At 69.8% G+C, this 57671-nt stretch carries 49 protein-coding genes (2 of these 49 running past the window's edge); 32 read left to right on the top strand and 17 right to left on the bottom strand.

Features of this window, described 5'->3' with window-relative positions:
• The 3 genes in view from CVV72_RS23515 to CVV72_RS23505 are tightly spaced (at most 15 nt apart) and all read right to left on the bottom strand, a layout consistent with a single transcriptional unit that may run on beyond the window.
• Positions 1-2209, bottom strand: partial view of an ABC transporter permease gene (locus CVV72_RS23515; RefSeq protein WP_219145843.1) — the 5' portion only. It extends 35 nt beyond the left edge of the window; only the first 2209 of its 2244 coding nucleotides appear in the window; it begins with the start codon at positions 2207-2209; the stop codon falls past the left edge of the window.
• A complete protein-coding gene (locus CVV72_RS23510; RefSeq protein ID WP_219145842.1) occupies positions 2206-2886 on the bottom strand; it encodes an ABC transporter ATP-binding protein in 681 nt (226 codons plus the stop codon). The genes CVV72_RS23515 and CVV72_RS23510 overlap by 4 nt, the downstream gene beginning before the upstream one ends.
• Before the next feature lie 15 nt (positions 2887-2901).
• Positions 2902-3426, bottom strand: coding sequence for a PadR family transcriptional regulator (locus tag CVV72_RS23505; protein WP_219145841.1), 525 nt, complete (start codon positions 3424-3426; stop codon positions 2902-2904).
• A 334-nt stretch (positions 3427-3760) separates the two neighbouring features.
• On the opposite strand from CVV72_RS23505, the gene CVV72_RS23500 reads away from it, so the two are divergent.
• From CVV72_RS23500 to CVV72_RS23475, 6 genes are read left to right on the top strand one after another with little or no spacing between them, the layout of a single operon-like run.
• The gene (locus CVV72_RS23500; protein WP_370641971.1) at positions 3761-5761 is read left to right on the top strand and encodes a molybdopterin oxidoreductase family protein; all 2001 of its coding nucleotides are present in this window, start codon (positions 3761-3763) and stop codon (positions 5759-5761) included.
• Positions 5758-7185: an FAD-dependent oxidoreductase gene (locus CVV72_RS23495; RefSeq protein ID WP_219145840.1), complete on the top strand. Its 1428-nt coding sequence runs from the start codon at positions 5758-5760 to the stop codon at positions 7183-7185. The genes CVV72_RS23500 and CVV72_RS23495 overlap by 4 nt, the downstream gene beginning before the upstream one ends.
• 29 nt (positions 7186-7214) lie before the next feature.
• Positions 7215-8573 carry a NarK/NasA family nitrate transporter gene (locus tag CVV72_RS23490; protein ID WP_219145839.1) on the top strand — a complete coding sequence of 453 codons (1359 nt, stop codon included), beginning with the start codon at positions 7215-7217 and terminating at the stop codon, positions 8571-8573.
• Complete coding sequence (gene nirB, locus CVV72_RS23485) at positions 8573-11077, top strand: nitrite reductase large subunit NirB (protein ID WP_219145838.1); 2505 nt, start codon at positions 8573-8575, stop codon at positions 11075-11077. The genes CVV72_RS23490 and nirB overlap by 1 nt, the downstream gene beginning before the upstream one ends.
• Positions 11074-11421 carry a nitrite reductase small subunit NirD gene (gene nirD, locus CVV72_RS23480; RefSeq protein WP_219145837.1) on the top strand — a complete coding sequence of 116 codons (348 nt, stop codon included), beginning with the start codon at positions 11074-11076 and terminating at the stop codon, positions 11419-11421. Before nirB ends, nirD begins: the two co-directional genes overlap by 4 nt.
• Positions 11418-12521: a uroporphyrinogen-III synthase gene (locus CVV72_RS23475; RefSeq protein WP_219145836.1), complete on the top strand. Its 1104-nt coding sequence runs from the start codon at positions 11418-11420 to the stop codon at positions 12519-12521. Before nirD ends, CVV72_RS23475 begins: the two co-directional genes overlap by 4 nt.
• 80 nt (positions 12522-12601) lie before the next feature.
• Here CVV72_RS23475 and CVV72_RS23470 read toward each other — a convergent pair whose 3' ends face one another.
• Entirely contained in the window at positions 12602-13720 is a 1119-nt protein-coding gene (locus CVV72_RS23470) for a DNA glycosylase AlkZ-like family protein (RefSeq protein WP_219145835.1), read from the bottom strand.
• Between the two features lie 9 nt (positions 13721-13729).
• On the bottom strand, positions 13730-14125 hold the full coding sequence (locus CVV72_RS23465) for a DUF3224 domain-containing protein (protein WP_219145834.1): 396 nt from the start codon (positions 14123-14125) through the stop codon (positions 13730-13732).
• Positions 14126-14185: 60 nt separating this feature from the next.
• Here CVV72_RS23465 and CVV72_RS23460 point away from each other — a divergent pair, with 60 nt between their 5' ends.
• Genes CVV72_RS23460 through CVV72_RS23450 form a run of 3 tightly spaced genes read left to right on the top strand, consistent with a single transcriptional unit; the run spans position 14186 to position 17300 of the window.
• Positions 14186-15154, top strand: a complete 969-nt coding sequence (locus tag CVV72_RS23460) for a YafY family protein (protein WP_219145833.1) — start codon at positions 14186-14188, stop codon at positions 15152-15154.
• Positions 15147-15956, top strand: coding sequence for a uroporphyrinogen-III synthase (locus CVV72_RS23455; protein ID WP_219145832.1), 810 nt, complete (start codon positions 15147-15149; stop codon positions 15954-15956). Before CVV72_RS23460 ends, CVV72_RS23455 begins: the two co-directional genes overlap by 8 nt.
• Positions 15957-16010: 54 nt before the next feature.
• Positions 16011-17300, top strand: a complete 1290-nt coding sequence (locus tag CVV72_RS23450) for a sensor histidine kinase (RefSeq protein ID WP_219145831.1) — start codon at positions 16011-16013, stop codon at positions 17298-17300.
• A 364-nt stretch (positions 17301-17664) separates the two neighbouring features.
• Here the strand turns inward: CVV72_RS23450 and CVV72_RS23445 are convergent, their stop codons facing one another.
• Both CVV72_RS23445 and CVV72_RS23440 read right to left on the bottom strand, forming a co-directional pair.
• The gene (locus CVV72_RS23445) at positions 17665-18495 is read right to left on the bottom strand and encodes a siderophore-interacting protein (protein ID WP_219145830.1); all 831 of its coding nucleotides are present in this window, start codon (positions 18493-18495) and stop codon (positions 17665-17667) included.
• Positions 18496-18509: 14 nt separating this feature from the next.
• Positions 18510-18833 (bottom strand): MGMT family protein, encoded by a 324-nt coding sequence (locus CVV72_RS23440; RefSeq protein ID WP_034313227.1) that lies wholly within the window; start codon positions 18831-18833, stop codon positions 18510-18512.
• Positions 18834-18887: 54 nt separating this feature from the next.
• On the opposite strand from CVV72_RS23440, the gene CVV72_RS23435 reads away from it, so the two are divergent.
• Together CVV72_RS23435 and CVV72_RS23430 are read left to right on the top strand one after the other, a co-directional pair.
• Complete coding sequence (locus CVV72_RS23435; RefSeq protein ID WP_219145829.1) at positions 18888-22112, top strand: ATP-dependent DNA helicase; 3225 nt, start codon at positions 18888-18890, stop codon at positions 22110-22112.
• A complete protein-coding gene (locus CVV72_RS23430; RefSeq protein ID WP_219145828.1) occupies positions 22109-25366 on the top strand; it encodes an ATP-dependent DNA helicase in 3258 nt (1085 codons plus the stop codon). The genes CVV72_RS23435 and CVV72_RS23430 overlap by 4 nt, the downstream gene beginning before the upstream one ends.
• Before the next feature lie 66 nt (positions 25367-25432).
• Here the strand turns inward: CVV72_RS23430 and CVV72_RS23425 are convergent, their stop codons facing one another.
• Positions 25433-25819 (bottom strand): hypothetical protein, encoded by a 387-nt coding sequence (locus CVV72_RS23425; RefSeq protein ID WP_219145827.1) that lies wholly within the window; start codon positions 25817-25819, stop codon positions 25433-25435.
• Positions 25820-25907: 88 nt separating this feature from the next.
• On the opposite strand from CVV72_RS23425, the gene CVV72_RS23420 reads away from it, so the two are divergent.
• Together CVV72_RS23420 and CVV72_RS23415 are read left to right on the top strand one after the other, a co-directional pair.
• Complete coding sequence (locus CVV72_RS23420; RefSeq protein WP_219145826.1) at positions 25908-26984, top strand: TrkA family potassium uptake protein; 1077 nt, start codon at positions 25908-25910, stop codon at positions 26982-26984.
• 126 nt (positions 26985-27110) lie between these two features.
• The gene (locus CVV72_RS23415) at positions 27111-27518 is read left to right on the top strand and encodes a hypothetical protein (RefSeq protein ID WP_219154076.1); all 408 of its coding nucleotides are present in this window, start codon (positions 27111-27113) and stop codon (positions 27516-27518) included.
• 234 nt (positions 27519-27752) lie between these two features.
• On the opposite strand, the gene CVV72_RS23410 is transcribed toward CVV72_RS23415, so the two are convergent.
• On the bottom strand, positions 27753-28838 hold the full coding sequence (locus CVV72_RS23410) for a neutral zinc metallopeptidase (protein WP_370641813.1): 1086 nt from the start codon (positions 28836-28838) through the stop codon (positions 27753-27755).
• A 216-nt stretch (positions 28839-29054) separates the two neighbouring features.
• Between CVV72_RS23410 and CVV72_RS23405 the strand changes: the two genes are divergently transcribed.
• The 6 genes from CVV72_RS23405 to CVV72_RS23380 all read left to right on the top strand — a co-directional run bounded on the left by CVV72_RS23405 (position 29055) and on the right by CVV72_RS23380 (position 35105).
• Positions 29055-30206 (top strand): hypothetical protein, encoded by a 1152-nt coding sequence (locus tag CVV72_RS23405; protein ID WP_219145825.1) that lies wholly within the window; start codon positions 29055-29057, stop codon positions 30204-30206.
• Positions 30200-30841: a DUF4129 domain-containing protein gene (locus CVV72_RS23400; protein ID WP_219145824.1), complete on the top strand. Its 642-nt coding sequence runs from the start codon at positions 30200-30202 to the stop codon at positions 30839-30841. Before CVV72_RS23405 ends, CVV72_RS23400 begins: the two co-directional genes overlap by 7 nt.
• The gene (locus CVV72_RS23395; protein ID WP_219145823.1) at positions 30838-31962 is read left to right on the top strand and encodes a DUF4350 domain-containing protein; all 1125 of its coding nucleotides are present in this window, start codon (positions 30838-30840) and stop codon (positions 31960-31962) included. The genes CVV72_RS23400 and CVV72_RS23395 overlap by 4 nt, the downstream gene beginning before the upstream one ends.
• A gap of 17 nt (positions 31963-31979) precedes the next feature.
• Complete coding sequence (locus CVV72_RS23390) at positions 31980-32939, top strand: MoxR family ATPase (protein ID WP_219154074.1); 960 nt, start codon at positions 31980-31982, stop codon at positions 32937-32939.
• Positions 32939-34225, top strand: coding sequence for a DUF58 domain-containing protein (locus CVV72_RS23385; protein WP_219145822.1), 1287 nt, complete (start codon positions 32939-32941; stop codon positions 34223-34225). The genes CVV72_RS23390 and CVV72_RS23385 overlap by 1 nt, the downstream gene beginning before the upstream one ends.
• Before the next feature lie 97 nt (positions 34226-34322).
• Positions 34323-35105 (top strand): hypothetical protein, encoded by a 783-nt coding sequence (locus CVV72_RS23380; protein WP_219145821.1) that lies wholly within the window; start codon positions 34323-34325, stop codon positions 35103-35105.
• A gap of 132 nt (positions 35106-35237) precedes the next feature.
• Here CVV72_RS23380 and CVV72_RS23375 read toward each other — a convergent pair whose 3' ends face one another.
• Positions 35238-36311, bottom strand: coding sequence for a hypothetical protein (locus CVV72_RS23375; RefSeq protein ID WP_219145820.1), 1074 nt, complete (start codon positions 36309-36311; stop codon positions 35238-35240).
• 17 nt (positions 36312-36328) lie between these two features.
• A complete protein-coding gene (locus CVV72_RS23370; protein WP_219145819.1) occupies positions 36329-37336 on the bottom strand; it encodes a stage II sporulation protein M in 1008 nt (335 codons plus the stop codon).
• A 61-nt stretch (positions 37337-37397) separates the two neighbouring features.
• On the opposite strand from CVV72_RS23370, the gene CVV72_RS23365 reads away from it, so the two are divergent.
• On the top strand, positions 37398-38285 hold the full coding sequence (locus CVV72_RS23365; protein ID WP_219145818.1) for an RDD family protein: 888 nt from the start codon (positions 37398-37400) through the stop codon (positions 38283-38285).
• A gap of 205 nt (positions 38286-38490) precedes the next feature.
• Here CVV72_RS23365 and CVV72_RS23360 read toward each other — a convergent pair whose 3' ends face one another.
• Positions 38491-39645, bottom strand: coding sequence for an IS481 family transposase (locus tag CVV72_RS23360; protein WP_219145817.1), 1155 nt, complete (start codon positions 39643-39645; stop codon positions 38491-38493).
• A gap of 282 nt (positions 39646-39927) precedes the next feature.
• Positions 39928-41196 carry a neutral zinc metallopeptidase gene (locus CVV72_RS23355; protein ID WP_219154073.1) on the bottom strand — a complete coding sequence of 423 codons (1269 nt, stop codon included), beginning with the start codon at positions 41194-41196 and terminating at the stop codon, positions 39928-39930.
• Between the two features lie 252 nt (positions 41197-41448).
• Here CVV72_RS23355 and CVV72_RS23350 point away from each other — a divergent pair, with 252 nt between their 5' ends.
• The 6 genes from CVV72_RS23350 (at position 41449) to CVV72_RS23325 (ending at position 48949) form a co-directional block, all read left to right on the top strand.
• Entirely contained in the window at positions 41449-43218 is a 1770-nt protein-coding gene (locus CVV72_RS23350) for a DUF2207 domain-containing protein (protein ID WP_219154072.1), read from the top strand.
• 1 nt (position 43219) lies between these two features.
• Positions 43220-44827: a DUF2207 domain-containing protein gene (locus CVV72_RS23345; protein ID WP_219145816.1), complete on the top strand. Its 1608-nt coding sequence runs from the start codon at positions 43220-43222 to the stop codon at positions 44825-44827.
• Positions 44828-44848: 21 nt separating this feature from the next.
• The gene (locus CVV72_RS23340) at positions 44849-46153 is read left to right on the top strand and encodes a pitrilysin family protein (protein WP_219145815.1); all 1305 of its coding nucleotides are present in this window, start codon (positions 44849-44851) and stop codon (positions 46151-46153) included.
• Positions 46150-47526, top strand: a complete 1377-nt coding sequence (locus CVV72_RS23335; protein ID WP_219145814.1) for a pitrilysin family protein — start codon at positions 46150-46152, stop codon at positions 47524-47526. The genes CVV72_RS23340 and CVV72_RS23335 overlap by 4 nt, the downstream gene beginning before the upstream one ends.
• Entirely contained in the window at positions 47526-48539 is a 1014-nt protein-coding gene (nudC, locus tag CVV72_RS23330; RefSeq protein ID WP_219145813.1) for an NAD(+) diphosphatase, read from the top strand. Before CVV72_RS23335 ends, nudC begins: the two co-directional genes overlap by 1 nt.
• Positions 48540-48706: 167 nt before the next feature.
• The gene (locus CVV72_RS23325; RefSeq protein WP_219145812.1) at positions 48707-48949 is read left to right on the top strand and encodes a hypothetical protein; all 243 of its coding nucleotides are present in this window, start codon (positions 48707-48709) and stop codon (positions 48947-48949) included.
• Between the two features lie 215 nt (positions 48950-49164).
• Here CVV72_RS23325 and CVV72_RS23320 read toward each other — a convergent pair whose 3' ends face one another.
• Both CVV72_RS23320 and CVV72_RS23315 read right to left on the bottom strand, forming a co-directional pair.
• Positions 49165-49527, bottom strand: a complete 363-nt coding sequence (locus tag CVV72_RS23320; protein ID WP_219145811.1) for a hypothetical protein — start codon at positions 49525-49527, stop codon at positions 49165-49167.
• Positions 49524-49904, bottom strand: coding sequence for a TetR/AcrR family transcriptional regulator (locus CVV72_RS23315; protein ID WP_219145810.1), 381 nt, complete (start codon positions 49902-49904; stop codon positions 49524-49526). The genes CVV72_RS23320 and CVV72_RS23315 overlap by 4 nt, the downstream gene beginning before the upstream one ends.
• Positions 49905-50242: 338 nt before the next feature.
• Here CVV72_RS23315 and CVV72_RS23310 point away from each other — a divergent pair, with 338 nt between their 5' ends.
• The 6 genes from CVV72_RS23310 (at position 50243) to CVV72_RS23285 (ending at position 57095) form a co-directional block, all read left to right on the top strand.
• Positions 50243-51493 (top strand): ROK family transcriptional regulator, encoded by a 1251-nt coding sequence (locus tag CVV72_RS23310; protein ID WP_219154071.1) that lies wholly within the window; start codon positions 50243-50245, stop codon positions 51491-51493.
• Between the two features lie 10 nt (positions 51494-51503).
• The gene (locus tag CVV72_RS23305) at positions 51504-52886 is read left to right on the top strand and encodes an extracellular solute-binding protein (RefSeq protein ID WP_255632231.1); all 1383 of its coding nucleotides are present in this window, start codon (positions 51504-51506) and stop codon (positions 52884-52886) included.
• 4 nt (positions 52887-52890) lie between these two features.
• Positions 52891-53880 (top strand): carbohydrate ABC transporter permease, encoded by a 990-nt coding sequence (locus tag CVV72_RS23300; RefSeq protein ID WP_034313174.1) that lies wholly within the window; start codon positions 52891-52893, stop codon positions 53878-53880.
• A gap of 70 nt (positions 53881-53950) precedes the next feature.
• The gene (locus tag CVV72_RS23295; protein ID WP_125680324.1) at positions 53951-54844 is read left to right on the top strand and encodes a carbohydrate ABC transporter permease; all 894 of its coding nucleotides are present in this window, start codon (positions 53951-53953) and stop codon (positions 54842-54844) included.
• Positions 54841-56106, top strand: a complete 1266-nt coding sequence (locus tag CVV72_RS23290; RefSeq protein ID WP_219145809.1) for a 6-phospho-beta-glucosidase — start codon at positions 54841-54843, stop codon at positions 56104-56106. Before CVV72_RS23295 ends, CVV72_RS23290 begins: the two co-directional genes overlap by 4 nt.
• Positions 56091-57095 carry an N-acetylglucosamine kinase gene (locus CVV72_RS23285; RefSeq protein ID WP_219145808.1) on the top strand — a complete coding sequence of 335 codons (1005 nt, stop codon included), beginning with the start codon at positions 56091-56093 and terminating at the stop codon, positions 57093-57095. The genes CVV72_RS23290 and CVV72_RS23285 overlap by 16 nt, the downstream gene beginning before the upstream one ends.
• A gap of 64 nt (positions 57096-57159) precedes the next feature.
• Here CVV72_RS23285 and CVV72_RS23280 read toward each other — a convergent pair whose 3' ends face one another.
• Both CVV72_RS23280 and CVV72_RS23275 read right to left on the bottom strand, forming a co-directional pair.
• Complete coding sequence (locus CVV72_RS23280; protein WP_219145807.1) at positions 57160-57669, bottom strand: SRPBCC domain-containing protein; 510 nt, start codon at positions 57667-57669, stop codon at positions 57160-57162.
• A protein-coding gene (locus tag CVV72_RS23275; protein WP_219145806.1) for a helix-turn-helix transcriptional regulator crosses the window boundary here: on the bottom strand, positions 57666-57671 show its 3' portion. Its footprint extends 321 nt past the window's final position; 6 of the gene's 327 nt are visible here — the last part of the coding sequence; its start codon lies off the right edge, out of view — the gene reads right to left on this strand; its stop codon occupies positions 57666-57668. Before CVV72_RS23275 ends, CVV72_RS23280 begins: the two co-directional genes overlap by 4 nt.

The raw sequence follows: 57671 nt of genomic DNA, 5'->3' as shown, positions 1-57671 counted from the left end.
CGCGGACGGACGGGACCGTCGACGCCGTCACCAGCAGCACCATCGCGATCGCCGCCGCGGCGAGCAGCCCGACCGCGGACCAGTCGACGTGCAAGTCCTTCCAGAACAGCCGTCTGCCCAGCGCGGCGACGGCGATCCCGGTCACCGTCGCGACCACGATGCCCACCAGCAGCGGAATCCCGTTCTGCCACAACAGGGACCGGACGATCACCCGCACCGGCACGCCGGTGGCGGACAGCGCCCCGAGCGCCCGGCGCCGTTCCCGGACCTGTTCCTGGGCGAGCACCAGCAGGCTCACCCCGGCCAGCAGCAGGACGGACAACGCGCCGCCGAACAGGATGTTCCGCACGTCGTCGAGCATCCGGGCCTCGTCGGAGACCCGCTTCTCGTTGGCGGACGCCACCGAGACCTGTCCGCTGTACGGCGCCACCGAGTTCCGCACCAGCTCGACGAAGTCCGGATCGCCGGTCGTCCCCCGCAGGCTCACCGTGACCGGCGCGGCGGCCAGGTCGACGCCCGCCATCGCGGCAGGCGTCGCGACCACGTGTGGCTGGAGTTGCTCGCCGAGCCCCGACGGCTTCACGCTGAGCGGGCGGGGCGTGGCCGGAACGGTCCAGGGCCGCTCCCTCTTGTCGTCGTCGACGAGCTTCACCGACTGTCCTTTGTGGAGAGAGGCCGGATCGGCGAACACGTCACCGTCGTGGCATCCGGTCGCGGCGGTGGTCGCTTCGATCGTGGCGCAGTCGGCGACGGCGAGCGAGACGAGCCCGCCGTCGCCGCGGTTCGTGTCGACGAGCATCGAGCGCATGGCCTGGAAGCCGGCCGCGCCGGGCACCGCACGGACCGCGGCGATCGCCTGATCGGCCACCGAACTGTCGGCATGGACGGAGATCCGGTCGTCGGTCTTCTTCTGATAGACGGCCGCCAACGTCACCTGGCCCGCCAACAGGCTCTGCAGCGCGATCACCCCGGCGAGCACGACGCAGAGCCCCGCGACCACCCTGGCCGGGGTCCCGCTGTCGTTCCGCAGACGGCGGATCGCGAGCTGGAACGACGGCGGCCCGCCCTTGACCCGGGCGACGGCGCGCTCCAGCACCCACGGCAGCATCGCGGGTATCCCGAGCATCAGCAGCACGGCACCGGCGATCAGCGCCATCCGGCCGAGTTCGCTCGCGACGCCGAAATCCGGGGCTATCAGAGCGATTCCGGCGACGATCGGCAGCAGCCGCCACCACAATCGCCGCTTCGGCGGCACGGTTTCGCGGACGACTCCGAGCGGTTCGACGACCGTGTGCCGCTGGGCGGCCCAAGCCGCCGCCACGGTCAGGGCGGGGACCACGAGCACGATCAGCACCACCAGCGGCCACGGCGGCGTCAGATCCTTCGGGTACACCCCGAACCGGAGCACCTGGAAGTCCGCCACCGTGCCGCGGAACAGCAGGAACGCCGCGGCACCGGCGACCAGCCCGGCCACTGCGCCCACGAGGGATTCCGCCGCGGTGATCCGGCGCAGCTGCTTGAGGGAGGAGCCCGCCAGCCGTAGCGCGGCGAGCCGCCGGTCACGGGCCGCCCCGCCGAGCCGGGAGACCGTCCCGACGAAGATGAACACCGGCGTGAGCAGGACGAAGAGACCGATCAGCAGCAGCGAGAGAATTCCTCGTTCGAACGGCGCTTCGTAGCCGGGAGGGGAACCGAAGGTATAGATCGGGGCGCCGTTGCGTGGATTGTCCGTGCCGGCGTAGACGACGAGATCATTCGGATTGAGTACCGCTCCCGTGCCGATGATCCCGACCGGCTTGCCGGGCAGACGGGGCCGTAACAGACCACTGGTGTCGGCCGCGACGAGTTCGTCGAGCTTCGGGGAAAGGAAGACCTCGCCCGGCGCGGGCAGCCGGTCCACCCCCGGCGGGATCGGCGAGTTCGGCCCGGTGGCGTGAAGGTGGACGAGCGAGATCGCCTGCCCGCGGAAGTCGGTCGTGGTCGTGTGGTGATTCAGTGGTGCGACACCCGGGATCGGTTCGTTCCGCGGGGAGGCGGCGTACGCCCGCTGGTCGCGGTTCTCCTTGACGGTGCCCGCGGAGGCGCCGATCAGGAGGACCGCGACCGCGAGCCCGATGCCGACCGTGCTCAGGACGAGCCTGACGATCGAGCCCCGGCCGCCCCCGACGGCCAGCCGGAACCCCAGCATCAAATCTTCGCGCCCGGTCATCGGGTGATCACCGGTTCGCGTGTCCGGCCGTCTCGCACGATGACCTCCCGGTCGGAGTAGGCGGCCACGCGCGGTTCGTGGGTGACGAGGACGACGGCGGCGTCGGTCTGCTTCGCCGTCTCGGACAGCAAACGCATGACCAGCTCTCCGCTGAGCGTGTCCAGCGCGCCGGTCGGTTCGTCGGCGAAGACCACCGACGGTTCGGTGATCAGCGCCCTGGCCATGGCGACCCGCTGGCTTTGCCCGCCCGAAACCTGGCCGGGTGTGCTGTCCTCGGCGTCGCCGACCGCCAGCCGGTCGAGCCAGGTCCGCGCGAGCCGCTCGGCGGGGCGGCGTTTCATCCCGCCAAGGCGCAGTGGCAGTGCGACGTTCTCCAGGCAGGTCAGCTCCGGGACGAGCTGCCCGAACTGGAAGACGAAGCCGAATTCGGTGCGCCGCAAGGCACTGCGTTCGGTGTCGGACATGCTCGCGAGATCTCGCCCGCGGAACAGCACCTGACCTGCGTCGGGCCGCACGATTCCGGACAGGCAGTGCAGCAGTGTCGACTTCCCGGAGCCGGAGGGACCCATGATCGCGACGATCTCACCGGCTTCGAGCGTCAGCCCGGCCCCGTCGAGCGCCTGGTTCGGGCCGAAGGCCTTGTACAGGCCGAGCCCGTGTAACAACGGTGTTTCCACTGTGTGGTCCCCAGATCAGCGCGTCAGCTGGCGCGCGAGGTCGTCGAGGCGGGCGGCGGTGAGTTCCAGCCACCGCAGATCCGCTTCCAGGTGGAAGAGCGCGTGGTCGCAGATCAGCTGATCGGCGAGGTCGCCGTCGGTCTTGCGGGCGGTGAGCTCACGCATGGCGCGCAGGTGGGAGCTCCGCTGGGCGTCGAGCAGGTCCTGCGCGCCGCGGCCGGACAGCAGCGCGAGCACGACCTTGGTGTAGAGCGTGTTCTGCAGGTAGACCGAGGGATTTTCCGGGCTTTTCAGCCATTCCTCGACGTTGGTGACGCCTGCCTCGGTGATCGCGTACCGCTTCCGGTCCGGGCCGCCGCCCGCCTCGACGCCGTTCTCCACGACCAGGCCGTTCTTCAGGAGCCGGTTCAGCGTCGAGTAGACCTGCCCGTAGTGCAGCGGACGATCCTGCCGGAACTGCTTGTCGTAAAGCTGTTTGAGGTCATAGCCGTGCTTCGGGCCGGCTTCGAGCAGGCCGAGCAGCGTGTTCCCGATGGACATGGGAGCGACTATACACACGATCTATACATCGAGTGTATAGCTGCGGAAGGCGTCTTTCCCGCATGCGACGCGGTGGAAGGCCCCTTCAGCCCCTTGGGCCGTGCCGCATCAAGAGGTGTCGCGAGGTCGACTCGAGCAGGCCCGCGACCTCACGGTGTGACGTCGATCAGCGGCGGGCAATGTCAAACGCCTGAAACATTCAGGAGTTTTCAGGTAACACGGCCTACCTACCTTCAAGCGCTATCGACGCCTGGAGGAGGTGCCCGTGCCGCTCACCGCCCCCACCGTGACCGCGGTGGACACGCACTGCCCGTACTGCGCCCTGCAGTGCGGGATGAGCCTCGACGGCGCCCGGGTCGCGCCGCGCGACTTCCCGGTCAACGCCGGCGGCCTGTGCCAGAAGGGCTGGACGTCGGGGGAGCTCCTCACCTCGCCCTCCCGCTTGACGACACCGCTGATCAAGGTCGACGGCGAACTCCGGCCCGCGACCTGGCCGCAGGCTCTCGACCTCGTCGCCGAGCGGCTCACCGAAATCCGCGCTGCCAAGGGGGCCGACTCGGTCGCCGTCTTCGGCGGCGGCGGGCTGACCAACGAGAAGGCGTATCTGCTGGGGAAGTTCGCCCGGGTCGCGCTGGGCACCTCGCAGATCGACTACAACGGCCGGTTCTGCATGTCTTCGGCGGCCGCCGCCGGGATCAAGGCGTTCGGCGCCGACCGTGGCATGCCGTTCCCCGTCACGGATCTCGCCGACGCCGACGCGGTCCTCCTGATCGGTGCGAACCCGGCCGAGACGATGCCGCCGTTCACCCAGCACCTGCGGGGCGCGGACCTGATCGTCGTCGACCCGCGCCGGACGCCGACCGCCGAACTGGCCGGGCTGCATCTCGCACCCGCGCCGGGGACCGATCTCGCGCTGGCGCAGGGCATTCTGCACGCCGTCGTCGCCGACGGCCTGCTCGACCAGTCCTATGTGGACACGCGCACCACCGGTTTCGAAGAACTGTGGCGCTCGGTCGCGGCCTGGTGGCCGGAGCGCGTGGAGCAGATCACCGGGGTCTCCGCCGCGGACCAGCGTCGTGTCGCCGCCAAGCTCGCCGCGGCCCGCAACGCCTACGTCCTCACCGCGCGTGGCACCGAGCAGCACGCCAACGGCACCGCGATGGTCAACGCCTGGATCAACCTCTCGCTCGCCCTCGGCCTGCCCGGGCGCAAGGGGTCCGGCTTCGGCTGCCTGACCGGGCAGGGCAACGGCCAAGGCGGTCGCGAACACGGGCAGAAGGCGGACCAGCTGCCCGGCTACCGCAAGATCGACGACCCCGCGGCCCGTGAGTACGTCGCCGGGGTCTGGGGAGTGCCGCCGGAATCCTTGCCGGGGCCGGGCCGTTCGGCCGTCGAGCTGCTGGAGGCGCTCGGCACCGAAGACGGGCCGAGCGCGCTGATGGTGTTCGGCAGCAACCTCGTCGTTTCCGCGCCCGGCGCCGGGAACATCCAGGACAAAGTGTCCTCTTTGGACTTCCTGGTGGTCTCGGACCTCGTCCTGTCGGAGACGGCGGCGATGGCCGACGTCGTCCTGCCGGTCACCCAGTGGGCCGAGGAGGACGGCACGATGACCAACCTCGAAGGCCGGATCCTCCTGCGCCGCAAGGCGATCGACCCGCCGTCCGGCGCGAAGACCGATCTCTGTGTGCTTTCCGAGCTCGCCCGCCGGTTCGGCCAGCCCGACGGCCGGTTCCCGACGGACGCCGAGACCGTCTTCACCGAGCTTCGCCAGGCGTCCAAGGGCGGTGTCGCCGACTACTCGGGCATCACCTACGACCGGCTCCGTGACGGCGAGGCCCTTTACTGGCCCGTCCCGGCGGAATCGCATCCCGGCACGCCGCGGATGTTCCTCGACCGCTTCGCCCATCCGGACGGCCGCGCGCGGTTCGTCCCGGTGGACCACGTCGGCCCGGCCGAGCTGCCCGACGCCGCATTCCCCTTGCAGGCCACGACCGGGCGGGTCCTGCAGCACTACCAGTCCGGGGCGCAGACCCGGCTGGTCAAGGAACTCAACGACGTCGTGGCGGAGGCCTTCGTGGAAGTTCATCCCGACACCGCTGCTCGCGCGGGACTGGCCGAGGGCGACCTCGCCGTCGTGCGTTCCCGCCGCGGGGAGACGGTCGCACGCGTCCGCTGCGTGGCGTCGCTGCGCCCCGACCTGGTGTTCCTGCCGTTCCACTTCCCCGGCGAGGGCAGGGCGAACCTGCTGACCAACCCGGCGCTCGACCCGACGAGCCGGATGCCCGAGTTCAAGGTGTGCGCGGTCGCGCTCGCCCCGGCCGAGGCCGTCGCGTGAGCCCCCGGTCGGTGGTCATCGCCGGATACGGCATGGCGGGCGCGAGGCTGGCGGACGACATCCGCCGCCGCGATCCCGACGGCGAACGCGTCCGGCTCACCGTCGTCGGCGCCGAGACGCACACCGCCTACAACCGCGTGTTGCTGTCGTCGGTGGTCGCCGGCACCATGCGGCCCGAGGTCGTCCGGCTCCACGACGACGACTGGCCGTCCCGTACCGGGGCCGACCTGCGCCGCGGGGTCGCCGCGACCTCGATCGACCGCGCGGCGCGGCGAGTGCACCTCGACGACGGGTCCACTGTGGACTACGACGCGCTCGTGCTCGCCACCGGCGCGAACCCGTGGATGCCGCCGGTCGAAGGGCTCGAACCCGGCCCGGACGTGGTCGCGTTCCGCACCCTCGACGACTGCGCGCGCATCCTGGACGCGGCCAAACTGGGCGCGCCGGTCGCGGTGCTCGGCGGGGGGCTGCTCGGTCTGGAAGCCGCGCGAGGCCTCGCCGGACGGGGAAACCTCGTCACCGTCGTGCATCCGATGCCGCACATCATGGAACGCCAGCTCGACGCGGAATCCGCACGGGTGCTGACCAGGAAGCTCGAAGAGCTCGGCGTCGCCTTCCGGCTCGGTGTCGGGGCCGCGCGTTACGTCAGCGGCGACGGGCTCAAACTCGACGACGGCACGCACGTGCCCGCCGATCTCATCGTCGTCTCCACCGGGGTCCGACCGGAGACGAAACTGGCCGTGGACGCCGGGCTGACCGTCGAGGGCGGCATCGTCGTCGACGATCTGCTGCGGACCAGCGACGGCCGGATCCACGCGATCGGCGACTGCGCCCGGCATCCCGGCGCGTTCGGCGGGCTCGTGCAGCCCGCGTGGGAACAGGCCGCCGTCGTCGCCGATCTGGTCACCGGCACGAAGTCCGCGTCACGCTATCGCGGGACCCAGGCGGTGACGCGGCTCAAGGCCCGCGGCATCGACCTCACCGCGCTCGGCGAGACGATGACCGGCGCGGACGACCCGGCCGCCGAAGTGCTCACCTTCAGCGACCCGGCGGGCTGCCGCTACGGCAAGCTCGTCATCCGCGAAAACCGGGTGGCCGGCGCGATCCTGCTCGGCCTGCCCGACGCGGCCGCGACGATCACGCAGCTCTACGACCGGGGTACTCCGGTGCCCGAAGACCGGTTGGCGGTCCTTTTAGGACGCTCGTTGCCGCCCGGGGCGCCGTCGGCGGCGAGCCCTGCCGATCTGCCCGCGTCGGCGGTCATCTGCCGCTGCAACGCGGTGACCAAGGGACGGCTCGTCGAAGCGTGGCGCGGCGGCGCCACCGACGTCCCCGCCCTCGCCGGGGCGACCCGCGCGACGACCGGCTGCGGCGGCTGCAAGGACGCCGTCGGCGGGGTCGCGAAATGGCTGGCCGCCCAGTGAACCCGAACGCATCCATCAAGGAGGACCGCATGCACGCTCGCGGAAAGCGCTGGATCGAGCACTGGGATCCGGAGAACGAGCAGTTCTGGGAGGAGACCGGGAAGAAGGTCGCCCGGCGGAATCTCTGGTTCTCCGTCCTCGCCGAGCACATCGGCTTCTCCGTCTGGACACTGTGGTCGGTCATGGTCCTGTTCATGGGCCCGCAGTACGGGTTCTCGGCCGCCGACAAGTTCCTGCTGGTCTCGACGCCGACGCTGATCGGCGCGCTGATGCGGCCGCTGTACACCTTCGCGGTGGCGAAGTTCGGCGGCCGGAACTGGACGATCGTCAGCGCGCTGCTGTTGCTTGCGCCGACGATCCTGGCGGCCGTCGCGATGCAACCGGGCACTTCGCTCGGCACGTTCCTGCTGATCGCCGCGCTCGGCGGCGTCGGCGGCGGGAACTTCGCGTCGTCGATGACCAACATCAACGCCTTCTACCCCGAAAAGCACAAGGGCTGGGCGCTCGGCCTCAACGCGGGCGGCGGAAACCTCGGCGTGGCGGCGATCCAGCTGATCGGCCTGCTGGTCATCGGCACCGTCGGCGCGACCGCACCCCGGCTGGTGCTGGCGATCTACATCCCGCTGATCGTCGTCGCGGCGGTCTGCGCGTACTTCTACATGGACAACCTCGCCTCGATGAAGAACGACACCAAGGCGATGCGCGAGGTCGTCAAGGATCCGCACACGTGGGTCATGTCGTTCCTGTACGTCGGCACGTTCGGTTCGTTCATCGGGTACAGCTTCGCCTTCGGCCTGGTGCTGCAGAACCAGTTCGGCCGCACTCCGTTGCAGGCGGCCGCGGTCACGTTCCTCGGCCCGCTGCTCGGTTCGTTCTCGCGGCCGACCGGCGGTTGGCTGGCCGACCGGATCGGCGGCGGCAAGATCACCTTCGTGACGTTCGTCGGCATGGCCGCGGCGACCGTGGTGCTGATCCTGGCCTCGACGTCGAACTCGCTGGCGTTGTTCACCGTCGCGTTCATCGTGTTGTTCGTGCTCACCGGCATCGGCAACGGCTCGACGTACAAGATGATCCCGGCGATCTTCCGCGCCAAGGCGAAGGTCGCGATCAGCGAGGGCGCGGACGAGACATTGGAGATGCTCAAGGCTCGCAAGCTATCCGGGGCGTTGATCGGGCTGGCCGGGGCGATCGGCGCGCTCGGGGGCCTCTTCATCAACCTGGCCTTCCGCCAGTCGTTCGCGGACACGAAGAGCGGGGTGCCGGCGTTCATCGCCTTCTTGGTCTTCTACGGCCTGTGCTTCGCCGTCACCTGGGCGGTGTATCTGCGCAAACAGCAGTCGGAGGTGGCGAGCACCCGAGGTCTGGCGCTCGCCGGAGCGGAGGTCTGATGCGGAAACTCGTCGTCGTCGGACATGGCATGGTCGCGCACCGGCTCGTGGAAGCGGTGCGCGCGGAGGACAAGACCGGCGAGTGGCAGATCGTGGTCCTCGCCGAAGAGGCACGCCCCGCGTACGACCGCGTCGCCCTGACGTCCTATGTGGACACCTGGGATCCCGCGTCCCTCGCTCTGGAAGGCGCGGAATACACCGACGATCCGCTGGTCGAACTGCGGCTCGGCGACGCGGTGGTTTCGGTGGATCGGAATCGCAAGGTCGTCGTCACCGAGGCCGGATACGAGCAGCCGTACGACGCGCTCGTCCTCGCGACCGGTTCACGTCCGTTCGTCCCCCCGGTGCCCGGCCATGATCTTCCCGGCTGTTTCGTCTACCGGACGATCGAGGACCTCGACGCCATCCGGGAAGCCGCTCAGCGGCCCGGGCGCGGACGGCGTTCGGCGGTCGTCATCGGTGGCGGGCTGCTCGGTCTCGAAGCCGCGAAGGCGTTGCGGGACATGGGCCTTTCGCCGCACGTGGTCGAGATGGCGCCGCGGCTGATGCCGCTGCAGGTCGACGAGGGCGGCGGCGGCCTGCTCCGGCGGCTGATCACCGATCTCGACGTGACCGTCCACACGGGAACGTCGACCGACGCCATCGAGCCGGACGGCGAACGCTACCTCGCGAAGCTCGGCAACGGCACGGAACTCGACGTCGACCTGGTCGTGTTCTCCGCCGGTATCCGGCCGCGTGACGATCTGGCGCGTTCGTCCGGCCTGGAAGTCGGCGCGCGGGGCGGGATCCTGGTCGACGACACCTGCCGGACGGCCGACCCCGCCGTGTTCGCGATCGGGGAATGCGCGGCCGTCGACGGCAAGGTGTACGGGATCGTGGCGCCCGGATACGCGATGGCGGAGATCGTCGCGGCGCGGCTGACCGGCGGCGAGGGCACGTTCCCCGAGCCGGACATGTCGACGAAGCTCAAACTGATGGGTGTCGACGTCGCCAGCTTCGGCGACGCGCACGCGGCGACCGAGGGTGCGCTGGAGGTCGCGTTCAACGACGCCGTCGCCGGGACGTACAAGAAGCTCGTCGTGTCGGACGACTCGAAAACGTTGCTCGGCGGTGTGCTGGTCGGCGACGCGAGCGAGTTCAACACGCTGCGTGCGATGGTCGGCAGGCCGCTGCCCGCCGAACCCGGCGCGATCCTCGCCCCGGCCGGTGGCGGGGCGGCGGTCGGGGTCGACGCGCTGCCCGACGCCGCGCAGATCTGTTCCTGCAACGCGGTCTCCAAGGGCTCGATCACGCATGCGATCACCGAAGAGGGTTGCGATTCGGTCGCCAAGATCAAGGGCTGCACCCGGGCGGGCACGGCCTGCGGATCGTGTGTCCCGCTGCTGGGCAAGCTGCTGACGGCTTGCGGCGTCGAGCAGTCGAAGGCGCTGTGCGAGCACTTTCCGCAGTCGCGCGCGGAGCTGTTCCAGATCCTCCAGGCCACGCGGATCACCACGTTCAGCGAGATGATCGACCGCTACGGCACCGGGACCGGCTGCGCGATCTGCAAACCGGCGATCGCGTCCATCCTGGCCACGCTGGGCAACGGGCACATCCTCGCCGGCGAGCAGGCGACCCTGCAGGACACCAACGACAAGTTCCTCGCGAACCTGCAGCGCAACGGGACCTACTCGGTGGTCCCGCGCATCCCCGGCGGCGAGATCACGCCGGAGAAGCTCATGGTGATCGCGCAGGTGGCGATGGATTTCGGGCTGTACACCAAGATCACCGGTGGACAGCGGATCGACCTGTTCGGCGCCACCGTCGACCAGCTCCCGCTGATCTGGCGGCGGCTCGTCGACGCCGGTTTCGAGTCGGGGCACGCCTACGGGAAGTCGTTGCGCACGGTGAAGTCGTGCGTCGGCTCGACCTGGTGCCGCTACGGCGTGCAGGACAGCGTCGGGTTGGCGATCGAGTTGGAGCTGCGCTACCGCGGCCTGCGCTCGCCGCACAAGCTGAAGTCCGCCGTCTCGGGCTGTGCCCGGGAATGCGCCGAGGCGCGGAGCAAGGACTTCGGCATCATCGCCACCGACAAGGGCTGGAACCTCTACGTCGGCGGGAACGGCGGCGCGACCCCGCGGCACGCGGATCTACTGGTGTCCGAAGTGGACACGGAGACGCTGATCCGGACGATCGACCGGTTCCTGATGTTCTACGTGCGCACGGCCGACCGCCTGCAGCGCACCGCGCCGTGGGTCGAGGAGATGGAGGGCGGCCTCGACCACCTGCGCGCGGTGATCGTCGACGACAAGCTCGGCATCTGCGAGGACCTCGACGCGGCGATGGCCAAGCACGTCGGCGACTACGCCGACGAGTGGCGCGGCGTGCTGGAGGACCCGGAGAAGCTGGCGAAGTTCACCTCGTTCGTCAACGCGCCGGGCACGCCGGATCCGACGATCTCGTTCCGCACCGAACGTGACCAGAAGGTGCCCGTGCTGCTGGGCATCCCGGAGGTGAAACAGTGACGACCTCGATCGAGCGCACCTGGACCGCCGTCTGCGCGGCGGGCGCGGTCCCCGAATGGTCCGGCGTCGCCGCCCTGCTCGACGGCGGCGTGCAGGTGGCGATCTTCCGGTTGCCCGGCGACCGGTGGCACGCACTGTCCAATGTGGATCCGGTCAGCGGCGCGGCGGTGCTTTCGCGGGGGATCGTCGGCGACGCGGGCGGCGTCCCCGTCGTGGCGTCGCCGGTGTACAAGGAACGGTTCGATCTGCGGACCGGCGAATGTCTCGACGCCGAAGGTGTCTCGGTCGCGGCCTATCGGGTGCGGGTCACCGAGGGTGTCGTGGAGGTGGAATTCTCACCGTGACAGAAGTCCTTCCCCTGGCGGGATTCGTCATCGGGATCACGGCGGCGCGGCGGGCTGACGAGCTCGGCGCGCTGTTCGTGCGTAAGGGTGCGACCGTGCGCTACGGCCCGGCCATCCGGATCGTGCCGCTCGCCGACGACACCGAACTGCGGTCGGCGACCATGCGCCTGCTCGAAGCTCGGGTCGACGCCGTCGTCGCGACGACCGGGATCGGCTTCCGCGGCTGGGTCGAGGCGGCCGAGGGCTGGGGGCTGGGGGAGGAGCTGCTCGACCGGCTCGGGAAGTCGGCGCTGTTGGCGCGGGGCCCGAAGGCCAAGGGCGCGATCCGCGCGGCCGGGCTGTCGGAGGACTACTCGCCCGCGTCGGAGAGCAACGCCGAGGTGCTGCGGCATCTTCTCGATTCCGGAGTGGACGGTCAGCGGATCGCGGTGCAGCTGCACGGCGAGCCGCTTCCGTACTTTGTGGACAGTCTGCGCGCCGCGGGCGCCGAGGTGATCGAGGTGCCGGTGTACCGCTGGGTCGGCCCGGCCGACCCCGGCCCGCTGGACCGGCTGCTCGACGGTGTGCTCGACGGTTCGGTGGACGCGTTGCCGTTCACCAGCGCGCCCGCGGTGGCGTCCATGCTGGCGGTCGCGAAACGGACCGGACGGCTGCCGGGAATCGTGCGGGCACTGGAGAAACGGGTCGTGGCGGCCTGCGTCGGGCCGATCACGGCGGCACCGCTGGCCGCGCTCGGGATCCCGACGGTCCAGCCGGCGCGGTCGCGGATCGGGGCGTTGGCGCGGATGGTGTCCGACGCGCTCGAAGCCCGTTCGCCGCGGCTGACCGCGGGCGGCCGCACCATCGAGCTGCGGGGTCAGGCGGCGCTGGTCGACGGGCAGTGGTGTGACATCGCGCCCGCGCCGATGGCGGTACTGCGGGCGCTGGCGGAGTCACCGGGGCGGGTGTTCTCCCGGCGGGAGCTGGTCACCGCGTTGCCCGACGGCGGCGAGGAACACGCCGTCGAGACCGCCATCGGGCGCCTGCGGAGCTCTTTGGGGTCGCCGAAACTCGTCCAGACGGTGGTGAAACGCGGCTACCGCCTGGCCGTCGACCCCTGACCCCCGCAATTCGTCACCTACTTGCGGTGGTCGCGCTCGGGAACGTGTCGCAAGTAGGTGACGAATTGCGGGAGGTGCGGTCAGGAGAAGGTGACGCGGTGGTCTGGGAACTCCCGGGCGGCGGCGACGCGGGCCGCCTCCGCTTCGGCCGCCTTCCGCGCGGCCGGGCGGAGAGCGTCGAACGGGGTCACGGTGAAGTCGAGCCGTTTCCTGCCGCTCGCCTTGGCCCGCCACACCCCGGCGATCTCGCCGTCGGCCAGCAGTGCGCCGGGACTGCCGAGGATCTTCCAGACCTCCTTCTGCCGGGCCTTGTCCGGCACCAGCACGGCGCGGTCGCGCGCCTGGACGAACGGGTCCAGCGGTGGCAGCAGGCGGACCACATCCGGCTCCGGTGGCTTTTCCAGGAGCGGCACGCGGTCTTCCGGCAGATAGGCCTTCTTGCCGTCGACCCGGACCTCGGCCAGGCAATCCGGCCACATCGCGTCGACGCCGGCGCGAGTCGTGCCGACGTAGGCGGCGGCGTCGCCAGGTGTGGCGGGACCGTTGATCCGCAGGTAATCCTCGATGACGCGGGTGGCCGCCTTGACGTTCGGCGACGTCTTGATGCGGCCGCGGCCTTCCAGCGGTGCCAACGTCGCCGGCGTCGCGCCCGTCTCCAGCCGGACCCCGGCGTGGATCGACGCGACCCGCATCAACTGCTCGTAGATGTGCACGACACCGCAGCCGCGGCAGGCGTACGACAAGCCGCGGGGGATCAGTTTCGTGACGGCGCCGCTCACCGTGCCTTTGGTCTGCGCGCCGGTGACGACTTCGCGGATCGCCTTCGCCGCGGTGAACAGTGCGTCCGTCGCGGACCTGCCCGCGGCCTCGACCTGCTTGCGCTGCCAGAGGATCCGCGCCATCGCGTCCTTCTCGTCGAGCGGCACGAGCGCGGCCCGGATCTCGTCCAGTTCCGCGCGGCGGTGGAAATGCGGCGCGCCACGATGGGTCCACGCGAGCACGAACCGCTCGTCTTCCCAGATCGCGGGCGTGATGTCGCCGTCGATCCGGGCGGCGAGCCCCAGGAGGGCGGTGTCCCGCACGGAATCCTGCAGCCCGAGATCGAACACGGCCGCCGCGGCCGGATCCGTCTCCTCACGGTGCAGTCCGTGGGCCGCGATCCGGTACGCCAGCACCTGCTCGCGATCGACCTCGAGCATTCGTCCTCCCTACAGCGAAAAAGCGAACGTGTACGACATCGTCGGCGCATCGAGCGCGCCGGTCGTGGTGCCGGTGCCGGTGATCCCGGCGAGTTCACCCGTTCCGGAGCCCTCGACGACCGCGAACTTCGACGAGATTCCCTTCGCGTCGAACCCGGTGTCGTGCTTGATCACGAAGCTCCCCTCGCGCCCGTCCACACTGCCTACGATGCGTTCGAGGCCGGGGGACGTGGTCCCGCCGCCGTCGAAGCCCTCACCCGCGTAGTACAGCAGGTAGTCGATGACCGCCTCGCCCTCGATCAGCCCGCTGTAGGCGAAGGTGGCGTGCGCGTGGGCCACGCGCGGCCCGCCCTCCGTGCCGCTGACGAGGGCTTCTTCCCAGTTCTTCATGGCGAACGTGTTCATGGGCTCACCCTGTCAGCCAAACCTGTCAGGTTGTGTCAGGTTTTCGGGGATACTGGGTTCATGCGCGCGAGCAGACTCCTGTCGGTCCTCCTCCTGCTGCAGAACCGCGGCCGGATGACGGCCGAGGAGCTGGCGACCGAGCTGGAGGTGTCGGTCCGGACGGTCTACCGCGACGTCGAGGCGCTGTCCGCGGCCGGCGTGCCGGTGTACGCCGATCGCGGGCGCACGGGTGGATATCAGCTGGTCGACGGCTATCGCACGCGGCTGACCGGGCTGACCGAGGAAGAGGCGCAATCGCTTTCGCTGGCGGGCCTGCCGGGGGCGGCCAGTGAGCTCGGGCTGGGCACGGTCCTCGCCGCCGCTCAGCTCAAACTGCACGCGGCCATGCCCGCGGAACTGCGTGCCGGGGCGAGCAAGATCTCCGAACGGTTCTATCTGGACGTCCCCGGCTGGCATCGCGGGATCGAAAGCCTGCCGCGGCTGTCCGAACTGGCCGACGCGGTCTGGCACGCGCGGCGGGTCAAGGTCCGGTACGAACGCTGGGGACAGCGGAAGGTCGATCGCGTCCTCGACCCGCTCGGCCTGATCCTCAAAGCCGGGAACTGGTATCTCGCGGCGCGGTGCGACGGCAGCGACCGGACCTATCGGGTCTCCCGGATCGAAGAACTCGAAGGTCTCGGCGAGACCTTCGAGCGGCCGTCAGACTTCGACCTCGCGCGCTACTGGCAGGAATGGTCGGAACAGTTCGAAAAGCGGATGTACTCACGAGTGGCGGTGGTCCGGCTGAACGAGTTCGCCCGCATACTGGTGCCGTTCTATCTCGGTGCCGTCGGAGCGAGGGCGCTGCGGGAAGCGGACGCCGAGCCGGACGAAGACGGCTGGCTGACGATGGAACTGCCCGTGGAACCCGGAGAACCGGCGGTCGGTGAACTACTGCGGTTCGGCGGGAACCTCGAAGTGCTCGCACCGCCGGAGCTGCGCGAGCGGCTGGCGGAAGAGATCGGGAAGATGGGCGCGCGTTATGGCTGACCTGGACGGAATCACGATCGGGATCACCGCGGAGCGGCGGGCCGACGACTTCATCGGCGCGCTGACACGGCACGGCGCGACCGTCCTGCACGCGCCCACCATCCGGATCGTCCCGCTGCCCGACGACACCGAACTGCGGGCGGCGACGGATGCCGTGCTGGCCGGACCGGTCGGCTTCACCGCGGTCACCACCGGCGCCGGATTCCGCGGCTGGCTTTCGGCGGCCGAAGGCTGGGGGCTGCGCGAACCGTTGCTGGAGCGGCTGGCCGCGTCACGGATCTTCGTGCGGGGCCCGAAGGCGGCGGGCGCGGTGCGCGGCGAGGGGCTGCGTGAGGAATTCTCCGCGCCCGAGGAAAGCAACGCGGAACTGTTCGAAGGCTTGCGCGACGCCGGGGTTCGCGGAGCACGGGTCGCCGTCCAATTGCACGGAACCCTGCTGCCCGAACTCACCGGGTCGCTGCGTGACGCGGGTGCGGACGTCGTGCAGGCGCAGCCGTATCGCTGGCTTTCGCCCGCCGACGTCGCACCTGTGCACGAACTCGTCGAAAGCGTGATCGCCGGACGCGTGCACGCGTTGGCCTTCACTTCCGCTCCGGCGGCCGCGAACCTGCTGACGCTGGCGGGGCCGCGCCGCGAGGAACTCCTTGCCGCACTGCGAGGTCCGGTGTTGTGCGCGTGCGTCGGACCGGTGACCGCGGCGCCGCTGGAAGCCGCCGGGGTACCGACCGTGCAGCCCGAACGTCAGCGGCTCGGCGCGTTGGTCAAACTTCTCGTCGCGGAGCTGCGCATTCGGCCGTCTTGACGCGGGTAGCCCGCTTTGCCAGGCTCGAGACATCGGACGCGGGGAGGGCGGCGGATGTCCGAGTCTCAATCGGTCACGTTCGTGCGCGCGATGTTGCGAAAGGGCTCTTCGGTCTTGGGCGCGAGCCCCGCCGACGAAGCACCCGACCCCGATTCCGTTCCCGATTGGCGTTATCGGGAAGATTCCGCGGACACGCTGCTGATGCGCGCGATCCGCTACTCCGCGCTCGGCCCGATCTTCTACCGCGTGGCCGCGTTTCCCAAGGTGTACATCGGTTTCCTGGTCTCGAACGGGTCGGCGGGGATCGTCCCGGTGCTGAGCGTGACGATCCTCGGGGTGCTGCTCAACGTCCTCGCGGTCTGGTGGGTGGTGCGGGGCCGCGGGATCCGGGCGAAGACCTCCGGGCGGCTGATGTACGCGGATCTCGCCGTGGGTGTGGTGCTCACGACGATCGTGGCCACCGCGGCGCCCGCCGGGATCCAGCCGTTCGCCGTCGACGTCGCGTGGACGTGGATGGTCGGGACGGTGGCGCTGTGGACGCTGTCGTTCGGGCTGCCGGCCGCGCTCGTACTGGTGATCGCGGCGGTGCCGTTCCGGGTGTTCCTGACCTGGATCGGCGGACTGCCGATCGATCATCCGCTCGCGGTGAGCCGGTCGGTGGGGTGCATGGTCGCGCTCGTCGTGGCGATGGTGACCACGGCGGGGATCCTGATCCTGCTCGGCGTGGGGACGCGGTTCGCGCTGGGGATCGGGATGCGCCGGGGGCAGCGCGCCGAACGCCTGCGGACCCAGCGGGTCATGCACGACTCCGTGCTCCAGACCTTGGAGGCGATGGGGCTGGAGGCGCCGGACGACGATTCCGCCGCCGCGGAACGGCTCGCGGAAATGCGCGCCACCGCACGGGCGCAAGCCGCCGAACTCCGCCGCGAACTGACCGGCCCCGACGCGCCGTCGGCGCGCGGCCTCACCGCGGACCTCGCCGAGGTCGCCACCGAAATGGCGCGCGACGGCCTCCGCACCCAGCTCGTCGCCGCCGAGACCGAACAGGACTACCGCCTCTCCCACGCACGCAGGACCGCCATCCGCGACGCCGTCCGCGAAGCACTCCGAAACACCGTGAAGCACGCCGGGACGAACCAGGTCGTCCTTCGCGTCGAGGAATCCGAAGGTGGCATCGCGGTCATCGCGCGGGATCAGGGGACCGGGTTCAGCATGCTGGACCGGCCGCCGGGCTTCGGGATCAGCCAGTCGATCATGGCGCGGCTGGCGGAGGTCGGCGGGCGAGGGACGATCGATTCGCATCCGGGTCGGGGAACGCGGGTGACGTTGTGGGTGCCGCACTGAGGGGCTGTGGTTGGGGCGTGCCTTCGCCGCTCAAGTCCGTGAAGGCCTCCTTCACTACCTTGAGGGTAGGCAAGGAGGCCTTCACGGAGTTCCGGGGCGTGAGCGGGAGCAAGGGACCTTTGCTATCAGTTGGTTAGCATGCCTACGTAAGCGGTAGCAAAGGTCCCTTGCTCTCTTTCCGCAGGTAGGCGCGGTGACTGTGTGGATTTCGGGTCATCCAACGCACCAAAATCCACACAGTCGGTCACCACTGTTACGCGGAGTGCGGGGTGTGTGGAAATAGGGACACTCAACGTCCCTATTTCCACACACCTCACCCGCGGTAGTAAAGGTCCCTTGCTTTCTTTCCGCAGGTCAGAAGGTCTCAGTCCTCGTCGGCCGAAGGAACCTCTCCCGCCTCCGCCTGCCTCATCGCTTCACGGCCGGCCGCCTCTTCGCTCACCCCTTGCCGCCAGTACCCCGTAAAGCAGATCGCCCGCTTGTCGACCCCGCGCTCCCGTACGAGGTGCCGCCGCACCAGCTTCACCATGTTCGCTTCGCCGGAGATCCACGCGTAGGGCGTCCCGCCCGGCAGCTCCGCCTTCCGGACGGCTTCGAGCACCGCGTCGCCGACCGGGCCGGAGCCCCGGACCACCCAGTGCAGTTCCACGGTTCCCTGCGTTTCGAAGACCTGCCGGTCTTCGCGATCACTGATCTCGATGTAGACCACCGCTCGCGTCCCGGCGGGGAGCGCTTCGACGATCGCGCCGATCGCCGGGATGGCGGTCTCGTCCCCGACCAGCAGCTGCCAGGTCGTGTCCGAAGGCACGTCGTAGAGCCCATGCGGTCCCAGGAAAGCGACCCGGTCACCCTCCGAAGCGCGCGAAGCCCACGCGGAGGCCGGGCCTTCGTCACCGTGCAGCACGAAGTCGATGTCCACCTCCTGCACCGACGGTCGCAGCGCGCGCACGGTGTACGTGCGCATCGGCGGCCGGACGTCGTCGGGCATCGCGAGGTAGGTGCGGTACCAGGACAGGACTTCGTCGCCGCTCAGCGGAGCGGGCAGCACGGGCTCCGCCTGGCCGGGCTGCGGGAAGAACACCTTCAGGTACTGGTCGGGCGCGTGGTCCACCAGCGATGCCCCCGAGAAGGTCACCCTGCTCATATGCGGAGTGAGCCGCCGGACCCCGGTCACCTTCGCCTCGATGTAGCTCATTAGGGGAGGCTAACCTAAAAGAGAGCGCCGGGACCAGCGTCGTCGTCCGGATCACGTTGCCACCGGTATTTCCGCAGGTCGACGCGCTGGCCGTCGGGGATGACGCCCTCCGCGCGCAGCCGTTGCAGCTGCTCGTCGAGCAGATGCGGAGCCGGTGTCCCGTCGGCCCGCAGAATGCGGTGCCAAGGCAGATCGTGGCCGTCCTCGCCGAGGATCCGGCCGACCAGCCGCGGGGACGGGGCTCCCGAAACCGACGCTATATCCCCATAAGTCGCGACCGAGCCGGCGGGCACGCTCGCGATGACCTCGCGCACCCGCTCGTGCAGTTCGTCATCCATGGGACCACTTTGCCGTGCCGCTGCGAGGTTGTGTCGGCGGGGCGTGGTTCCATCGTGGGCGTGAACGGGCGGCGAACAGCGGCAGGAACCGACGCGCGGCTGGTCCGCACGCCGGTCACCGGCACGCCGTCCTTCCAATGGGATTCCGGCGCCCGTCGCCTGCTGGCCGCCCCGGACGGCTTCCGACGGGTCCTCGGCGGGCCGGGTACGGGCAAGACGGCGTTGCTGGCGTCGGCGGCGTCGCGGCGCATCGCGGAGGGCGCGAACCCGGAGAGCGTGCTCATCCTGACCACCTCCCGCAAGGCGGCCGAGGTCCTGCGCGCCGACATCACCCACCGGCTCACCACCGATCCGGAAGAGGATCCGCTGCCGCGCACGATCCGTGAGCCGCTCGTGCGCACGGTGCACTCGTACGCGTACGCGCTGTTGCGGATGGAGGCGCAGGCCGACGATCTCCCGCCGCCCCGCCTGCTGGCCGGAGCGGAACAGGACGTCGTCGTCCGAGACCTGCTCGCGGGCGACCTCGAAGAGGGCGCGCTCGACTGGCCGGAGCAGCTGCGGCCCGCGTTGGGCGTGCCCGGATTCGCCGAGGAACTGCGAGATCTCCTGCTCCGCGCCGCCGAACGCGGGCTCGGCCCGGAGGATCTGGTCGAACTCGGCAGGCGCCGCGGCCGCGAGGAGTGGGTCGCGGCCGGGCGCTTCTGGAGCCAGTACGAAGAGGTCACGCTGCTGCAGGGCGCGGGCGGCAACGCGCTCGGCGTCGCGAGCGCGCCCGCGCTGGACGCCGCCGAGCTGGTCACTTCGGCGCTGCTCGCGCTGGAAGACGATCCCGAACTGCGCGAACGCGAGCAGCGCCGTGTCCGGCATCTCTTCGTCGACGACGCGCAGCATCTCGACCCGTTGCAGACCCAGCTCATCCGGCTCATCGGGCACGCGGCCGACGAGTTCGTCGTCGCGGGCGACCCCGATCAGTCCGTGTTCTCCTTCCGCGGCGCGGATCCCAGCCTGTTCGCCGACGCGGACGAGGAAGGCGAGCGCACGGTCCTGCTGACCACGGCCCATCGGCTCGCCCCGGTGATCCGCACGGCCGTCACGAAACTCGGTTCGGTGCTGCCCGGTTCGTCGCCGCAGCGCAAACTCGTCGACGCGCCGGACGCCGAGGGCGGTGCCGTCCGGGTCCGCCTGATGCCGACCCCGGCCGCCGAGGCGAGCTGGATCGCCGATCAGCTCCGCCGCGCGCATCTCGTCGACGGCGTGCCGTGGTCGGAGATGGCGGTGCTCGTCCGCTCGCCCGCTCGTACTTTCCTTGTCCTGCAACGTGCGCTGCGGGCGGCCGGGGTGCCCATCGGTTCCGCCACCGAAGAACTGCCGCTCGCGAAGCAGCCCGCAGTTCGTCCTCTGCTGGCGATGTTGCGGCTCGCCGCGGATCCGGAGCTGCTCGACGTCGACCTCGCCGAGATGCTGCTGTCCTCGCCCTTGGGTGGCGCGGATCCGCTCGCCCTGCGCAGGCTGCGTCGCGGCCTGCGCAGGCTGGAGCTCGCGGGAGGCGGGCAGCGGTCCAGCGACGAACTGCTGGTGGAAGCCTTGCGTGCCAACGACGTCCTCACCGGTCTCGCCGAGGCCGAGGCGCTGCCGATGCGCCGGATCGGCGGCCTGCTGCACGCCGCGCACCAGGCCGTCGTACGCGGGGACGGTGTCGAGCAGGTGCTGTGGGATCTTTGGCAGGCGAGCGGTCTGGAGGAGCGCCTGCTGCGTATGGTCGATCGTGGTGGTTCGCTCGGCTCGCAGGCGGATCGCGACCTCGACGCCATCGTCGCTTTGTTCGACGCCGCCGGTCGCTATGTCGACAGGCTGCCGAAGGCGAGTGTCGCCTCGTTCGCGGATTACCTGTCCTCGCAGAACATCGCCGGTGACACGCTGGCGCCCGCCGCGATGAAGAGTGACGGCGTCTCGCTGCTCACGGCGCACGCGTCCGCCGGTCGCGAGTGGACGGTCGTGGCCATCGCCGGTGTCCAGGAGGGCAGCTGGCCGGATCTGCGGCTGCGCGGTTCCGTGCTCGGTGTCGAGCGGCTGGTCGACCTCATGTCCGGCGTCGACGCCGAAAAGGTGTCCGCCACCGCGCCGATCCTCGCCGAGGAGCGGCGGCTGTTCTATCTCGCCGCGAGTCGCGCACGGAAGACGTTGCTGGTCAGCGCGGTCGCGGGGGAGGACGAGCAGCCCTCGCGGTTCATCGACGACCTGGAGGAGAACGGCGCGGACGACGGCGGTCTCGACTCGCGGATGAAACCGGCGGGACGCTCGCTCGTGCTCGCCGAACTCGTCGGTGAACTGCGCGAAGTCGTCTGCGACGAATCGAGCGAGCCGGAAAGGCGGAAACGGGCGGCGCGCCAGCTCGCCAAACTGGCCGCCGCCGGGGTGCCGGGCGCGCATCCGGGCACCTGGTACGGCCTGCTGGAGCCTTCCACCGGTGAACCCGTGCACGGGCCGGGCGATCTCATCCGGATTTCCCCGTCCACTGTGGAGGTTCTGGTCAAATGCCCGCTGCGCTGGCTGATCGAACGCCACGGCGGTAGCGACCCGGCGCAACTCGCGGCGGTCACGGGAACCCTGGTGCACGGGCTCGCGCAGGCGGTCGCGGGCGGCAGCAGTGACGAGCAGATCCGCGCCGCCCTCGACGAAGCGTGGGTGCGGGTCGACGCGGGGGCGCCGTGGTTCTCGCGCCGCGAGCGGTCGCGGGTCGAGCAGATGCTGCGGAACTTCATCACCTGGCTGGAATCCAGCCGCAAGGAGCTGATCGAAGCCGGGGTCGAGCAGGACATCGAGGTCGAGTTGCCGGTCGGCGACAGTGACACCGGCGACGTCCGCGTGCTCTTGCGCGGCCGCGTCGACCGCGTGGAGATGGACAAGGACGGCCGTCCGGTCGTCATCGACATCAAGACCGGCAAGGTCCCGATCTCCGCCGCCGACGCCGAACAGCATCCGCAGCTCGCCGCGTACCAGCTCGCCGTGCTGCTCGGCGCGGTCGAGGGCGGTTCGAAACCCGGTGGCGCGCGGCTGGTCTACGTCGCGAAGTCCAACAACAAGACCGGATCCACCCAGCGTGAGCAGGCGCCGCTGGACGAGGACGGCGGCAAGCAGTGGCTGGAACTGGTGCGTTCGGCGGCCGGATCCGCCGCGGGCCCGGAGTACGGTGTCACCGAGAACCCGGACTGTGATCGTTGCCCGGCGAGGGGTTGCTGCCCGCTCCGGCCCGAGGGCAGGCAGGTGACCGGCCCTTGATCTCCGAACTTCAGCGCCGCCAGGTCGAGCCGGGCGAGATCGCCCGCGCGCTCGGGCTGCACAGCCCGACCGACGAGCAGGCCGAGGTGATCGCCGCGCCGATCGAGCCGTCGCTGGTCGTCGCGGGCGCGGGTGCGGGCAAGACCGAGACGATGGCCGCGCGGGTGGTGTGGCTGGTGGCCAACAGCGTCGTCCCGCCGGAACGCGTGCTCGGCCTGACCTTCACCCGCAAGGCCGCCCGCCAGCTCGGTGAGCGGGTCCGCACCCGGTTGCGCCGTCTGGTCGGATCGGGGTTGCTCGACAAGATCGACCCGACCGGCGACCTGCGCACGACGGTGACCGCGGGTGAGCCGACGGTGCTGACATACCACGCGTACGCCGGACGTCTGCTGTCCGAGCACGGCCTGCGGTTGCCCGTCCAGCCCGGCGTCCGGCTGCTTTCGGAGACGTCTTCGTGGCAGTTCTCGCATCGCGTCGTGTCCACTTGGGACAACGATCTGGACACCGACCGCGTGCCCTCCACGGTGACGGCGCACCTGCTGGCGCTGGCCGGGGAACTCGGCGAGCATCTGGTCGAGACCGAACGGCTCGCGGGGTATACGTCCTGGCTGTGCGAGGTCATCGAGAACGCGCCGCGCGCGAAGGGGCAGCGCGCGTCGTTGCCGCAGAAACTGGCCGAAGTCATGGCCGCGCAACGGTTCCGGCTCGCGCTCCTGCCGCTGGTCGAGGCGTACCACGCGCGGAAGCGAGCCGAGGGTGCGCTCGACTTCGCCGACCAGATGTCGCTGGCCGCGCAGCTCGCCAGCAGCTATCCGGCGGTGGTCGCGGGGGAGCGCGAGCGTTACGGCGCCGTTCTGCTCGACGAATACCAGGACACCGGGCACGCTCAGCGCATCCTGCTGCGGTCGCTGTTCGGCGGTGTCGAGCATCCGCCGATGCCGGTGACGGCGGTGGGCGACCCGGCGCAGGCCATCTACGGCTGGCGTGGGGCGAGCGCGGCGAACCTGCCCCGGTTCACCACGGACTTCCCCCGCGACAACGGCGAACGGCTCGTCCCGGCCTGGGATTTCGGGCTGCTGACCAGTTTCCGCAACCCGCCCGAGGTGCTCGAACTCGCGAACGCGATCTCGGAGCCGTTGCGGGAACGCGGTCTCGGCGTCGCGCGGCTGCGTGCGCTGGAAGGCGCGGGGACGGCCGATATCGCCGCCGCGCTGCTGCCGGACGTCCGCGCCGAACGCGAGTGGGTGGCCGACGCGGTGGCGAAGCGCTGGTTCGAAACCATGGAGGAGACCGGAAAGCCGCCGACGGCCGCGGTGCTGGTGCGCCGTCGCGCCGACATGGCGCCGATCGCGGCGGAAATGCGGGCACGCGGGCTGCCGGTGGAGGTCGTCGGTCTCGGCGGCCTCCTCGACGAACCCGAGGTCGCGGACCTGGTCAGCACGTTGCGGGTGCTCGCCGATCCGCTCGCGGGGAGCGCGGCGGCGCGGTTGCTGACCGGGGCGCGCTGGCGGATCGCGGCGGCCGACCTCGCGGCGTTGTGGCGCCGAGCGGGCGAGCTGTCGTCGCCCGTGCCGCCTTCGGGGAAGTCCGATGTGGACGAACCGGTACTGGTGACCGAGCGGGTCGAGCAGGCCGGGCTCGCTGACGCCATCGACGATCCCGGTACACCGGACCGGTATTCGCCCGAGGGCTACCGGCGGATCCGGAAGATCGGCGCCGAGCTGTCGGCGTTGCGACGGCGTCTGGATCAGTCGCTGCCCGAGCTGGTCGCCGACGTGGAGCGCACCATGCTGCTCGATGTCGAGTCGCTGGCCCGCCCAGGGCCTGCCGGACGCGCGCATCTGGACGCTTTCGCCGACGTCGTCACGGACTTCGCCGAGACTTCGCCGACGGCCACTCTGTTGTCCTTTGTGGACTATCTGAACACGGCCGCGCACGCGGAAGACGGGCTCACCCCCGGCGAAGTGGAGGTCGTCCCGGATCGGGTCCAGGTGCTGACGGTGCATTCGGCCAAGGGGCTGGAATGGCGCATCGTCGCGATCCCGCATCTGGTCAAGGAGGTCTTCCCCGGCCGTCGGCGTTCGTCGTCGTGGCTGCGAACGTCGACCTCGCTGCCCGCCGCGCTGCGCGGTGACTCCGAGGACTTGCCGGAGTTGCGGATTCCCGAAGGCGCGGACCGCAAGGAAGTGCAGGAAGCACTGGAGCTGCACGAAGAAGGCTTCGTCGCGCGTGAAGCGGACGAGGAGCGGCGGCTCTGTTACGTCGCGCTGACCCGTTCCGAGCACACGATGCTGATCTCAGGTCATTGGTGGAACGAGAGCAGCGCGCGGCCGAAGGGGCCGTCGGAGTTCCTGCTCGAAATCGGCGAGGTGATGCGGGCGAACTCGGTCGGCCGGATCGAGCACTGGGCCGACGAGCCCGAAACCGACGGCGAGAATCCGCTGGTCGCCGACTCCCGCCGGGCGCGCTGGCCGGTCGATCCGCTGTGGCCGCGGCGCGAAGGCGTCGCAGGCGGCGTCGATCTGGTGCTCGGTGCGATGGAAGAGGCCGAACACGCCGAGGAAGAGGAAGAGGACGATCCGGACGGCTGGATCTCCGACACCAAGGTGCTGCTGGAGGAGCGCGCCCGGGCGCGCGATCGCGTGCAGCAGGTCGTCCTGCCGCCGCATCTCTCGGTCAGTCAGCTGGTGGAGCTGTCGGCCGATCCCGCCGCGCTGGCCAAACGGCTACGTCGCCCGCTTCCCGTGCGCCCCAACACTTACGCGCGCCGGGGGACGGCGTTCCACGGCTGGCTGGAGCAGCGGTTCGGTGGCGAGCAGCTGCTGGAGATCCACGACCTGCCGGGCGCGGCCGACGTCGACGAGGCCCCCGACACCGAGCTGGAGGCGTTGCAGACCGCGTTCGAGAAGAGCGAGTGGGCGCATCGGGTGCCGCACGCGGTCGAGGTCCCGTTCTCGGCGGACGTCGTGGGCGTCACGGTGCGCGGGCGGATGGACGCGGTGTTCGCCGACGCGGACGGCGGCTGGACCGTCGTCGACTGGAAGACCGGCGCCGTGCCGGACAAGGACCGGCTCGAACCGCTGGCCGTGCAGCTGGCGGCGTACCGGCTGGCTTGGGCGGCGCTCAAGAAGGTGCCGGTCGAGAAGGTCCGCGCGGCGTTCCACTACGTGAAACACGACAAGACCGTCCGGCCGGCGGATCTGCTGGACGCCGAAGGCCTGCGACAACTCCTGCGGAGCGTCCCGACGATCTAGCAATTCGTCATCTACTTGCGGTGATCGCGCGTGCGACTATCGCGAGTAGGTGACGAATTGCGGGGGTCAGGCGCGGTCGCGCACCTTCAGGGCCCAGGTGACCAAGGGGATCTGCAGGGGCACGCGGGCCCAGAACGCCGCCCGCCAGTGCTTAGGGGCCTTGCGGCGGTCGGCGTCGACGGCCATCTTCACGTTCCCCGGCAGGACCACGACGAACAGCAGCGCGGCCGCGAGCCCACCGAGACGTCGCGTCTTCGGGTTGGCGACCGCGGCGGCGACGCCCAGCTCGGCCACTCCCGAGCCGTACGTCCACGCTCGCGGGGAGCCGGGAAGCTGCTTCGGGATGATGGCGTCGAAGGGCTTCGGCTGGACGAAGTGCAGCACACCGGCCGCGCCGAGCAGGCCGGCGAGGAAGTACGCGGGCCGCTGAGACGGCTTGGAATCCGAAGACATGCCCTGAGCTTCGCATACCGCGCTCAAGGTGAGGATCTTCGGCTATCCTCCCGACCGTGAGTGACGCGGACCAGGCCGGAGCCTGCGCATGAAGGTTCTCAAGCGTTTCCCGGTCCGGCTGAGCGACCGCCCGGACCACGAGCTCGTCGGCGTGATCCGCATGCCGGAACTGACGGTCAGCCCGCTGCGAGCCATCTCCAGGCGGATCATCGGCGCGGTCCTCGCCCTCCTCGCGACCGTCCTGATCGTCTACCTCGACCGGGACGGCTACCGTGACGCCAACGGGGACGGGCTCACCTTCCTCGACAGCCTCTATTACGCGACGGTGTCGCTGTCGACCACGGGGTACGGTGACATCGCACCCGCGACGCCGTCCGCGCGGCTGGTGAACGTCCTGGTGATCACCCCGCTGCGGGTGCTCTTCCTCATCGTCCTGGTCGGTACCACCCTCGAAGTGCTCACCGAGCGCTCCCGCCAGGCCTTCAAGATCCAAAAGTGGAGGACGAAAGTGCGTGACCACACGGTCGTCGTCGGATTCGGCACGAAGGGCCGGTCGGCGGTCAACGCGCTGCTCGGGGACGAGAACGTCGAACCCGACCACATCGTCGTCGTGGACACCGACCAGCAGGCCCTCGAAGCGGCCACGTCACTCGGCCTGGTGACCGTGCACGGCTCGGCCACCCGCGCCGACGTCCTGCGGGTCGCCGGCGTGCAGCGAGCCAAGGCCGTCGTCGTCGCCCCGAACCGGGACGACACCGCCGTGCTGGTCACGCTGACCGCCCGTGAGCTGGCGCCGAAGTCGCACATCGTGGCGTCGGTGCGGGAAGCGGAGAACGTCCACCTGCTCAAGCAGTCGGGCGCGAACCAGGTCGTGGTGTCGAGCGAGACCGCCGGACGCCTGCTGGGTATGGCGACGTCGACGCCGCTGGTGGTCGACATGGTCGAGGACCTGCTGACCCCCGAGTCCGGTCTCGCGATCGCCGAACGCCCGGTGGAGCCGTCCGAAGAGGGCGGTTCGCCGCGGCATCTGCCGGACATCGTGCTGGGTGTCGTCCGCGACGGCGTGCTCTACCGCGTGGACGCTCCGCAGGCGGACGCGATCGAGCCGGGGGACAAGCTGCTGTACATCCGGAAGGTGACCTCCGCGGAGACCATCGAGCGGTAGCAGGGGACCTTTGCTACCACCTTCCCGGGTTCCTGTGCTTTGCCGCGACGTTCTGGGAACATGGCGTTCGTGCGCAAGCGATCGGACCCCGCCAGAGGGCTCACCCCGGGGTGGAACTCCCTGGCCGTGGCGGCCGGTGCCGGCCTGCTGGTGATCTTCCTGGCCTGGTTCGCCGGGCCGGGCCTGTTCGGTATCACGAACGAGCCCCAGGGGACGAAAGTGCAGGCGGAGGTCGTCGAGCCCGCCCCCTGCACGGGCGGTGGCTCGACCGAGAAGGTCAAGTTCGAATTCGGCGGCAAGCCGATGGAGGGTGCGCTCAACGGCTGCGGTCACGGCAAGGGCGAGCGCCTCGAGGTCGTCGTCCCCGACGGCGCTTCGGGGGACTCGGTCCCGGTGCACGCGGCCGACGCGACGGCGGGAGCGAGCGACGCGCGGCGGCCACTCGGGCTGGCGCTGCTGGTGTTCAGCTGCTTCGCCGGCGGGATGTACGTCTTCTTGGTGTTGCGCGGGCCGCGGGTCCCGGCGACTGCCTGATCCCTCCGGCCGGCGGCGCCGCCGGGGCATGTCGCGAAAGCCACTTTCGCGACATGTGATGTCCCGAAAGTGGCTTTCGCGACATGCGCGCCCAGGTGACCAGCCGGACCGGGCAAGCCGGAATCGACGACGGCACCGCATCCGTCGGCGAACGGCACCCCGCCCCCAAGTACGTGAAGACCCCCTTCACTGCGTCTAGCGCAATGAAGGGGGCCTTCACGTACTTCCGCTACGTCAGGAAACGGCGCTCGCCGGGGCCGAGAAGGTGTTGCAGTCGGCGATCCGGTTGTTGCTCGCACCCGCCCGCCACCAGGACGCGTAGTGCGCGTTCGTCCCGTGGTCCTGGCTGCGTGAGGTGTTGTCGCCCCGGGTCTCCTGGTCGTTCCAGGCCTTGTTGTACATGTCCCGGCTGACCGTGCCGCCCTGGTCGACGTGCGCGCCGAGGAACATCCCGGAGAAGCACTGCGCCTGGAGTTCCTTGCGCCGCGACATCTCCAGCCCGGCGGGGCTGTTCTGGCCCGCGTCGTAGATCTTCTGCCAGGCCGCGTCCATCAGGCCGGCGACCTCCTGCACGTGGTGCCCGTACTCGTGCGCGAAAAGGGCGAGGTAGACGCCGGGGTTGTTGCCGTACTGGTCGGTCTGGAGACCACGGAACGGCACGTAGAGGTTGTTCTCGCAGTAGTACGCGGCCGTCGCGATGCCCACCTGGATCGTGCCGCATTCGGTCTCGAAGCTGGCCCCGGTCGGGAAGTGCAGCGCGGGCGGGGTGAACGGCAGGTCGTAGGCGTCGAGGAACGGGCCCCAGGCGTTGTCGAGGCATTTGCCCGCCGCCGTGAAGAACGCCTCGGCGGCCTGCTGGCTGCTCTGCCACTGCGGCAGCGTGCAGACGCGGTTCCGCAGGCCGGCGTTGGGGTCCTGGAGGATGGGGTGGTCGGCCAGCTTGAGGATCTTCTGCGGACCGCTCGACGAGGACGGCGCCCTGGACGGTGACGTCGGGAACGGGTTCGTCGAGGACGAAGGCGATGAGGACCCGCTCGGCGGCAGTTCCGCCCGCGAGGACGGGGCCGGGAGTGTGCTGTAGCCCGCGTTCGCTACGTGATCGGAGTCGTCACGATTGAGTGAAACGATCGCCACCAGGCCGAGGACCAGTACGGCGACCGCGCCGAGGCAGATACCGATGATCGCGCCCACGGACCTGCGGGGCGGCGGAGGCGGGAAGTGGTGCGGCGCTCCGTGCCACTGGGCAGGGTGCTGGCCGTGCACCGGCGGTGGCTGGACGGCGCCGCGTGGCGGCCACTGGCCGTGGGGCGGTTGCGTCATCAAGTCGGTCCCGGTGGTTCTAGGGGCGAACCGGGGGTACCCGGCCCGATGTTCAGCATAACGAGCTAACGGTGTCCCCACCCACAGCTCGGCTGCAGAGGGTATCCAGCGTGAGGCGAGCGGTCACCCATCAGTGTCGTCACCCCAGCTCTGGCTGGGTGTCGGACCCTCTGGAAGAGTGGGCGCAAGCAACGTGAACGGGTAAGGGGCTGTCGCATGACGGAGACCGGCGGACCGTCCGGGCCTGAAGGCACCGAGACGCCGAAGCCGCAGGCGGGGGAACCAGCGCAGTCGCAGGCGGGGGAACCAGCACAGTCGCGGGCGGACGCGCCGACGCCGCCGCAGGGTGAAGTGCCGCCTTCGCCGGCGCCGGAGCAGCAGTGGCAGTCTCCGTCCGGGGCGACGCCGCCGCCTCCTCCGTTGCCGTCGTACCAGCCGCCGCAGCAGCAGTATCCGAACTGGAAGGTCGGCCTCGGCAGGCCCGGTGTCATCCCGCTGCGCCCGCTGAACCTGACCGACATCCTCGACGGCGCGGTCACCGCCATGCGCAAGTACTGGCGGATGGTCTTCGGTGCCGCCGCGGTCACCGCCGTGCTCACCGCGGCCATCAATCTGGTGGGGTTGCTGCTGGTCGACACGACCGCCGATCTCGAACGGATGCGCGATCTCGGCCCGGCGGCCACCGATCAGGAGCTGATGAACCAGCTGCTCGGCGTCCTCGGCGGGACGCTGGCGTCGTCGTCCATCGGCCTGGTCGCCACCTTGCTCGGGACGACGGTCCTCACCGGATTCCTCACCGTCCTGATGGGCAAGGCCGTGCTGGGCAAGCCGGTCACGTTCAAGGAAGCGCTGCGTGAGGCGACGCCGCGGCTGCTTCCGTTGCTCGGCCTGACCGTGCTCTACACGCTGGCGATCATGGTCGCGGCGATCTTCTGCCTGCTGCCCGCGATCATCCCCTACACCTTCTGGGCGCTGGCCAGCCCGGCGTTCATCCTCGAACGCGGCACGGTGATGGAGGCGTTCCGCCGGTCGGTGAAGCTGGTGTCGGGGATGTTCTGGCGGGTCTTCGGCATCCTGCTGCTGGCCACCGTGATCTCGTCCTTCCTGGCGTCCATCATCACGATCCCGTTCAGCTTCAGCGCCTTCCTGTCCATTTTCGGCGATCTGGACCAGATGTACGTCCCGTCGACCGGTGACCTGATCCTGCAGTCGGTGGGCACGGTGATCGCGCAGACGATCGTCGGCCCGTTCACCGCGCTGGTGACCGTGATCCTCTACATCGATCAGCGGATGCGCCGCGAGGGCATGGACATCGAGCTGGCCCGCGCGGCCGGGATCGCGACGCCGCCCCCGCCGCAGGCATGGTGACGCGTTTCCTCACCGAGGTCCCGGTCGACATCGACCGGGACACCGCCCGGCTGCGCGCCGCCGAGGAGCTCTCGGGCGAGGCCTATCAGGCCGCGAGGCCGAGCTGGCTGTCCGAAGCGTTCAGCTGGGTGGTCGAAAAGCTGCTGGGCTTCCTCGAAACGCTCGACAGCGCGGTACCCGGCGGGATCTTCGCCGTGCTGCTGCTGGTCGTCGTGCTGATCGTGGTGGTCGTGGTGATCCGGCTGAAGTCGGGGCCGCTGGCGACGTCGGCCAAGAGCGGGCGAGCCGTGTTCGCCGGGCAGCGCAAGGCGTCGGGCGAACATCGCAAGGCGGCCGAGGAGGCCGCGTCGCGGGGCGACTTCGACGACGCCGTCCGTGAGCGGTTCCGCGCCGTGGTGCGGTCCTTGGAGGAGCGGGCGCTGCTGGACGAGAAGTCCGGGCGGACCGCCGACGAGGCCGCGATCGAAGCCGGACGGCTGCTTCCCGGCGTCGCCGTTCCCTTGCGCGCGGGCGCCCGGTTGTTCGACGACGTCCACTACGGCGGGATCCCCGCGACGGAGGCCGGGTATCGGTCACTGTCCGAATTGGACGAAAGCTGTCGTCGTGCCAGGCCCGTCGCCTTGGTGGCCGGATGACCTCCGTTTCGCCCGACGCCCGCCGGATCTGGCGCGGGGTGCGGCTCCCGCTCGCCGTCGTGCTCCTGATCGTGCTGACCGGGACGCTGCTCGTGCTCTTCCGCGGCGAGCAGACCACCGGCGCGCTCGAACCGGGTTCCTACGAGCCCACCGGCAGCCGCGCGCTGGCGACCTTGCTGGAACGGGAAGGCGTCAAGATCCCGGTCGTGCGCACCGCCACCGCGGCCAAGGGGGTCGCGAGGGGCGCGACGGTCTTGATCACCCAGCCCGAGTACGTGCCCAAGAGCGCCTTCACGGAGATCAGGCAGAACGCCGAGCATGTCGTGCTGGTGCAGCCGAGCCCTCGTACGGTCGAAGAGATCCTTCCCGGCGTGCGGGTGAACGGCCAGGCCGAGACCGAGACCCGCGAGCCCGACTGCGAGGCGAAGGATCCCGTCGCGGCGGGGAAGGCGACGATGGGCGGCCTGAAGTATTCGGCCACGCAGCCGAGGGCGCAGGAATGCTACGGCGGCTCGTATCTCGAAGTCCCGAGTCCACAAGGGACGGTCACTGTACTCGGCACCCCCACCCCGCTGACCAATGACTGGCTGGCCGACGAGGGCAACGCGGCGCTGGCGATGCGGCTGCTCGGAAAGCACGAGCGGCTGGTCTGGTATCTGCCGACGGCCGCCGATCCGTCGCTGGAGACGGAGAAGAAGCCCCTGTCCGAGCTGATCCCGGCGGGCTGGTCGTACGCGGCGTTGCAGGCCGGGGTCGCGGTGGTGTTGTTGGCGCTGTGGCGTTCCCGGCGGCTGGGCCCGGTGGTGACCGAACCGATCCCGGTCGTGGTCCGCGCGGCGGAGGCCACCGAGGGACGGGCGAGGTTGTATCGCAAGGCGAAAGCCGCCGCGCACGCCGGGGAAACCCTGCGGGAGGCGGCCCGCGCGCGGCTCCGGCCGTTGCTGGGGCTCACCCGCGACGCCGAACCGGCCGCGCTCGTGGAGTCCGTCGCCGCGCGGACCGGCCGGGCGCCCGCCGAGATCGGCGCGCTGTTGTACGGGGAACCGCCCGCCGATGACGCCGCGCTCGTGCGGCTGGCGGACGGACTCGATGTCGTGGAACGAGAGGTGGAGCGGTCTTGAGTAGCGAGCAGTCCGATTTGGACAGTGCGGCCGACGCGCGGGCGGCGCTGATCGCGTTGCGCACCGAGGTCGGAAAAGCCGTGGTGGGTAACGACGCGGCCGTCACCGGGCTCATCATCGCGTTGCTGTGCCGGGGGCACGTGCTGCTCGAAGGCGTCCCCGGGGTGGCGAAGACCCTGCTGGTGCGGGCGCTGGCGGCCGCGCTGGACCTGGAGACGACCCGGGTGCAGTTCACGCCGGACCTCATGCCGGGCGACATCACCGGTTCGATCGTGTACGACGCGCACAGCGGCGAGTTCTCGTTCCGCGAGGGCCCGGTGTTCACGAACCTGTTGCTGGCCGACGAGATCAACCGCACCCCGCCGAAAACCCAGTCTTCGCTGCTGGAGGCGATGGAGGAGCGTCAGGTCTCCAGCGACGGCAAGACGCGGCCGCTGCCCGACCCGTTCATCGTCATCGCGACGCAGAACCCGGTCGAGTACGAGGGCACGTACCCGCTGCCCGAGGCGCAGCTGGACCGGTTCCTGCTGAAGCTGACCATGCCGATGCCGTCCCGTGAGGACGAATTCGGCATTCTTTCCCGGCACGCGCAGGGTTTCGACCCGCGGGACCTCGGCGCCGCCGGGGTCACGCCGGTCGCCGGGATCGCTCAGCTCGACGCCGCGCGGCGCGCGGTCGCCGGGGTCACCGTGCGTCCCGAAGTGCTCGCCTACATCGTCGACGTCTGCCGGGCGACGCGGTCGCTGCCGTCCGTGCGGCTCGGCGTCTCCCCGCGTGGCGCGACCGCGTTGCTCGCCGCGACCCGGGCGTGGGCGTGGCTCGCGGGCCGCGACTACGCCACCCCGGACGACGTCAAAGCCTTGGCGCGTCCGGCTTTGCGGCACCGGCTCGACCTGCGGCCCGAGGCCGAACTCGAAGGCGCGACCGCCGACGGCGTGCTGGACCGGGTCCTCGCGTCCGTCCCCGTTCCGCGCTGATGGCCGTCACCGGGCGGCTCGGGCTGCTGGCGCTCCTCGCGGCGCCGGTGGTCGGTTTCCTGCTGCCCTCGTTGGCCGGGATCGGGCTGGCCGCGACGGTGCTGTTCCTGTTGGTGGTGCTGGATGTCCTGCTCGCCGGGAGTGTGCGCAAGCTGCATTTCGCGCGGTCCGGCGCGACGTCGGTGCGGCTGGGGGAGGAGTGCGAGGTCGCGCTCACCGTGGCCAATCCCGGCGGCCGCCCGGTGCGCGCGTGGCTCCGGGACGCTTGGCCGCCCAGTGCCGGCGCGCACGACCGGCACCGGTTGACGTTGCCCCCTGGCGAACGCCGCGTCGTGACCACCCGGCTCCTGCCGACCCGGCGCGGCGACCGGATCGCGGCCAGGGTGACCGTCCGGTCGACCGGGCCGCTGGGGCTCGCCGCACGGCAGGGTTCGCACGACGTGCCGTGGACCGTGCGGGTGCTGCCGCCGTTCCACAGCCGCAAGCATCTGCCCTCGCGGCTCGCGCGGTTGCAGCAGCTCGACGGCCGCAACGCGGTGCTGATCCGGGGCCAGGGCACGGAATTCGACTCCCTGCGCGAATACGTGATCGGTGACGACGTGCGGTCGATCGACTGGCGGGCTTCGGCGCGCGCGTCCGACGTCATGGTGCGGACCTGGCGCCCGGAACGCGACCGGCACGTGGTGCTGGTGCTCGACACCGGCCGTGTTTCGGCGGGCCGGGTCGGGGACGCGCCCCGGCTCGACGCGGCCATGGACGCGGCCCTGCTGCTGGCCGTGCTCGCCGCCCGGGCGGGTGACCGCGTCGACCTCCTCGCGTACGACCGGCAGGTCCACGCCGCGGTCCAGGGATCGACGGAATTGTTGCCCGCCTTGGTGAACGCCATGGCGCCGCTCGAATCTTCGCTGGTCGAGACCGACGCGCGGGGGATGGTCGCGGAGGTGCTGCGGCGGACCCGGCGGCGCGCGCTGGTCGTCCTCCTGACCGGGCTGGACGCGGCACCGCTGGAAGAAGGCCTGTTCCCGATCTTGTCGAAGCTGACCTCGCGGCACCAGCTGATGATCGCTTCGGTGGCGGACCCGCGGGTCGCCGAGATGGCGGCGGGCCGCGGCGACGCGGAAGCGGTCTACGACGCGGCCGCGGCCGAGCGGGTGCTGGCCGAACGGCGCCAGGTCACCGCGCGGCTGGCGCGGCACGGGGTCGAGGTCGTCGACGCCGTGCCCGAGGAACTGCCGCCGCGGCTGGCGGACCGGTATCTCGCCTTGAAGGCGGCCGGACGGCTTTGATGTCGGACTGAACCCGATGGAGTGGTGCCGGTTGGCGGCGGGTGTCCCGGGCGGTTAGCTCGGAGGAGATCCGGACCGACACGATTGGGGCCCAGGCTTGCGCAGGTTCGTGCTGTTCTTCGCGACGGTTTCGGTGCTGCTGGCCGGGGCGCCCGCTTCCGCGCAGCCCACCGGAACGCCGGTCTACCTCGCCGACGGGGGCGGCACCATCTCCTTGGCCGCGGCCGACGGCAAGCTCGCCCTCGCCGACGCGAAGGACGCCGGCGCGCAATGGATGTACGACAAGGCGGCGCTTTCGTACAAGCATGTCGCGAGTGGACAGTGCTTGGCGGCGATCAGCCCCATCGACGGGGTCGGCGTCAAACTCGTGGCATGCGACGGCAAGGACCGGCACCAGCAATGGCGCCGCAACGCCGGACTGCCTGGGCTGGTGCTGCTGGCGAACGTGGCGACGGCCCGGTGCCTGACCGCGGAATCACCGGTCGCCGGTGCTCGGCTGTATCAGGAGGTCTGTTCGCTGTCCGGGCTTTCCAACACCTGGGCGGCCGGCGTGCGGACGCTCGCGATCCTGTCGGGCAATGGGCAGCGGCTGTCGACGAAGACGCCCGGTCAGCCGTTCGTGGTGCGCGTGGTCGGGGAGAACGGCCAGCCCGCGGCCGACGTGCCGGTGAACTTCTTCGTCCGCGCGGCACGGCCGAAGAACGTGCTGGTCTTCGAAGGCGGTGCCGAGACGGCGACCGCGAAGACCGGGGCCGACGGTTCGGCGGCGAGCCCGAAGATCGTGCTGACCGAACCCGGCGAGTTCGAGATCTGGTTCGCGGGCAGCGCGAGCCTGGAGGACGGGAACAGCATCACCTTCGAGGGCAGCTGCACCTGCTGAGCTACCGCTCGAAGCGCGTGAAGGCCCCCTTCCCTCGGCTCAGCCGAGGGAGGGGGCCTTCACGCGCTTCGCCGGTCGTGAGTGGTAAGTGTCGTTAGAACGACACTTACCACTCACGACCCCGGGCCAGGCTCAGGCCACCAGAGCGAAACTCGAGTAGTACTCGCCCGACGGGTCCCGCGAGCCGCTCCGGTCGGGGCTGACCTCGGCGCCGACCCAGCCTTGGAACGCGCCCGCGTCGTCGATCACCTGCAGGAGCGGCCGCACGTGGCTGTTGCCGAGGTAGCAACCGTTGTAGGACAGGCATTCGCACCAGAACTCGTAGCTGTTGCGGCGTCCGCCGAAGGCGTCGCTCAGGTAGTAGAACCGCCTGTCGCCGGTGTCGATGATCTTCTGCGCGCACGCCGCGTAACCGGGGCCGGCGGGGCAGCAGGAGGACGGGTCACAGCCGGAGTCGTACTGCACGAATCCGAGGCACGAGCCGTCGTCGCACTTGTTCCATCCCGGACCGACCCCGAGCGCGCCGCTGCTGCCCCTGGTCCAGTTGGTGATCGCGCGGCCGTTCACCCCTTGCCCTTCGAGCAGGTACGACCGCTGGGTCGCGCGGACCGAGCTCATCGGGGCCTTGCTGGTCTGCGCGAGGGAGGCGTTGCTGCCGTAGGCGATGCCGCTGGTGATCGAATAGTCGTCGCTCACCAGCTGCATCCGGCCGAGGCCCGGCCGCGGCTCCGAGACCGCCCACTTCTCCGCGAGGTTCACGGTCGTCGTCGTGCCGTTGACGGTGCTCTTCGTCCAGGTGATGGCCACTTGCCCGGAGTTCTCGGCGTAGGTGCCGGTGAAGTGACCGTTCGGTTCACCGGTGAAGCCCGGCGCGGTCTTGATCGGGCAGTTGTTGCGGGGATTGGATCCGGGTGCCCAATCGCCGCAGTAGTAGACGTCGCCGCTGTTGACCGGAACGGGGAAATCCGCCTGGTTCCAGGTCCAGAAATTGTGCGCGACCGTGTTGTCGGCCGGGTTGAACACGAGGTAGCCGAGGCGGAGGTAGTTGCGGTCGGCGTCGGTCCGGAATCCGGCGACGCTCACCACCCAGTTCAGTTTGCCCGACGGCGCGGACGCGGTCCTGGCCTGGGACACGCCGACGAGGAGAGTCGAGGCGAGGACAGACAGGACGAAGATCGCGAAGCCGCGTAACCGATTTCTCCCCATGACAGGAGCTAACCAGGTCAGCCCGCTTCAGGTCGAGAATCTCCAGCGTATCGCCAGTCGACATCACCCACTTCGCCCGCTTTCGCGGCCCTGCGCCCGACGACGAACACGTAAAATAAGAACGCGACCTCCGCGATCACTCCAATGCCGATACGTGCCCACGTCGGCAGGCCCGACGGGGTCACGAATCCCTCGATCACACCGGAGATCAGCAGCACCACGGTCAGCCCCAGCGCCATCACCACCACCGAGCGCCCCTGCTCGCCGAGCGCCGCCGTCCGGGAACGGCGCCCCGGGTCGATGACCGTCCAGCCGAGCTTGAGTCCCGTCCCGGCGGCGACGAACACCGCGGTCAGTTCCAGCAGGCCGTGCGGCAGGATGAGGCCGAAGAACACGTCGAGCCGCCCGGCCGAGGACATCAGCGCCGCGCCGATCGCGAGGTTCAGCGAGTTCGCCCAGAGCGCGTAGATCACCGGGACGCCCAGCACCACGCCGAGGAACAGGCAGGTCGCGGCCACCCACGCGTTGTTGGTCCAGACGCGCGCGGCGAAGGAACCCGCGGGATCGGACGAGTAATACGTCTCGTACTTCCCGCCCGGCGCGGTCAGGTCCCTGAACTCCTCTGGCGAGGCCAGCGACGCGAGCACCTGCGGGTCCCCCGCGATCCACACCGCCGCGATCGCCATCACCGCGATCGACGCCGCCGCCGACGCCAGCCACCAGCGCCGGCTCAGGTACAACGCCGCCGGGAACCGCTGGGTGAAGAAGAGGCCGATCTCGCGCCAGGCGGGACTGTGCGAACCGGTGACGGCCGAGCGGGCCTTCGCGACCAGGCCGGACAGCTGCGCCACGAGCACGGGATCGGGCGCGACCGAGCGGATGATCGAAAGATGTGTCGCGACGCGCTGGTACAGCGTCACCAGCTCGTCGGCGTCCGGGCCGCTGAGCCTCCCGGCGCGGCCCACGAGGTCACGCAGCCGGTTCCATTCGGCCTGATGCGCGGCGACGAACACGTCCACGTCCAACTCGGAGCCCTCCCGGCGATCGTCCTTGGTCGCCCAGCCTATTCGTCACTACGCTTGCCAGGTGGAACCTGAGTCCGAACTCGTCACCGGCGAGGCCGTCGTCCTGGACGTCCGCGCGGCGAAACTGGCCAGCCGCGGGCTCGCCATGATGCTCGACGTCGCCCTTCAGCTCGTCGCCCTGATCGTCGCGATGCTGGTGCTGAGCCAGGTCGCCGCGTTCGGTGACGAAGCGCTGGCGCTGACCCTGTTCCTGGTGACCGTCGTGCTGATCATGGTCGGCTACCCGGTGATCTTCGAGACACTGAGCCGTGGCCGCACCCTCGGGAAGATGGCGCTCGGCCTGCGGGTGGTCCGCACCGACGGCGGGCCGGTGCGGTTCCGGCACGCGCTGGTCCGCGGGCTCGCCGGGTTCTTCGTCGACTTCTGGGCGCTGGGGATGCTCGGCGTCGTGGCGGTGGTCACGTCGCTGCTGTCGCCCAACGGCCGCCGCGTCGGCGACTATCTCGCCGGCACGCTGGTGATCCGGGAACGCATGCCCGCCTCGCGGACGCCCTACGTCGGGATGCCGCCGCAGCTGGCGTACTGGGCCTCGCAGCTGGACCTGACCCGGCTGTCGAACGACCTCGCGCTGGCCGTCCGGCAATACCTGAGCCGGACGAGCGAGCTTCGCCCCGAAGCGGTCGAAGCGCTCGGGTACGGGCTCGCGCAGCAGGTCGCGGCCGCGATCGGGGCGCCGGTGCCGCCAGGAGTGCCGTCCTGGGCCTATCTGTCGGCCGTGCTGGCCGAGCGACGGAGGCGGGACCAGGCGAAGCTGCGACCGGCGGTCCAGTACGGGCAGGCTTATCCGCAGGCGGCCTCTCCGGTCGCTCCGGCTGCACCCGCACCGGTCGTCCAGCCGGAAGCTCCGTCAGCGCCGGTTCCGGAGAACCCTTTCGCGCCGCCGGGCTGACCCGCGCCGAGCCGTTCCGTGAAGGCCTCCTTCCTGGTTTCCAACGCTGACAGGGCGGGCGCAGGCATCGAGTGTCCACAAAGGATGCTTCTTGGCGACCGCATGTCCGATTGAGCACGTATATACGGTTCTGCGTGGGTGTCGTGAGTGGTAAGTGTCGTTAGAACGATCTGTCCTGTTTCAGGACTTCGTGAACAGATGTGTTTCAGGACTTCGTGAACGGTTTCTGGTTGGTGAGACGTTGGTAGCGTACTGAGCGGTTGAGTGTGAGCTGGTGGGTGACCGTGTCGCCGATCATGATGGTGATGCGGTCGCCTTGCCAGAACACGGTCGCGGTGTGGCCTGCCCAGCGTCGGCCGAGGACGATGGAGCAGCCGGAGAACGCGATGACGCCGGTGGCGGATATCGGCCGCTGGGTGGTGCCGCTGGGGGCTTGCCGGTTGGTGGATGGCGCGGTTTTGGGGCTGGCGTCGTAGCGTTGCTGCGGGGTCTGGCCGTCGAGGCTCTGGTGCCGTCGCTGGGTGTTGTAGGTGTGCCGGTATTGGTCGAGAAGGTGTTGCAGGGCAACGAGGTTCTCGGCTGGGGGTCGTGCGGCGAGCCACTTTTGCAGGGTTTGGTGGACGCGTTCGTTCTTCCCGCAGGTCTGCGGGTGATAGACCGAGGAGGCGATCGTGGTGACACCCTCTCCGGCGAGGTGGCGTTCCAGCTCGACCATGAGGCCACGGTGCTTGCCGGAGAAAGCCAAGCCGTTGTCGGAGAGCACTTTCACCGGTACTCCGTAGCCGGCGAAGGCCTGCTGCAACGCCGCCCAGGTGTCAGCACTGTTCTCGCTGGCCGCGGCGTAGGTGCCGACGTCGAGGCGGGAATGGTCGTCGAGGATCTGGATGATGCAGACCTTCTGCCCATCGGCCAGGTAGTACTCCATGCCATCGATCTGCCAGCACCCGTTGGGGTCGGCGTATTCGAACCGGCGCCTCGTGCGGGGCCTCTTTCGCGGCTCCGGGGTGATCTGGCCGCGATCACGCAGGATCCGGTAGATCGCCGACCGTGACGGCAACGGCTCGAACCCGGCGTCTTCCAGCCGCCAGTGGATCGAGATCGGCCCGTTGTCCCAGCCCTCGTCCTCGAGCTCTTTGCGGGCCCGCAGCACCGCCTCGGCCACTTCCGGCCCGAACGCGGTCGGATGGTGACGCGGAGCGGTGCTGCGGCGGATGAACCCATCCACGCCCTCGGCTTTGAACCGGGTCACATACTTGTGGAACACGCCCCGGGAGATGCCGCGGTCACGGCAGAACCCCGAAATGTTGATCTTCTCGCCCGCGGCGACCCGCGCAACCGCGGCGACGAACTCAGGATCCATCGAAAACCCTGTACTGCCCATCGCCGGATGATCACCACAAACACCCTGGTCATCACGCCGACAGGCCGGTCAGTGTTCACGATGTCCTGAAACATCAACTGTTCACGATGTCCTGAACTCAGACATGTCGTTAGAACGATCCATAACACTCACGACCCCGCGAAAGACGCGCGAATCGTCCGAATCGGGCACTTCAGTCTCGATTCGAGTCCCTTGCGGACAGTCAAGGTGCCGGTCCCTGCCCTCAAAGTAGGGAAGGAGGCCTTCACGGACCAAGTGTGGTCAGGAAACGTCGGACGACTTCGCCGACCAGGTGTTGCACTCGAACATCCGGTTCTTCTGCGCGCCGTGCTGCCACCACGAGACGGCGTGCGCGTCGGAGCCGTGGTCGCGTGGGCCGCCGTTGTGGTCGCCGCGGTCCTGGGTCTGCCAGGCGTCGCGGTACATCGCCTGGTCGACCGAGCCGCCGCGGCCCACCGTCGAACCCAGGAACGTCCCGGACAGGCACTGCGCCGAAAGCTCGTTGCGCCTCGACATCTCCAGCCCTGCCGCCGAGTCGGTGCCCGCTTCGTAGCGTGCGGTCCAATAGGCCTCCGAAATACCGGAAAGCGCTTGGATGTGGTGCGCGTACTCATGGGCGAAGACGGCCAGATAGACCCCCGGCCGGCTGCCGTACTGGGAAACCTGGAGGCCTTCGTACGGCATGTAAAGCGTCTCGTTCTGGGAGCAGTAGAACGCCGCGACCGACCCGTTGCTGGCGTCGCCGCAGGGGCTCGACCAGTTCTTGCCGGACGGATACTTCACCGTCGGGACCCGGAACGGCAGTTTCGTGTAGTTCATGACCTGCTGCCAGACACTGTCCAGGCAGGGCCGCGCGCTGTCGAAGAAGGCCGCCGCCGCGTCCGGGTTGTTCGCCCAGCGCGAGAGATTGCACGGCTGGTTCGGCAGGCCGACTTGGGAATCCAGCCACAGCGGGTTGTCCGCCAGCTTGAGGTGCGGCCGCGGCCCGGATGGCGCGCGGCTGGCCGACGTCTCGCGGGTCGAGCCCGCCGACGTCTCGAGGGAGGCGGTCGAATCGCTCGAACCGGTGCTCGTGGTCGACGTGTCGGTGGACGTGGTGGTCGTCGTGTAGTCCGAAGAGGACGTCGTCGGGTAGCTCGAATATCCGACATCGGCGACCTGCCTCGAGCCGCCGTTGGCGAGGGTGACCACCATGAGCAGCCCGCCCATCAACGCCATCAAGGCCACGATCGCGACCGCCGCGATGACCCCGCCGTTCGACTTCTTGGCTTGGTATCCCCCGTAAGGCGTGAACGCGGGCTGCGCGAAACGCGGACCGTACGGAAGCTGCGGCGGGCCGACGGCCCCGGGTCGGAACGGGACCGGCGCGCCGATCCGCGGCGGCGGCAGCGGAGCCGCGCCCGGCGGGGGAAGCGGCATGCCGCCGCTCGGCGGACCCGGCCGGAACGGCGGCGGCATCGGCGTCGGCCGGGAAACCGGCGGCCGAGGAGGACCGGGCGGGACGGGACCCGGCCGGTTCGGCGGCGGCATCGGCGGGCCACCGCGCGGCGGCAGCGGACGCGCTCCCGGCGGTGGCAGCGGACGGCCACCAGGCGGCGGCAGCGGACGGCCGCCCTGCGGTGGACGTGGTGGCGGAGTCGGCCGGCGCCGCGGATCAGGCGGGCCGGGCGGCTGCTGGTTCATCGAGTGGATCCCCCATGCGTTCGGCAACGCCGTTCGCCCAGGTGGCGGATTCGGCGTTTCGGCGGTCAGCATAGATCGGCTGCCCTAGAGTGTGTGGCTGTGTTGACGAAATGGGGGACGGCGGTCGTGGCCGTCGCGGCGAGCTCGGCCTTGATGGCCCCGCCGTCGGATACGAACGTTCCGGAGGCGCCCGCGGCCGGCCCTTCGCTGACCAACGCGCCGCAGCTGCCGAAGCCGCCGCCGATCGGCGCCCGCGGCCAGCTCGGGCTGCTCCAGCCGCCGAGCGGTCCGGCCGCGAACGTCGCGGTGAAGGTGGAACGCGACGGTTCGCTGTCGATCACCGAGCAGGTGACCGTCCCGGGTGGACAGCACCTCGTACGCCGGATTCCCTTGCGGGTTCCCGCCGGTGAGGAGCAGGACCGCGTGTACGTCGTCCGTGACGTCTCGGTCGAGGGCGCGGGCAGAGCGGAGCCGAACGGCGAGCAGCTGGTCGCCACCTTCGACGGCGGCGCGGCCACCCTCAAGTACAAAGTGGACGGGGCGGTCGCGGACGTCAACGGCGCCCAGCAGGTCCGCTGGCAGGTCGCGAGCGGCTGGGACGGCGAGCTGTCCCGGGTGTCCGCTTCGTTCAGCGCGCCGACGCGCGAAACGCCCACAGTGGACTGTTTCGCCGGGCCGCTCGGTTCGGACAGGCAGTGTTCGCTCGCGGAGACCGACCACAGCGGCGTCGTCCGCGTCGAGCAGGACAAACTCCCGGCGGGTGAACGGGTCGACATCGCCGTCCAGCTCCCGGCGGGCACGGTGCCCGCGAACGCGCGGTTCGAGCAGATCGCCACGGTCGGCGGGGCGTTCGCCCTCACCACCCTCGCCGGTATCGGGTTCGGGGCGCTGGCGCTGTTCCTGGTCCTCGGCGCGCTCGCCGTCTGGCTGCTGCGCCGCCGCGACAAGGGCGCGCTCGCTGCGGGCACCGGTCCGGTCGACGTCCTCATGCGAGAAGGCGGCCGGGTTTCGTTCGCTTCGCCCGACGGTGTCCTGCCGGGACAGGTCGGCACGGTCGTCGACGAGACGGTCGACGTCGTGGACGTCAGCGGCACGGTGGTCGACCTCGCGGTCCGCAACTACCTGTGGATCGCCGAGGTCCGCGGCGCGGGCACGGTCGACTGGCAGATCGCGCGCCGCAACACGCCGGACGAGCACCTCGCCGCCTTCGAACGCGAGATCTACACCGCGATCCTGCCCGAGGGCACCGATTCCGTGCTGCTGTCGGAACTTCGCGGCCGCGGCACCGTCGATCTCCGTGTCGCGGGCGAGGCGATGTACGCCGACGTGGTGCGCCGGGGCTGGTTCTCGCGCCGCCCGGACAAGGGCAAGAGCAAACTCACCTGGGCGGGTATCGGCCTGATCGCCCTCGGTCTCGTGGGCACCGCCGTCCTGACGTTCACCGTCGGGCACGCGCTGCTCGGCGTCGCGGCCGTGCTCGCCGGGGTCGCCGCGTTGCTGGGTGCTTCGTGGGTGCCGCCGCGGACCTCGCGCGGCAGGCGTCTGGTCGGCCAGGTGCGCGGCCTGCTCGAGTACCTGCACACCGTCAAGGTCGCCGACATTCCTTTGGGAGACCGGGAAATGGTGTTCTCGCGCTCGCTGCCGTACGCCATCGTGCTCGGTGACGTCGAGCGCTGGCTCCGGACGTTCGAAGGGCTCGACCCGTCGGCGGACGGTTCGGCCGGGTTGTACTGGTTCGGCGGCCTCGAAGGCGATCGGGACCTGCGCCGGTTCGCCGCGCATCTGCCGTCGTTCCTGTCCGCTTTGGACGGTCTGCTCGCCGAATCCGGGCACCTGCGCTCGCTCCGCCCGGAACCGGTCCCCGCCTGACGTGAAGATCTGCTTGCTGGTCGGTCTCCTGCTGGTGCTGGGCGCGGCACCGGCGGGAGCGCAGGGCGAACCGCAGCTGCCCTCGTTGCCGAACAGCGCGGAGATCTCGCTCAAGGTGGAACGCGACGGCGCCCTCTCGGTGGTCGAGGCGGTGTCCGTGCCGGCCGAGGCGACGATGACCCGCCGGATCCCGCTCCGTACGGCGGCCCCGCACGACCGCGACCGGATCATCGGCATCCGCGACGTCGTCATCGAGGGCGCGGGCAACGCCGAGCTGACCGACGACGAGTTCACCGTCAAGCTCAAGGGCGGAACCTCGGTCGTCCGGTACACAGTGGACGGTGCGGTCGCCGAAGCCGACGGCCTGACCCGGGTGAGCTGGCAGCTCGCGGGCGGCTGGGACTCCCGGCTCGAACTGGTGCGGGCGAGCTTCGCCGCGCCGTCCGTCCCGAACGCGGTCACCTGTCACGCCGGCCCTGAGGGCGCTCGCGCACGCTGCGGCACCGCCCAGATCGCGCATTCCGGGCTGACCAGGTTCAGCCAGCAGAATCTCGCGGCCGGGCAGCGGATGGAGATCTCCGTCGAGCTGCCCGGCGGAACCGTCCCGGCGAACGCGCGCCTGGAGCCGTCGAAGACCTTCGCCGGAGCGTTCGTGCTCACCGCTCCGGTCGGCTGGGCCTGGTTCGGTTTCGCACTCGCGCTGGTCGCGGCCGCGGTGGCGTTGATCCTCCTGCGGAGGCGGGACGAGCACCCTGGCGACGCGCTCCCGGTCCGGTTGCTCACCGGGAAGGACGACCAGGCCGCGTTCGCGTCACCCGACGGAGTGCTGCCCGGGCAGGTCGGAACCGTGCTCACGGGGCGCGCCGACGCCGTCGACCTGGCCGCGACGGTCGTCGACCTCGCCGTCCGGAACTACCTCTGGGTGAGCGAGGAGCCCGGCGAGCTGACCGGCTGGCGGCTCGTCCGCCGCAACCCGCCGGACGACCAGCTGACCGCTTACGAACGCGCGGTCTTCGAGGCGCTGCTGCCCGGCGAACGCGAGTCCGTGCTGCTAACGGAGATCCAGTCGGCGCGGATCGGGATCGAAACGGTGCGGGACGTGCTGGCCGACAGCGTGGTCGAACGCCGCTGGTACTCGCGGCTGCCCGGCAGGCTGACCCGCGTCGGCCTGCGGATCTGCTTCTACGGGCTGTTCCTCACCGTCCTGCTGGCCCTGACCGTCGGCTACGCCCAGCTCGGGGTGATCGTCATCGCCGCGGGCGCGGTACTCGCCGTCGCCGCCCGATGGCTGCCGGTGCGCACCGGCGCCGGCGTCGCGCTGCACCGACGGCTGCTCGGCGTCCGCGACGCGCTGCTGGCGACCGAGGCGACGGCCGTCCCGAAGCTCGAACGCGAGGTGCTTCTTTCCCGGGCGCTGCCGTACGCGCTCGCTCTCGGCGAACAAGAACAGTGGCTCTCCGGATTCGCCGCGCTCAAGGGGCCGCCCAAGATCTACTGGTACGGCAAGGAAGAGGGCGAGGAAGTGCCGATCGAGTGGGTGAGCGACTTCACGGCCGCGCTAGTGGGAACCTTCGCCGCGACCCGCCAGGGTCGTCGCCTGGAGGCCTGACTAGCCCGTAGGGTGGTGCGCATGGCCGATCCCGAGCTTGTCCGATTCACCCTCGACAACGGTCTGCGCGTGGTGCTCGCGCCCGACGCGACCGCTCCGGTGGTGGGTGTCAGCGTCCACTACGACGTGGGCTTCCGTTCCGAGCCCGAAGGGCGCACCGGTTTCGCGCACCTCTTCGAGCATTTGATGTTCCAGGGGAGCGAGAGCCTGGAGAAGCTCGCGCACTTCCGGTACGTCCAGTCGAGTGGTGGCAGCTTCAACGGCTCCACCCATCCGGACTACACGGACTACTTCGAGGTCCTCCCCGCCGCGGCACTCGAGCGCGCCCTGTTCCTCGAAGCGGACAGGATGCGGGCGCCGAAGCTGACGCAGGAGAACCTGGCCAACCAGATCGACGTGGTCAAGGAGGAGATCCGCCTCAACGTGCTGAACCGGCCGTACGGCGGGTTCCCGTGGATCCTGCTCCCGCCGGTGCTGTACTCCACGTTCCCCAACGCGCACAACGGTTACGGCGGTTTCGAGGATCTCGAACAGGCCACCCTGGACGACTGCGCGGCCTTCTTCGACACCTACTACTCGCCCGCGAACGCGGTGCTGACCGTCGCCGGTGACTTCACCGTCGAGGAGGCCCGCGAGCTGATCGAGAAGCACTTCGGCGACGTGCCGCACCGGCCCGCCCCGGAGCGTCCGTCGTTCGCCGAGCCCGCCCCCGAGGGCGAGCTGCGCGGCGAGCACGTGGACCCGCACGCCCCGCTGCCCGCGGTCGGTGTCGGCTACCGCATGCCGGATCCGATCAACGACCTCGACGGCTACCTGGCGAACCTCGTGCTCGCCGGCGTGCTGACCGACGGCGACGGCTCCCGCCTGCAGCAGCGCCTGGTGCACCGTGAGCCGCTGGTCGTCGACATCGGCGCGGGCGCCGGGCTGTTCGGCCCGTTCGAGGCCCGCGACCCGGACACGTTCACCATCACCGCGATCCACCCGCACGAGGTCAGCACCGACCAGGTCCTCGCCGCGCTGGACGAGGAACTGGAGAAGCTGGCGGCCACGCCGCCGGAAGACCAGGAGATCAAGAAGGTCACCGCGCGCTGGGCCGCGAGCCTGCACTCCGAGCACGACAAGCTGGTGTCCCGCACGCTGGCCCTCGGCTCGTTCGAGCTGCTGTACGGCGACGCTTCGCTGGTGTACCGGCTCGCCGAGAAGATCTCGGCGATCACCGGGGAGGCCGTTTCGGCGGCGGCGAAGGCGCTGCGGCCGGATTCGCGCGCCGTGCTCGTCGTCCGCCCGGGTAGTGGATCTTCAGACCAGGAAGGTACCGAGCAGTGAGCGCACCGCACCGCACCGCCGAGGAGATCGGCCGCACGGCCACCGGGCCGCGTCCGGTCCCTTCGCTGGGGACACAGCGCGCCGCCGCCGATCTGTCCCATGTGGACACCACGCTGAGCAACGGGCTGCGCGTGCTCGCCGTCCGCAAGCCCACCGTGCCGCTGGTCGAGCTGCGCGTCTGGATCCCGTTCGCCGGTGACGACAAGCTGCACCCGGCCACCGCCGAGGTACTGGCCGAAACCCTGCTGACCGGCACCGCCCGCCGCGACCGCATCGAGATCGACGCGGATCTGGCGCTGATCGGCGGTGACCTCGCGTCCGGCGTCGACCCGGAGCGCCTGATCATCACCGGTACCTCGCTGGCCGACGGTCTGCCGACGATGCTCGACGTCCTCGCCGACTCGCTCACCGGCGCGTCGTACGCGGACGCCGAGGTCGAGCGGGAACGCGAGCGGCTCATCGAGCGGATCGCCGTCTCCCGCACGCAGCCGAGGACGATCGCCCGTGAGGCGCTGCAGAAGCACCGCTACGGCGACCACCCGGCGGTGCGCGAGGTCCCGCAGGCCGAAGACGTGGCGGTCGTGACGCCGGAACAGGTTCGCGCGCTGCACCGCGCTTCGGTGCTGCCGCGGGGATCCGTGCTGGTGATCGTCGGCGACATCGACCCGGAGACCGTCATCGGCGACCTGGAGAAGGCGCTCGGGGGCTGGGCTTCGGAGCGCTCCGCCGTCCGCCTGCCCGCGCTGCCCGAACTCACCGGTGGCAACGTCCTGCTGGTGCCGCGCGCCGGTGCCGTGCAGTCGCAGATCCGGCTGTCCGCGCAGAGCGTGTCGCGCACGGACCCGCGGTACCCGGCGCTGCAGCTGGCGAACCTCGTGTACGGCGGGTACTTCTCGTCGCGGCTGGTCGAGAACATCCGTGAGGACAAGGGCTACACCTACAGCGCGCACTCCGGATTCGAGTTCACCGACCAGACCGCCGTGGTGAACGTCGACGCGGACACCGCGACCGACGCGACCGCCGCCGCCCTCATGGAGACGCGGTACGAGCTGGCCAGGCTCGGTCTCGTGCCGCCGACCGCCGACGAGGTCGAGTCGGTGCGGCAGTACGCGATCGGTTCGCTGGTCACGGCGGCGTCGTCGCAAGGGGGCCTGGCCGCGCAGCTGTCCGCGCTCGCCGCGACCGGGCTGGGCGTCGAATGGCTCGCCGGGCATCCGGAGCGCCTCGCCGGGGTCACCGCCGAAGAAGTGGCGAACGCGGCGCTGGAGTTCTTCGCGCCCAAGCGGTTCACCGGGGTCGTCGTCGGCGACGCCGACGTCCTCGCGGCGAAGCTGACGGCGCTGGGTGACGTGACCGTCGGGGAGCCCTCCTGATGGAGACGCCGTTCGGGTTGGGGGCGCTCCCGACGCTTTCGCGCTCCACCGCGGACCGTCAGGAATCCTTGCGCACCAACCCGGACAGGCTGGCCGAGCGCTGGCCGAACGCCCGGATCGTGCTGCTCGACGAGCACGCGCGCACCCCGGTGGTGGAGGGTTCCGGCACCCTCGCGACCCGCAAATCGCAGGACTTCGGCACCGAGCCGCCGGTCGACGCGGTCTTCCTGGGGGAGTGGCAGGGCACCGACTACTGGTCGATGCCCGGCCGCCCCACGGGGGAGACCGAGACCGTCGAAATGGCGGGCAGCTGGGGCGTCGTCGAACAGATCGAGCGCCGCGACGGCGAGATCTGGGTCGACCTGCGCGGCTACGGCGATCTGCTCGACGACACGTCGGCCGGGCTGTTCACCACCGCGCAGGCGTTGCAGGCGTGGCGGCGGCAGGCGAAGTTCTGCACGCGCTGCGGCAGCCCGACCGAGCTGATCCAGCTGGGCTGGGCCAGCAAGTGCAGCGGCTGCGGCCGCGAGGAGTACCCGCGCACCGACCCGGCGGTGATCTGCCTCGTGCACGACGACGCGGGCGTCAACGGTGAGCACGTCTTGCTGGCGCGGCAGCCGATCTGGCCGCCGGACCGGTACTCGATCCTCGCCGGTTTCGTCGAGGCCGGGGAATCGCTCGAAGGGTGCGTCGAACGCGAGATCCGCGAAGAGGTCGGCGTCGAGGTGCGCGATGTGCGCTATCTCGGCAGCCAGCCGTGGCCGTTCCCGCGCTCGATCATGCTCGGTTTCACCGCGCGGGCCGACATCACCGCGACGATCGTGCCCGCGGAGGGCGAGATCGAAGAGGCGTTCTGGGTTTCGCGCGAAGAGGTGCGGGCCGCTTTCGCGAACAGTCAGCTGCGGAACGCGGGCGCCGTGCCGACGCCGATCGCCGGTGGCACCCGGCAGCTGGTGCTGCCGGGCAACTCATCGATCGCGCGCGTGATGCTGGCGGCCTGGGCCGGCGTCTGATCCGAAGCGGGTGCGAGGTCCGTGAAGGCCTCCTTGAGGGACTCTGGGCCCCTCAAGGAGGCCTTCACGGACTTCGATCATGTTGGTGATTCGCCCCCAACGCGGTGACGTGTCCGCTAATCTCCTGCTGTCCGTTTCGAGATCATCAAGTTAGGACACTGGGGAATATGAAGAACACCTTGCGGCGGGTCGCCGTCGCCGGAGCCGCTGTCGCGGCCCTCGTTTCGTTCAGCGCCGTGACCGCGGGAGCGGCGCAGGCCTCGGATTACGAGTACTTCGGTTCGTACACCGAAGAAGACTGCGGAATCACCGGCCACCATGGCCAGATCGCCGGAGACTGGGACGGGTGGATGTGCTATCCCTCCTCGCTTCCCTGGGTGTGGGATCTGTACGTGCAGCCCAACTTCTGATCCACCACCGCGTCGCTGAAGGGCCGTTCGGGAGGCGTCGAACCTCCTGAGCGGCCCTTCGTCGTCTGGCACGAACCACTCGCCGGGGCAGGTCTGCCATGCGAGCACCCTCCGCGCCGGTGTCGGTCGGCGCTCAGTGTCCCAAGGTGGCATTGGGGCATCGGATGCAAGCTCGACGCCACCCCGGATAGGCCTTCATGTACTTGAGCCGGTCGTCACGCGATCGCGATCGCCTTGTTGACGGCGGTGACGGTCTCGGCGGGATCGTCGACCGTGAGCACGAGCCGGTTGTAGTCCTCGGCCTCGTCGAGGGTGATGACGACCGTGCGGTCGAATCCGGAGACGTTCCAGAACTGCCGGTCGCCGTCGGCGTGAAAGGTACCGCTGAGCTTCCCGGGGATCCGGAGACCCGGCCCGCGCCACCCTTTCGGCTCGTCGCGCATTCCCGGATCGTGTGTCGCGCCGCGTACGTGGGCGAGCGGGAATTCGAGCCGCCGGGTGAGTGACCAGACCTTGTCGATGCCCACCGGTTCGACCACCAGGCGGTCTCCGGTGATGGTGACGCGGTTGTTGCTCATGTCGTTCCTCCGTTGTCGATGTCCGGCAATCCGGCGCGGGCCAGCAACCGGCGTCCCAGCTGGTCCGGGGTGGCCCCGGCGTCCTGGATGACGGTCCGGACCCGGGCGCGCAGCCGTTCGTCTTCGGGCGCGAGTTCGAGCAGGGCGATCAGCAGGACGTCGAGCCGCCCGGCGTCGTCCCCATCGCCGGCGGTGTGTTCCAGCACCCGGGCGAACAAGCCGTGCTTGCTGCCGAACGCGCCGTACAGGCTTCCTCGGTGGACACCCGTCGCCTCGACGAGGTGATCGACCGAGGTCGCGTGGTATCCCCGCTGCCGGAAGACCGCCGCCGCGGCTTCGATCGCTGTCGTCTCGTCGAACTGGCGTGGTCGGGCCATGAGTTTGAGAATAGTCATTCAAGAATGACCAGTCAAGAACACCGACGGCGGCGCGTCTGCCTGGATGGCGACACGGCCGACGAGTGAGTCGTCCATCCAGTCACGCGTGTCGTCCGATTGGCCGCACGAAACGCGCAGGTGGTCGCGAGCGGCGACCCGCGGCGACCACCCTCCGCGCCGGTACGCATACCCGCTGTGCGGGACACGGCAAGCGTTACCTCCCCGTTTCCCGGCGCCGTTGACGGCTGTGGCTCGGCTCACTACAGTCCCCGGAAACCGTCTGTAAAGTTTCCTAACGAAGTCGGGAGCGAGCCCCAGTGCGAGCCGGTAGTCCGCGAATGCTGCGCGAGATCAACGATCGCGCGGCCATAGAGGTCCTCCTCAGGGACGGCCCTCTGACGCGTTCCGAGCTCGAAGTCGCCATCGGCCTGTCGAAGCCCGCGACGGCGCAGCTGCTCACCCGGCTCGAGCAGGACGGCATCGTCGCCAAGGCCGGCGTCCGCGGTGGGGGCCGGGGCCCAAGGGCGCAGCTCTGGCAGGTCGACGGTGGCGTCGCGTACGTCGCGGCCGTGGACCTGACGCCGCAGCAGGCCGACTTCGTGGTCGCCGACGTCGCGGGCACGGTGCTCGCCGAGTACCAGGTCCCGCTGCCGGTCCACGAGGGCGCGGACGTCGTCGGCACCTTCGGCGCGGCGCTCACCAGCGTCGCGAACAGTGCCGGCCTCGCCGCCACCGATCTCCGCCACGTCGTCATCGGTGCGCAGGGCGCCTTCGATCCCCGCACCGGTTTGCTCTCGTCGGCGCCCCACATCCCCGGCTGGCTCGGGTTCGACGTGCCGGGCAGGCTCAGCCGGGAGCTCGGCGTCGAGGTCACCATCGAGAACGACGTCAACCTCGTCGCGATCGTGGAGATGACGGTCGGCCAGGCCGTCGGCCTCGACGACTTCGTGATGATCTGGCTCAGTGACGGCGTCGGTGGCGCGGTGGTGGTCGGCCGCAGGCTGCTGCGCGGCGCGACCGGCGGTGGCGGCGAGATCGACTGGATGCGTGTTCCCGATCCGGTTTCCGTTGCCACACCGAGGGAGAAGCCCCGTGCGGGAGATCGTTTCGGTGATCTCGTCGCTTCTCCGGCCGTCGTCGAGCTTGCCGCCGCGCACGGCATCGAGGCGGAGACCGGCGCCGACGCCGTCGCCAAGGCGCGAGAAAACCGCGACGAAGCCTTCCTCGACGACCTCGCCCGCCGTGTCGCGGGCGGAGCGGCCGGCCTGATCGCGGTCGTCGACCCCGAACTCGTGCTCCTTTCCGGCGACACCAGCCGGGCCGGTGGCGACGAATTCGCCGCACTGGTCGCGGAAAGGCTGCACGAACTGGTCCTGCCCCGCACCCCCGTCGGGGTCGCTTCGGTGCAGGGCAACGCGGTCCGCGCGGGCGCGCTCCAATCGGCGCTCGCCACCGTCCGACGGGACGTCTTCGGCGTCAACACCCCTTCGCTCCTCGGGCCGAGACGGTCCGGGGCGGGAGAGCCAAATCCGATCGTGGCGATCCCGGATTCACGAACAGAACCACCGTCTCCCGCCCCAACCAACTAGGAGGAGGGTCATGAGTTCCACGACCCAGGTTCGGAGAAGTGGCCGCCGTTGGCGCGGCTCGATAGTGCTCGGCGCGGTCACCGTCGCCGCACTGGTGTCCGCTTGTTCGGGCGCCGCAAGCGGCCCGAACGGTGGGGCGGGCGACGCGGCGGCCGCCCCCGCCGCGGACGCGAAGCTCACGCTGACCGTCTACAGCAAGTTCACCGACCGCGAGTACAACGTGGTCACCGCCGGGCTCAACAAGCTCAAGGCGAAGTTCCCGAACATCGAGATCAAGCACGAAGGCCAGCAGGACGACGACAAGATCACCCAGTCCATCCGCGGTGGCAACCCGCCGGACGTGGCGATCTCGTTCTTCACCGACAACCTCGGCGCGTGGTGCTCGACGGGCAGCTTTCAGGACCTCAAGCCCTACATCGACCGCGACAAGATCGACCTGACGCAGATTCCCGACGCGGTCCGCAGCTACACCGAGTTCCAGGGCAAGCGCTGTGCCATGCCGCTGCTCGCCGACGTCTACGGCTTCTACTACAACAAGGACATGTTCGCGGCGAAGGGCGTCACGTCGCCGCCGAAGACGACCTCGGAACTGTTCGAGGCCACCAAGAAGCTGACGGAGTTCAACCCGGACGGCTCCATCAAGGTCGCCGGTTTCCTGCCGTCGATGCCGTTCTACGCCAACATGGCGCAGTACTGGGCCCCGAACTTCGGCGCCACCTACATCGGCCCCGACGGCCAGTCGCACCTCGCCGACAGCCCCGAGTGGAAGGCGATGTTCGACTTCCAGAAGCAGCTGGTGGACTTCTACGGCGGCCACGCCAAGGTCGAGCAGTTCAAGGCCGGTCTCGGCGAGGAGTACTCGGCGGACCACGGTTTCCAGCGCGGCAAGCTCGCGATGATGATCGACGGCGAGTACCGCACCGCGTTCATCAAGGACCAGGCGCCGGAGCTCAAGTTCGGCACCGCGGCCCCGCCGGTGCTCGACAGCAAGCCCGACCGCTACGGCGGCGCGTTCACCACGGGCACGATCATCGCGATCCCCAAGGGCGCCAAGAACCCCGGCGCGGCTTGGGAACTGATCAAGCAGGTCACCCTCGACACGGCGACGCTGGTCGAGCTGTCGAACGGCCTGAAGAACGTCCCGAGCACCAAGGCCGCGCTGACCGACCCGAAGCTCGAGGTCACGCCGGAGTTCAAGACGTTCCTCGACCTGTACAACGGCGGCAAGCTGACGCCGAACCCGTCGACCCCGATCGGCGACGCGCACCTCAAGGCGGTCAACGACTTCGCCGAGAAGTGGCAGGCGGGCAACGTCCCGGACATGGTCGCGGGTCTGAAGCAGGTCGACGCTCAGATCAACGACGAGCTGGCCCAGAAACGCGCCGGCGGCTGATCGCATGACTTCGACCCTGGAATCCAGGGCGGTCGCCTCCCCTTCCGCGTCCACCCGGACGCGGAAGGGGAACGCGGCGCGCCGCCGTCGCACCGTCTTCTACTTCATCGCCCCGGCGATGCTGGGTTTCCTGATCTTCTTCGGCTACCCGCTGATCGCCACCGTGTACTACTCGTTCACCCGGTATGACCTGATCAACGCGCCGGAGTTCATCGGGTTCGACAACTACGTCCGGATGTTCACCACCGAGCCGCTGGTCGGCACCGCCGCGTACAACACGTTGTGGCTGGTGATCGTCCTGACCGTCTGCCGGGTGGTGTTCGCGCTCGGCGTTGCCTCGGTCATCTCCCGGCTGAAGTCGGGCGTCGGCCTGGTCCGGACGCTGTGCTACCTGCCCTCGCTGGCGCCGCCGGCGGCGGCGACCCTGGCCTTCGTGTTCCTGTTCAACCCGGAATACGGCCCGGTCAACGCGTTCCTGGACTTCGTCGGCATCGACGGCGGACTGTGGTTCAACGACCCGGCGATGTCGAAACCGGCACTGACCCTGCTGGTGATGTGGGGTTCGGGCGAGCTGATGATCATCATCCTGGCGGCGCTGCTCGACGTGCCGCAGGAGCAGTACGAAGCCGCTCAGCTCGACGGCGCCGGGCCGGTCCGCCGGTTCTGGCATGTCACGCTGCCGTCGATCTCGCCGGTGCTGCTGTTCGGCATCGTCAACTCGATCATCTTCGCGTTGCAGTTCTTCACGCAGGCGATCGTCGCGGGATCGGCCGCGGCAGGCGCGGCCGACGTCGCGGGCAACACGAAGTTCATCGGCGCACCACAGAACTCGACGCTGACCTATCCGGTTTGGCTGTACGTCCAGGGGTTCCGGTATTTCAACATGGGTTACGCGGCGGCGATGGCGGTCCTGCTGTTCGTCGTCTCGGCCGGGTTCACCTGGATTCTCGTGCGGCAGCTTCGTAAGTCCCAGCATCAGGAGGAGGGGGCATGATCATATTCTCGCGCCGGCCTGTTCATGGCCCCGACCGGGTGCGGGTGTCCCGCGCGAGCGGAGTGGGCGGATGACCACTCTGGCCGAACCCCGGCACGCCGCCCCGGCGTCCGAACCGCCGAAGGTGCGGATGCGGCGCAAGTGGGACAAGAAGCTTTACTGGATCGCGACGCACAGTGTGGGCATCGCGATGGGCGTGATCTTCATGCTGCCCATCCTGTTCGTGTTCCTCACCGCGGTGATGTCCAGCGATCAGGCGCTTTCGTCGAACTTCTGGCCGACGGAATGGCATTTCGAGAACTTCATCGAGGTGTTCGAAAAGGCGCCGCTGCTGCGGTACTTCGGCAACAGCATGCTGTATTCGACGCTGGCCACGGTCGGGGCGCTCGTCTCGGCGATCCCGGCGGCGTACGCGCTTTCGAAGCTGAAGTTCCGCGGGCAGAACCTGTTCTTCATGCTGACCGTCGCCGCGATGATGCTGCCCCCGCAGGTCACCGTCGTGCCGTTGTACGACCTGTGGGTGCGGCTCGGGTTCACCGGGACGCTGATCCCGTTGATCGCGCCGTACTTCTTCTTCGACGCGTTCTCGATCTTCCTGCTGCGACAGTTCTTCCTCACCATTCCGAAGGACTACCTCGAAGCGGCGAAGATCGACGGCTGCACCGAGTTCAAGGCGATGGTCAAGGTGCTGATCCCGATGGCGAAGCCGGGGATCGCGGCCACCGCGATGTTCTGCTTCCTGTTCACCTGGAACGACTATTTCGGTCCGCTGCTCTACACGGGCGAGACCAGGGACAGCTGGCCGCTTTCGCTGGCGATCGCGTCGTTCCGCGGTATGCACCACGTGGAATGGAACCTCACCATGGCGGCCACCGCGCTGATCATGCTGCCGGTGATCGTCCTGTTCGTGTTCGCGCAGAAGTCCTTCGTCAAGGGCATCACATTCACAGGGGTCAAGGGATGAAACTGGCAGTCGTCGGTGGTGGGTCCACGTACACGCCCGAGCTGATCGACGGGATCGCCGGACGGCGGTCCACTTTGGACGTCGACGAGATCGTGCTGATCGATCCGGACGCGTACCGGGTGGAGGCGGTCGGGGATTTCAGCAATCGGTTGCTGAGCCACGCCGGGCATCCGGCGCGGGTCCGCACCACGTCGAGTCTCGAAGAGGGCGTCGACGGGGCGTCCGCGGTGCTGATCCAGTTGCGGGTCGGCGGGCAGCGCGCGCGGCGCGGGGACGAGACGTTCCCGCACGCCTGCGGTTGTGTCGGGCAGGAGACCACGGGCGCGGGCGGCCTCGCCAAGGCGCTGCGCACCGTTCCGGTGGTGCTCGACATCGCCGACCGGGTAAGGAAGGTCGCCGGTGACGACACCTGGATCGTGAACTTCACGAACCCGGTCGGCATCGTCACCCGCGCGCTGCTGAACGAGGGCCACCGCGCCGTCGGGCTGTGCAACGTCGCGATCCACCTCCAGCGCACGTTCGCGCATCTGCTCGGTGCCGGGGTCGACGAGGTCAAACTCGTGCACACCGGACTGAATCACCTGAGCTGGGAACGGAAGGTGCTCGTCAACGGCGAGGACCGCCTGCCGGAACTGCTGGCGGAGCACGCGGAATTCCTCGGCGAGCACGTCACCGCGCCGGTCGAATGGATGCGGCGGATGAACGTCGTGCCGTCGTACTACCTGAAGTACTACTACGGGCACGACGAGCAGGTCACGAAGCAGCGCACCGAGCGGCCGCGCGCGGACGTCGTCAGCGACGTCGAGGAAGAACTGCTCAAGGTGTACCTCGACCCGGAGGTGGTGACCAAACCGGAGCAGCTGGAAAAGCGGGGCGGTGCCTACTATTCCGAGGCCGCGGTGCAGCTCGTGCACGCGCTCACCTCGGGTGGCCCGGCGGAGGAGCACGTCGTCAACGTCCGGAACGAAGGCACCTTCGACTTCCTGCCGGACGACGCCGTCATCGAGGTTCCGTCCCTTGTGGACGGTAACGGGCCGCGTCCGATCGCGCAGCCGCCGGTGGAGCAGCGGTTCGCCGGGCTCATCGCCGGGGTGACCGCGTACGAGCACCTCGCGCTGGAGGCGGCCATCAAGGGCGGCCGCGATCGGGTGGCCGACGCGTTGCTCGCGCATCCGCTGGTCGGCCAGTACACCAAGGCCGATCAGCTCGCCGACACGCTGGTGCAGGTCAACCGTGAGTTCCTGCCGTGGGCGGGGGCATGACGGCGGGCTCACAGGACGTCGTCGTCGCGATCGACGGCGGCAACAGCAAGACCGACGTCCTGATCGTCTCCAGGGAAGGCCGGGTACTCGGACAATCGCGAGGGCCGGGCGCGTCCCCGCAGAACATCGGGGTCGACGGCAGCGTCCAGGCGTTGGAGAAGCTGGTCCTGGAAGCCCTTCGCGGGGCAGGGCTTCCCGACGAACGTCCTTTCGCGACACATACGTCGGCTTACCTCGCGGGGCTGGATTTCCCGCGGGAGGAAGCGGTCCTGCACGCCGCGCTGGCCGCGCGCGGCTGGAGCGACACGCTGATCGTCGGCAACGACACGCTCGCGCTGCTGCGGGCGGGCAGCTCCGACGGGACCGGGGTGGCGGTGGTGTGCGGCGCCGGGATCAACGGCGCCGGCGTCAGCGCCGACGGCCGTGAGCACCGGTTTCCCGCGCTGGGCAAGATCTCCGGCGACTGGGGCGGCGGCTACCGGCTGGGCGAGGAAGCACTGTGGTGGGCCGTGCGTGCCGAGGACGGGCGGGGGCCGGGCACGGCTTTGCAAGCCGCCGTCACCGCGCACTTCAAGGCGTCTTCGGTGCTGGAAGTGGTGCAGCGCCTGCACTTCGAGGAGTTGCACTCCGACGCGATCCACGGCCTGTGCCCGCTGCTGTTCGCCGTCGCGGCGGGCGGCGACGAGGTGGCGCAGGACGTGGTCGACCGGTTCGTCGAAGAGGTCGCCTTGCTGGTCTCGGTGATCCTGCGGCGGCTGGAACTCACCGAGGAGGCGCCGGAGGTCATCCTCGGCGGGGGAGTGCTGACCGGGGTCGGCGAGCGGGTGATCGCGGAAATCGAGCGGCGGTGCCTGAAAGTGGCGCCGCAGGCTTCGATCCAGGTGGTCGACGTGGCCCCGGTGGTCGGCGCGGCGTTGTTCGCGCTGGACACCATCGGTGCTTCCGGCACCGCCAAGGCCGCGCTGAAGGCCGCCACCAAACGGGTCTGAATGTCCGTGAAGGCCTCCTTCCCTACTCTCAAGGTAGGGAAGGAGGCCTTCACGGATCATCGGCTCAGGAAGCGGCAGAACCGAGCGGCTCGTCCGTCTCCAGCAGCGTCTTGAGGTCCGACAGGATCCACGGCCAGCCGCCGCCGGGGTTCTCGTTCGGTCCGGCGTCGATGTTCTCCTGCGAGCCGTTGACCAAGGCGGCCGTCGTCGGCGCGCCGGCGACGTCGTGGGTGACGGTCAGCCGGGTGCCCGCGGTCTTCGTCTCTTCGATCTCGTACGTGAGTGTGGTGTACGGCTCTCTGTCGAAGGCCGGGCTCATCAGCAGCTTCCAGGTGATGACCAGTTTGCGCGGCGGAATCGCCTCCAGGACCTCGCCGTCGACCAGGTCGCCGGTGAACCCGGCCTCGATGTAGTCCGATGTGGGATGCGTGGCGTGCTTGCCGCCCGGACGCAGGTCGAAGTCGACGAGGCCGGTGTACCCGTATTTCCGTGACCACTCCGGCTTCGTGATCGCGTCCCAGATCTTCTCCGGGGTGGCCTTGATGTAGACGCGGTAGACCTGGATGTCGGTCATGG

The organism is Amycolatopsis sp. TNS106 (assembly GCF_019330265.1).
In the GTDB taxonomy this organism is placed as follows: Bacteria; Actinomycetota; Actinomycetes; order Mycobacteriales; family Pseudonocardiaceae; genus Amycolatopsis; species Amycolatopsis lurida.
Note: the sequence above shows the minus strand (reverse complement) of the source record. Positions and strands in the feature narration are given on the sequence as shown.

Excerpts from the sequence above, each read along its gene's own strand:
- CVV72_RS23455 (WP_219145832.1), top strand. The coding sequence starts at position 15,147 with ATGGCTGACCTGGACGGAATCACGATCGGGATCACCGCGGAGCGGCGG.
- CVV72_RS23310 (WP_219154071.1), top strand. The coding sequence starts at position 50,243 with ATGCTGCGCGAGATCAACGATCGCGCGGCCATAGAGGTCCTCCTCAGG.
- CVV72_RS23500 (WP_370641971.1), top strand. The coding sequence starts at position 3,761 with ATGAGCCTCGACGGCGCCCGGGTCGCGCCGCGCGACTTCCCGGTCAAC.
- CVV72_RS23410 (WP_370641813.1), bottom strand. The coding sequence starts at position 28,838 with ATGACGCAACCGCCCCACGGCCAGTGGCCGCCACGCGGCGCCGTCCAG.
- CVV72_RS23320 (WP_219145811.1), bottom strand. The coding sequence starts at position 49,527 with ATGAGCAACAACCGCGTCACCATCACCGGAGACCGCCTGGTGGTCGAA.
- CVV72_RS23325 (WP_219145812.1), top strand. The coding sequence starts at position 48,707 with ATGAAGAACACCTTGCGGCGGGTCGCCGTCGCCGGAGCCGCTGTCGCG.
- CVV72_RS23355 (WP_219154073.1), bottom strand. The coding sequence starts at position 41,196 with ATGCCGCCGCCGAACCGGCCGGGTCCCGTCCCGCCCGGTCCTCCTCGG.
- CVV72_RS23505 (WP_219145841.1), bottom strand. The coding sequence starts at position 3,426 with ATGTCCATCGGGAACACGCTGCTCGGCCTGCTCGAAGCCGGCCCGAAG.
- CVV72_RS23465 (WP_219145834.1), bottom strand. The coding sequence starts at position 14,125 with ATGAACACGTTCGCCATGAAGAACTGGGAAGAAGCCCTCGTCAGCGGC.
- CVV72_RS23375 (WP_219145820.1), bottom strand. The coding sequence starts at position 36,311 with ATGGGGAGAAATCGGTTACGCGGCTTCGCGATCTTCGTCCTGTCTGTC.
- CVV72_RS23460 (WP_219145833.1), top strand. The coding sequence starts at position 14,186 with ATGCGCGCGAGCAGACTCCTGTCGGTCCTCCTCCTGCTGCAGAACCGC.
- CVV72_RS23405 (WP_219145825.1), top strand. The coding sequence starts at position 29,055 with ATGACGGAGACCGGCGGACCGTCCGGGCCTGAAGGCACCGAGACGCCG.
- CVV72_RS23420 (WP_219145826.1), top strand. The coding sequence starts at position 25,908 with ATGAAGGTTCTCAAGCGTTTCCCGGTCCGGCTGAGCGACCGCCCGGAC.
- CVV72_RS23340 (WP_219145815.1), top strand. The coding sequence starts at position 44,849 with ATGGCCGATCCCGAGCTTGTCCGATTCACCCTCGACAACGGTCTGCGC.
- CVV72_RS23305 (WP_255632231.1), top strand. The coding sequence starts at position 51,504 with ATGAGTTCCACGACCCAGGTTCGGAGAAGTGGCCGCCGTTGGCGCGGC.
- CVV72_RS23315 (WP_219145810.1), bottom strand. The coding sequence starts at position 49,904 with ATGGCCCGACCACGCCAGTTCGACGAGACGACAGCGATCGAAGCCGCG.
- CVV72_RS23445 (WP_219145830.1), bottom strand. The coding sequence starts at position 18,495 with ATGAGCTACATCGAGGCGAAGGTGACCGGGGTCCGGCGGCTCACTCCG.
- CVV72_RS23360 (WP_219145817.1), bottom strand. The coding sequence starts at position 39,645 with ATGGATCCTGAGTTCGTCGCCGCGGTTGCGCGGGTCGCCGCGGGCGAG.
- CVV72_RS23280 (WP_219145807.1), bottom strand. The coding sequence starts at position 57,669 with ATGACCGACATCCAGGTCTACCGCGTCTACATCAAGGCCACCCCGGAG.
- CVV72_RS23300 (WP_034313174.1), top strand. The coding sequence starts at position 52,891 with ATGACTTCGACCCTGGAATCCAGGGCGGTCGCCTCCCCTTCCGCGTCC.
- CVV72_RS23470 (WP_219145835.1), bottom strand. The coding sequence starts at position 13,720 with ATGCTCGAGGTCGATCGCGAGCAGGTGCTGGCGTACCGGATCGCGGCC.
- CVV72_RS23490 (WP_219145839.1), top strand. The coding sequence starts at position 7,215 with ATGCACGCTCGCGGAAAGCGCTGGATCGAGCACTGGGATCCGGAGAAC.
- CVV72_RS23425 (WP_219145827.1), bottom strand. The coding sequence starts at position 25,819 with ATGTCTTCGGATTCCAAGCCGTCTCAGCGGCCCGCGTACTTCCTCGCC.
- nudC (WP_219145813.1), top strand. The coding sequence starts at position 47,526 with ATGGAGACGCCGTTCGGGTTGGGGGCGCTCCCGACGCTTTCGCGCTCC.
- CVV72_RS23450 (WP_219145831.1), top strand. The coding sequence starts at position 16,011 with ATGTCCGAGTCTCAATCGGTCACGTTCGTGCGCGCGATGTTGCGAAAG.
- nirB (WP_219145838.1), top strand. The coding sequence starts at position 8,573 with ATGCGGAAACTCGTCGTCGTCGGACATGGCATGGTCGCGCACCGGCTC.
- CVV72_RS23395 (WP_219145823.1), top strand. The coding sequence starts at position 30,838 with ATGACCTCCGTTTCGCCCGACGCCCGCCGGATCTGGCGCGGGGTGCGG.
- CVV72_RS23440 (WP_034313227.1), bottom strand. The coding sequence starts at position 18,833 with ATGGATGACGAACTGCACGAGCGGGTGCGCGAGGTCATCGCGAGCGTG.
- CVV72_RS23385 (WP_219145822.1), top strand. The coding sequence starts at position 32,939 with ATGGCCGTCACCGGGCGGCTCGGGCTGCTGGCGCTCCTCGCGGCGCCG.
- CVV72_RS23290 (WP_219145809.1), top strand. The coding sequence starts at position 54,841 with ATGAAACTGGCAGTCGTCGGTGGTGGGTCCACGTACACGCCCGAGCTG.
- CVV72_RS23400 (WP_219145824.1), top strand. The coding sequence starts at position 30,200 with ATGGTGACGCGTTTCCTCACCGAGGTCCCGGTCGACATCGACCGGGAC.
- CVV72_RS23295 (WP_125680324.1), top strand. The coding sequence starts at position 53,951 with ATGACCACTCTGGCCGAACCCCGGCACGCCGCCCCGGCGTCCGAACCG.